Source organism: Variovorax sp. GW821-FHT09D05 (genome assembly GCF_059416325.1).
Genome location: NZ_JBWKOZ010000013.1, coordinates 56,667 through 111,821, shown reverse-complemented (window position 1 = coordinate 111,821; position 55,155 = coordinate 56,667). Strand labels below are relative to the sequence as shown.

The window sequence follows — 55,155 nt, the reverse complement described above, 5'->3', positions numbered from 1 at the left end:
CCTGCGCCGCTGGGACGACAGCGCCAAGTGCGCCGATGCGAAGACGCCCGACCTGATGCACTACGCGCGGCACATGGTGCTCGCGTCGAGGCAGGCTGCCACGCCGCAGCCATAACCTGAAACCGAGAGCCTTCCGACATGCGCCCCTTCTGGATCGAACAGGCCCTCTTCAACGACGGCGACCTCGCACCTGCGCTGCAGGGCGCACAGCGCGCCGACGTCTGCATCGTCGGTGGCGGCTTCACCGGGCTGTGGACCGCCATCCAGGCGAAGCAGCGCAACCCGGCGCTCGACATCGCCATCGTCGAGAGCGATCTCTGCGGTTCCGGTGCGAGCGGGCGCAACGGCGGCTGTCTGCTGACGTGGTCGACCAAGTTCTTCACGCTGCGCCGACTGTTCGGCGAAGCCGAGGCCATCCGCCTCGTCAGGGCCTCGGAAGATGCGGTGCAGCACATCGCCGACTTCTGCCGCGCGCAAGGCATCGACGCCGAGCTGCGGCAGGACGGCACGCTCTACACAGCAACCTCGCAGGCCCAGGTCGGCGCGCTCGACCCCGTGATGAAGGGGCTGGAGAACTGCGGCATTCATTCCTACCGCACGCTGCCGCCCGAAGAAGTCGCGCGCCGCTCGGGTTCCGCGCGCAACCTGGCAGGCGTGTATTCGCCCATCGCCGCGACCGTGCATCCGGGCAAGCTGGTGCGCGGGCTGAGGCGCGTGGCGCTGGGCATGGGCATCCGCATCTACGAGCGCAGCCCGATGATCGACTTCACGCAAGGCCATCCGGTCACGGTGCGCACGCCGGCCGGCAGCATCGAGGCGCCGAAGCTGGTGCTGGCGATGAATGCGTGGATGGCCAGTGCCTTGCCTCAGTTCGAGCGCACGACCGCCATCGTGTCGAGCGACATGGTCATCACGGAAAAATGCCCCGAGCTGCTGCGTGCGACGGGATTGGTCGATGGCGTCTCGGTGCTCGATTCGCGCACCTTCGTCTATTACTACCGCACCACCGTGGACGGCCGCCTGATGCTGGGCAAGGGCGGCAACACCTTCACCTGGGGCGGGCGCATCGCGCCGGTGTTCGACCAGCGCTCACCTTACGAGGCCGAACTCACGCGCGCGCTGCATGGCTTCTTTCCTTCGCTGCGCGACGTGCCGGTGACCGCGAGCTGGAACGGGCCGTCGGACCGCTCCGTCACCGGCTTCCCGTTCTTCGGCAAGCTCAACGGCGCGCCGCACATCTACTACGGCTTCGGCTACTCGGGCAACGGCGTGGGGCCGACCTACATGGGTGGGCAGATCCTCTCTTCGCTGCTGCTGGACGAGGACAACGCCTGGACGCGCAGCCCGCTCATCCAGGGGCCGCTGGGGCAGTTTCCGCCCGAGCCGATCCGCTACATCGGCTCCATCGTCGTGCGCGACGCGATCCGCCGCAAGGAAGCGGCCGAGGACCGCGACAGCCGGCCGTGGATGGTCGACCGGCTGCTGAGCAAGTTCGCCGACGCGGCAGGCAAGTCGGACAAGGGCTGAGCGCGTTCAGGCCAGCCGGTCGAGCAGGCTGTACCAGGCCACGCCGCCTGCCACGTAGAAGCGCTGCAATCCGTGCAGCGGGATCGGTGTGATCGGCGTTACCGGGTACGGAAAACCCGCGCCCGCATCGACCAGTCGCGCCGCCACGTGCTTGCCCATGCTCGTGGCCAGCGCGATGCCGCGTCCGTTGTAGCCCAGCGCCACCGTCACGCCCGGCGCCGGCGTGTGCACGTGCGGCATGAAGTCGCGTGTGACCGCGATGCGGCCGGCCCAGCGGTACTCGTAGCGCAGCGGCCCCAATTGGGGAAACAGCAGCTCGAGCGAGCGCTCGAGGTGCGCGAAATCCGCGGGCCCGGCCGGGTCGGCAAAGTGGCCGCGACCGCCCATCAGCAGGCGGCCCTGCGCGTCCTTGCGGAAGTAGAGCAGCAAGCGCTGCGAGGTCGAGGCGGTTTCGCCGCCCGGAAGAATGGCGTCGGCCGCCGCACCTTTGAGCGGTTCGGTCGCGACGATGAAGCTGTTGGCGGCCAGCACAGTGCTCGACAGCTTCGGCCACAGCGCGCCGGTGTAGCCGTTGGTGGCAATCAGCACCTGCTCGGCAGTGACGCTCGCGCCTGTCGATGTGCTTGCATGCCAGTGCGTGCCGCGGCGCTCCAGCGCCGTGACTTCGGTGCCGCCGTGCACGGCAGCGCCCGCGGCGTGCGCGGCACGCACCAGCCCGCGTGTGTAGGCCAACGGCTGGATGCCGCCAGCGCGGCCGTCGAGCCAGCCGCCGGCAAAGGCTTCGGTGCCGAGTCGCGCGCTGACGGCGGCGTGGTCGAGCTGCTGCGTGCTGACGCCACGCTTCGCCCACTGCTCGGCGCGCGCATGCAGCGCGGCCACGTCCTTCTGTGCGTAGGCGGCCTGGATCCAGCCTTTGCGCACCGGCTGGCAGTCGATGCGGTGGCGGGCGATCAGGTCGAACACCAGGTCGGCCGAGCGCGAGACTGCATCGATCAAGGGCTCTGCACGCGCATGGCCATAGAGCTGGACCAACTCGTCGGGGTCGTGCTTGAGCGAAGGATTCACCTGCCCGCCGTTGCGCCCCGACGCGCCCCAGCCGGGTTCGTGCGCCTCGAGCACGCAGGCCTGCACGCCGGCCTCGGCCAGGTGCAGCGCAGCCGAGAGGCCGGTGAAGCCGCCGCCGACGATCAGCACGTCGGCCTTGCGCGATTCGGCCAGCGGCGGTGTCGGTGGAGCGGGTGGCGCGGTGTCGGCCCAGAGCGAAGGAGGCAACGCGCGAACGCTCATGCGCGCACCTCCGCGGACGCCACGGCACCGGAGGGGTGCAGCACGCGCCGCAGAAAGTCTTGCGTACGCGCCTGGCGCGGCGCGCCTAGCACCTGCGCGGAAGGGCCTTCCTCGACGATGCTGCCGCTGTGCAGGAAGCACACGCGGTCGGCCACTTCGCGCGCAAAGCCCATCTCGTGCGTGACCACGATCATCGTCATGCCCTCGTCGGCCAGTGCGCGCATCACGCCGAGCACGTCGCCGACCAGCTCGGGGTCGAGCGCGGACGTGGGCTCGTCGAACAGCATGGCCTCGGGCTTCATCGCGAGCGCGCGGGCGATTGCCACGCGCTGCTGCTGCCCACCCGAGAGCTGCGCCGGATACGCCTGTGCCTTCTCGGCCAGCCCCACCTTGGCCAGCAGCGCCAGCGCTTCTTCGCGCGCCTGCGCCGCGTTCTGGCGCAGCACGTAGACCGGGCCTTCCATCACGTTCTCCAGCACGGTGCGGTGCGGGAACAGGTTGAAGCGCTGGAACACCATGCCCATGCGGCTGCGCAGCCGGTGGATGTTGGGCGCGTTGCGGTCCACCCGCTCGCCGAAGGCGCGCACTTCGCCGCCTTCGTATGACTCCAGCCCGTTGATGCAGCGGAGCACCGTCGACTTGCCCGAGCCCGAAGGGCCGATCAGGCACACGACCTCGCCCTTGTCCACGTTCAGGCTCACACCCTGCAGCACGCGGTGCGTGCCGAAGCGCTTTTCCAGTCCTTCGACGTGGATCATGGTTGTTTTCTCCCGGCGGCAAAGCGCTTCTCTAGCCGGCGCAGGCCGTAGACCAGCGGCAGGCTCATCAACAGGTAGAGCAGGGCGACCAGCGTGTAGACCGTCATGTTCTGGAAGGTCGACGAGGCGATGAGCTGGCCGGCGCGCGTCATCTCGGCCACGGTGATGGTCGAGACCAGCGAGGAGTCCTTCAGCATCATCACCAGCGTGTTGCCGTAGGGCGGCAGCGCGATGCGAAAGGCTTGCGGCAATATCACGCGCCGCATGATCAGCGCCGAGCGCATGCCCATGGCTTGCGCGGCCTCGCGCTGGCCCGGATCGACCGCCTCGATGCCGGCGCGGAAGTTCTCGGCCTGGTACGCCGAGTAGGCAATGCCCAGCCCGATCACGCCGGCCTGGAAGGCCGTGAGCTGCACGCCGAACTCCGGCAGCACGAAGTAGATATAGAACAGCTGCACGATGATCGGCAACCCGCGAATCACGTTGATGGCCACCGTGGCGGCCCACGAGAGGGCGCGCACGGGCGACAGCTTCATCAGCGCGAGCGCAAGGCCGAGCGCGCTGCTCAGCAGGAAGGCGAGCACCGTAACCTGCACGGTGACCACCGCGCCCTGCAGGAGGATCGGCAGGAAGTCCTGCGCGTTCTGTAGAAAGGTGGGAGCAGCCATCTGCATCAGCCTCGTCGCTTGATGCGCGGCGCATCGAACTGGTCGGCCGACGCAGTCAGGCCCATTCGGGGAACACCGCGGAACCGGCTTTGCCGGGCCGCAGGTGTTGCCCCCTGCAAGGGGGTTGGCGAAGCGACACGAAGTGCGCGAAGCCTGGGGGTGTGCATCAGATCCCCCATTTCTGGACGATCTTGGCGAGCGTGCCGTCGGCCTTCACGGCGGCAATGGCCTTGTTGATGCGGGCCATCGTCTCGGTGTCGCCCTTGCGCACCACCAGGCACACGTCGCCCACGTTCACGGCCTTGTAGCTGTCGACCAGCTTCACGCCGGGGAAGGTGTTCTGGCGGATCTGGTAGGCCATGATGGGTTGGTCGCCCAGCCCTGCCTTGATGCGTCCGAGCGAAAGGTCGCGCGTCATGTCGGCCACCGAATCGTAGCTGCGCACTTCCTTGAAGATGCCTTTCTTGTTCAGCATGTCGAGGAACACGGTGCCGACCTGCGCGCCCACCACTTCGCCCTTGAGCTCGTCGAGCGAGACATACGCGCGGGTGTCGTCGGCCTTGACGATCAGGCCCTCGCCGTACGAATACACCGGGTCGCTGAAGTCGACCACTTCCTGGCGCGCCGCTGTCTTGAGCATGGCCGCCGAGACGATGTCGATCTTGCGGGCCGTGAGCGAGGGAATCAGCGCCGAGAACACCGTCTGCTGCACGTTGACGTTGAAGCCGCCCGCCTTGCCTACGGCAGTGACGGTGTCGACCATCATTCCCTGGATGGTGTTGGTCTTCACGTCGAGGAAGGTGAAGGGCACGCCGGTGGCGGTGGCGCCCACGTTGTAGGTCGGCGTGGCGCCTTGTGCCATGGCCAGCGAGGCGGTGCCGGCGATGCAAAGACCCAGGGCCAGGCGGTGAAGGCGGCGAACGATGCGATTCATGGAAGCACTCCTCGGAGGAAAAGGACGTTGAAAAGTGGAAATGAACGGAAAGGGAACGGAAAAAGGTGATGCACCTCGCGATGCAACATGCATGCCAATGGTCGATTCTTTTGAATCTCTAATCAATAAATAGAAACCACTAGTCGGGTTTTAAGAATCGATATTCGATATTTCGAGGGGATGTAGCTATACTCCAGCGCCATGGACGCCACACCCGACACAGCCCCCGAAGACAGCCAGAGCCTGCTTTTCAACCAGTCGCTGGAGAAGGGCCTGGCCGTGCTGCGCGCCTTCAGCGCACGGCGGCGCACCATGACGCTGGCCGACGTGGCCGAGGCCACCGACATCACCAAGAGCTCGGCCCAGCGCATGGTCTTCACGCTCGAAAAACTGGGCTACGTGCGCAAGCACCCGAAGACGCGGCGCTACCAGCTCACGCCGCGCGTGATGGAAATCGGCTTCAACTACCTGGCGGCCCATTCGCTGATCGACATGGCCAACCCCTTCCTGTCGGAGCTGACCAAGGTGACGACGGAAACCTCCTGCCTCACCGAGCCCGACGGGCTCGACATGGTCTACGTGGCGCGTTTCGTCAGTGCGCAGTTCGTGCCGGTGCACATGCCCATCGGCAGCCGCATTCCCATGTACTGCACGGCTTCGGGGCGCGCTTTTTTGAGTGCGCTGCCCGAGGAAGAGGCGCGCTCGCTCATCGAGGCCTCCAACCGCGTGGCGCACACCATGCACACGTGCACCGATGTGGACGCAATCCTCGAAACGCTGCGCCAGGCGCGCCTTCAGGGCTTTGCCACCAATGCCGAGGAGCTGTTCCTCGGCGACATGACCATCGCGGCGCCCGTGCTGGGCAGCCAGGGGCGGCCGGTGGCCTCTGTGCACATCGTGGCGCCGACCAGCCGCTGGACGATCGACGAAGCCGTGCGCAAGCTGGCGCCCACGCTGCTGCTGTGCGCGCGCTCGCTGACCAGTTCGGCGCGCAGCATCGACTGACTGACGGCTATACGGTTTCAGGCATCGCGCTGGCGGTGGCTGGCTTTATGCTGTGCGGGATCACAACGCAGCAGCATAGTCCCCCACCATGACCGATTTCCGCCCCGTCTACGACAAGAGCTTCGACCGCATCGCAGCCGACCGCCTGCCCGAGTTGCTGCGCGCCATGCCCAAGGCCGAGTTGCACATGCACATCGAGGGTTCGCTCGAACCCGAGCTCATCTTCGCGCTCGCGCAGCGCAATGGCGTGTCCATTCCCTACGCCAGCGTCGAAGAATTGCGCAAGGCCTACGCCTTCACCAATCTGCAGAGCTTTCTCGACATCTACTACGCCGGCGCCAGCGTGCTGCTGAAGGAACAGGATTTCTACGACATGGCCTGGGCCTACCTGGAGCGCGCCGCGGCCGACAACGTGGTGCACACCGAGATGTTCTTCGACCCGCAGACGCACACGGCGCGCGGCGTGTCGATGGAAACGGTAATCAACGGCCTGCACCGCGCCTGCGTCGATGCGCAACCGAAGCTGGGCGTGAGCGCCACACTCATCCTGTGTTTCCTGCGGCACCTGAGCGAGGAAGAAGCCTTCGAGACGCTGGAGCAGGCGCTGCCATTCCGCGACAAATTCATCGGCGTGGGGCTCGATTCGAGCGAAGTCGGCCATCCGCCAGAGAAGTTCGCGCGCGTGTTCGCACGCTGCCGCGAGCTTGGCTTTCACCTTGTCGCGCATGCGGGCGAAGAGGGCCCGCCGGCCTATGTGTGGAGCGCGCTCGACGTGCTCAAGGTCGAGCGTGTCGACCACGGCGTGCAAAGCACCAAGGACCCTGCGCTGATGAGGCGGCTCGCGCAAGACCGCATTCCGCTCACCGTGTGCCCGCTGTCGAACCTCAAGCTCTGCGTGTTCCCGGACCTGTCGCAGCACAACCTTGGCGCGCTGCTGGGCGCGGGCCTGGTCGCCACCGTCAACTCGGACGACCCGGCCTACTTCGGCGGCTACATGAACCAGAACTTCACGCAGACCTTCGCGGCCACCGGGCTCAGCGTGCAGCAGGCCTGGCAACTCGCGGCGAACAGCTTCGAAGGCAGCTTCATCGACGCGGCGGCCAAGCGCGCCTACGTCGACCGGCTCAACGCGGCCTTCGCGACTTTTTGATCCGCAACGGCGGGCCGCGGCACCAACAGCGGCATCGCCACCAGCGCGCAGACGCTGGCCGCCAGCCACACCATCGGCCAGCCCTGCAGCGCCAGCAGGTGCGGAATGGAAAACGGCGTGACGAAGCAAACAAGGAACACGCTGGTGTTGGCCATGCCCAATGCCGTGCCGGCGCGGGCTGCACCGGCCAGCGTGGCGAGTTCGGTGTAGGCCACGCCGTGCCAGGCCGACACGCACACGCCGCTCACGCCCAGCAGAACGACCAGCGCGATGCGCAGCGCAACTGAATCGGCGGCATGCGTGCCCGAGGCCATCACCAGCACCGCGAGGCCAGCGAACAGCAGCACGCTGAGCGCACTGCAAGCCCGCAGGTAGGCCGGCCGGTTGCGCCGCCGATCCGTCCAGCGGCCGCTCCACACGCGCATGACCATCGCGCCGACCTGCGTGAACACCATCGTCGCGGTGATCGTCGCGAAGCCCGCATGGCCGAAGTCGTGCAAGAAGACGGTGCCGAAGGACAGCACCGCGAACTGCGGCGCGCAGAGGATGCCGATGCCGGCCACGATGCGCCACACGCGCACGTCGCGCAGTGGACCACTCTTGGGTGCGGCCGCTTCCACGGTCTTGTTGCCGCGCGGCGCAATGGGTGGCTCGTGCACCCACGCCCAGCTCATCGCCGCGCTCAGCGCGCACAACAGCGCGAGCAGGCCGTACAGCGCGGCAAAGCCGAAGTGCAGGGCGACGAAAGGCAGCACCAGCGCGCCGATGCCACCGCCCAGTGGCACGGCCGTCTGCCGGATGCTCATCGCGAGGCCGCGCTCGCTGGCGTCGAACCACGTCATCACCGCGCGGCCACTGGCACCGTTGACGCTGCCGCCAAGCAGGCCGACCAGCAGCAGCCCGGCGCCGAGCCAGCCCAGGCCGGGAATGTGCCCCGCCGCTGGTGCGGCCCACAGCGCCATCGCCACGAGCGCAGCGGCCGTGCTGCCCAGGCCCATCAGCAGCACCGGCCGGTCGCCCCAGCGGTCGGTCAGCAGGCCCCATGGCAACTCGCTCACCGCGATGCCTAGCCCCATGAGGCCGAGCACCAGCCCGAGCGTGGCGTTGTCGAGCTGGTAGCCGGTGCGCATGAGCACGGCGGTCATCGGGATGCCGCTGAAGGCCACAGAGAACGCCGCGTTGGCGGCCACACCGGCAGTCAGCACCTTCCAGCGGTGGCGCGGCGAGAACGTAGAGGAGGAAGAGGGAGATTGCGTCATGTTGGGCGCAGTGTCTGCCGCCGCCAAGGTTTTGAAAATCAGAAAATAATGTGCCAATCGTCCTGAAAAACAGGATGGTCAAAAAAGGAGCCCCGACATGAGCCAGGTGATGTTCGATCTCGACGTGCTGCGCACTTTCTCCACCGGCATCGCGCTCGGCAGCTATGCGCGTGCCGCCGACAAGCTGGGCCGCTCGACTTCAGCAGTGAGCGCGCAGCTCAAGAAGCTGGAGTCACAGGCCGGCACCGTGCTGTTCCGCAAGGCCGGTCGCGGGCTGGAGCTAACCGACGCCGGCGAAACGCTGCTGGCCTATGCGCACCGCATGCTCGAACTGAATGAAGAAGCCAGCGCCGCCATGCGCGGCGCCGACCTGCAGGGCTGGGTGCGCCTTGGCCTGCAGGAAGACTTTGGCGAGACGCTGCTGCCGGCTGTGCTCGGCCGCTTCGCGCGCGCGCATCCCAAGGTGCGCATCGAGGCCTGCGTGGCGCGCAGCGGCGAGCTGCGGGAGCGGCTCGAACTCGGCCAGCTCGACCTGGCGCTGGCATGGGACGCGGGCGACCAGCCCCTGTCGCCGTATGCCGAGCGCGTGGCCCGCCTGCCCTTGCTGTGGATCGGCCCCAAGGCGCCCGATCGGGTCGAAGCCGACTGGTGGACGCAGCGCGAGTACCGCGGCACCGGTACGCGCCAGGCCAAGAGCAAGGAGCCGTTGCCGCTCATCATGCTCGACGCCCCGTGCCCGCTGCGCGAGATCGTCATCACTGCGCTCGACCGCGCCGGCGTGCCATGGCGCCGCGCCTTCGGCAGCGCCAGCCTGGCCGCGCTGTGGGCCGCTGCCTCGGCCGGCCTGGGCCTCACTGTGCGTACGCCTTTCGGGCTGCCCTCGCACGTGCGCATCATCGATCGCACGATGCTGTCCCTGCCGGCACTGCCGCAGATATCGCTCGTGCTCTATCGCGCGCAGGCCCACTCCGAGGCCCCGGTGGGCCGGCTGGCCACGCTGCTGCTGGAGGCGGTGCGCCAGCATGTGCAGCCCATGGCCGTTCCGATGCGGGAGAATCCGCCGCTGGAGACAAAAACAAAAGTGATACGGCATGGCAACGCAAAACTTCCTGCACCTGTGGGATGACCGGTTCCTCTACATCACGCCGGCGATCCAGTCGGGCCTGACGGCCCGCTCGTCGGCCACGCTGCTGGCGTCGATCAGCGGGCATCCCTTCGCGCTGGAGGCGGTCGACGGCACGCGCGTGCACTGCACCGCGGCGCTTGTCGCTCCGCACGTGTCGCGCCGGCTCGACGTCGATGGCTGCGGGCTGCTGTCGCTCAATCTCGATCCGGCCTCGAGCGCCTACCGCATGCTCGCCAAACGCATGGGCGGCCACGGCATCCTGCCGATCGATGCGCGCCGCTTCGGCCGGCTGCGCGACGATTTCGATCCGGCGCAGCACGGCGCGCTTTGCAGCCGCGGGCTACGGGCGCTCAGTGTGAAGCTGGTCGAGGCCATCAACGAATTCCCCGAGAGCGAAGCGGCCATCGACCCGCGCATCGAACGCGTGCTGCAGGCCATCCGCGCGCATGCGGGGCAGATTCCGCTGCGCGACCTGTCGGCGGTGGCCTGCCTCTCGCCCGACCGGCTCACGCACCTGTTCGCCCGGCAGGTGGGGGCGTCGGTCAAGCGCTATGCGCTGTGGACCAAGGTGCGGCGCACGGTGCAGCAGTTCACCGTGCGGCGCCCACTTACCGACGTGGCGCTGGTCAGCGGCTTCACCGACGCGGCGCACATGAGCCGCACTTTCCAGCGCTACTTCGGCCTGTCGCCGTCCTTCCTGGCGAGCCAGGTGCGCGTGACCGCTGACGACGGGGCCTCGCACGCCTGGGGCCACCAGCAGGGGCTGGCGTCAATGTAAAGAAGGGCACGCGCGCGAGGCGTTCGCGTCGCCCGTCTTAAGATTGCCGCCGAACGCGCCACGCACGCTCATCGCCCACGCAGCTGCGTTCCTCATACACAACAGGAACACTGCATGCGCTCGAAATTCAAGTGCGGCCTCGGGTCGCTTTTTCTCGTGCCGGTTGCCATGGCCCTCGTGGCGTGTACCGGCATTACCGACCGTTCAACGCCACCGCACGGCAGCTACAAGGCCGAGATCCGCCGCACCGCCATGGGCGTGCCGCACATCAAGGCGGACGACTGGGCCGGTGCCGGCTATGGCTACGGCTATGCGCAGGCGCAGGACGATCTCTGCACCATGGCCGACAGCTTTCTCACCTACCGCGGCGAGCGTTCGCAGTTCTTCGGCGCCGAGGCGCTGCTGACGGCCAAGAGCACCATCGGCCAGCCCAGGAACATCGACTCCGACTTCTTCCACAAGCACGTGATCACGGCCGACGTGGTGGGGGCCATGGCCCGCGCGCAGCCGGCCAGCATCCGCGGCATGGTCGAAGGCTTTGCCGCTGGCTACAACCGCTACGTGCGCGAGCTGAAGGCTGGTGCCGGTGCAGGCAACGCACATGCGGCCTGCCGCAACGAGGCGTGGGTGCGGCCGGTGAGCGCCGACGACATCTACCGCCGCATGTACGCCACCAACCTGGCGGCGGGCTACAGCAACTTCCTCTCGAACATCGCGAATGCGGCGCCGCCTGCCGCCAAGATGTCGTCGCGCGAGGAGCACGGCACGCAGCCGCTGGCGCTGCAGGTCGGCGGCGAGGCGGGCGTGGGCAGCAACATGATCGGCTTCGGCACGGCCGCCACCGGCGACGCGAGCCCGCTGCTGTTCGGCAACCCGCACTGGTACTGGCGCGGGCCTGATCGCTTCTATCAGGCGCAGCTCACCATTCCGGGGCAGCTCGACGTCAGCGGCACGTCTTTCCTCGGCGTGCCGGTGATCCTGATCGGCTTCAACGACAACATCGCGTGGAGCCACACGGTGTCGGCGGCGCGGCGCTTCGGTCTCTTTCAATTGCAGCTCGCTCCGGGTGACGCCACGAGCTACCTGCGCGACGGTCGCGTGGTGAAGATGCAGGCCCGCGCTGTCACCGTGAACGTGAAGCAGGCCTCTGGCAAGGTCGAGCCGGTAACGCGCACGCTCTACACCTCCGAATACGGCCCGCTGGTGAACCTGGGCGCGATCAACCCGGCGCTGGCCTGGAGCCAGAGCATGGCCTTCGCCATCCGCGACATCAACGCCGACAACTACCGCACCTTCCGCACCTGGCTGCGCTGGGCGCAGGCGAAATCGCTCGACGAGCTCATCACCGTCCAGCGCGAGGAGGCCGCGATCCCTTGGGTCAACACCGTGGCCGTGGGCCGTGGCAGCGCCAAGGCCTGGTATGCGGACATCGGCGCGGTGCCCAACGTGTCGCCCGAGCAGATGGCTGGCTGCACCACGCCCGCCGGCAAGGCGATGGCAGTCGCGCTGCCGCGCGTGCCGGTGTTCGACGGCTCGCGCAGTGCCTGCGACTGGCAGAGCGACGCCGACTCGGTGCAGAAGGGGGCAGTCGGCCCTTCGCGCATGCCGAGTCTGCTGCGCGACGACTACGTCGCCAACATGAACGACAGCTACTGGCTCGCCAACCCGAAGGCGCCGCTCACGGGCTACCCGGCCATCTTCGGCCCGACGGGCAGCAACGCGCAGACATTCCGCACGCGGCTCGGCCATCTCATTGCGCAAGACACGAGCAAGGGCGCAACGGTCGATGCCGTCGAGCGTGCGGCGCTCGGCAGCCGCGCCTACACAGCAGAACTGTTCAAGGCCCGCGCGCTGGAGCTGGTGTGCGGCGTGCCTCGCATTGCGGTGACGGGCGATGCGCAGACCGGTGAGGCGTTCTCGCCGCCGCGCAGCGTCGACACCGGACCCGCCTGCGCGGTGCTGAAGGCGTGGAACAACACCGGCCTGGCCTCGGCGCGCGGCGCTCATGTGTGGGACGAGTTCTGGGCGCGCGCCTCGCGCCTGCCTGCGGACAGGCTCTATGAAGTGCCTTTCAGCGCGAGCGATCCGATCAACACGCCGAGTGGCCTCAAGACTTCAGCCGCCGAAGATCTGCGGCAGGCCTTCGGCGCCGCAGTGCTGCGCGTGCAGGCCAGCGGCTACGCGCTCGACGCGCCGCGCGGCGACACGCTGTTCGTGACGCGCAGCGGCCAGAAGATCCCGCTGTCGGGCGGCTGCGACGGCCAGGGCTACTTCACGATCCTTTGCTCGGAGAACCGGCTCGACAAGGGCGGCTACACGATGGACGCCAACCCCAACGGCAACAGCTACATGCAGATCGTGCGTTTCCCCGCAGGAGGCGTCGAGGCTCACACCTTCCTCACCTTCTCGCTGTCGGACGATCCGGCATCGCCGCACAACGCCGACTACACACGCGCCTACAGCGCCGGGCAGTGGCTGCGCCTGCCGTTCTCGGAAGCGGAGATCAAGGCCGACGCCGCCTACAGCAGCGTGACCATCAGCGAGTAGGGAGGAGGGGGCAGCGGTGCTTCAGCGCCGCTTCGCCAGCCAGTTCCACCCGGCGCCCGCGGCCATCAGCACGCAGGTGCCGAGGAACACGGCGCGCATGCCGATGTGCCCGCCCACGAAGCCGCCGAGCAGCGGCCCCGCGACCTGGCCCGTGTACTGCGCAGAAGTCGAGTAGCCGAGCATGTTGCCCGCCACTCGCTCGGGCACGTTGTGGCGGATCACGCTCGCGATGCAGGGCAGCAGCCCGCCGAGCGACAGCCCCATCAGAAAGCGCAGCACCACCAGCTGCCAGCCCGAGCTGACGAAAGCCTGCGGCACCAGCAGCAGCGCCGACACCGCGAGGCAGCCGACGATCACGTTCCAGTGCCCCACGCGGTCGGCCAGCTTGCCCAGCCACGAGGCCGAGAGGATGCTACCGAGCGCCGCTGCCGACATCACGAGGCCGGCCATCATCGTCACGCGATTCGGGTCTTCGACCAGCGTGGCAACGTAGACGGTGATGATCGGCTCGATCGACATGTTCGCGAGCATCAGCAGCATGCCGGTGAAGAGCATCGCGACCAGCGGTCGCTTGTCGGGCACGGCGGCCCAGCCGGTGTCGTCGGAGGCGCCGCGTTGCTTCGATGCGGAAGGCGCCTTCTTCTCTTCGCGGATGAGGAAGGCCGTCGCGAGAAAGGCCACGAAGATCATCGCGCCCGCCGCGAAGAAGGTGTTGCGAATGCCGACCAGCGGCGGCAGCACGCCACCCACCAGCGGCCCCACGAGGTTGCCCGCCATGATGGCCGACGACATCGTGCCCAGCGCCCAGCCGGTGCGGTCCTTGGGCGTCTGCGTGGCGACCAGCACCATCGAGCCCGAGGCATAGCCGCCGAGCAGCCCCGCCAGCAGCCGCAGTCCCACGAGCTGCCACACGTTGCCCGCAAGGCCGATCAGCGCCATCGCCACCGCCATGCCGAGGCTCGCGCGGATCAGCATCGGCTTGCGCCCGTAGCGGTCGGCCAGCCGGCCCCACAGCGGCGCGACCAGCGCGGCGCTGAAGAAGGTGGCACCGTAAGCCGCGCCCGACCACTGCACGATGGCCGCATGGTCCTTCACGCCGAGCTGCTCGACGTACAGCGGCAGGAAGGGCAGCAGCAGCGTCATCGCGATGATGGTGGTGAAGGAGCCGAACATGCAGACGGCGAGGTTGCGCTGCCAGTGGGTGTGGGCGCCCGTCCCGGCTGGCGGGGCGTTTGTTGCGTTCGTTGTTGTCGGGGGCGTCATGGGGAGCGCCCATTGTGGGACGACGCGGCCGGGTTGGCGCTTGCCGATTGGTGGCGGCACCCATCGCCGCGCGGGAAGGCCGTGCTGCGTATCCCTCACGCCAACGCGGTCAGCGCAGGTCGTCTAGCCTCGCGTCCGTCATTCAGCGCAACCCTCTTTTCAGGACATGGCAATGAAACGCATCGGCGTGCTCGTCTTCCCCGGCTTCCAGATCCTCGACCTCGCGGCGATTGCGGCGTTCGAGCTCGCCAACATCCATGCCGGCAAGGCGGTCTACAAGGTCGAGCTGCTATCGGAAGAGGGCGGCCTCGTGACCAGCTCGTCGGGCGTGGCCACCGACAGCAAGCGCTTCGGCACGGCGAAGTTCGACACGCTGGTGATGAGCGGCGCGCTCTTCATCGCGCCCACGTCCGAGAAGATGCGCCGCTTTCTGCGTGCGGGGCTGCGCAATGCGCGCCGTGTGGCCAGCATCTGCACCGGCGCCTTCGGGCTGGCAGATGCGGGCCTGCTCGACGGACGCCGGGCGACCACGCACTGGTCCTTTGCGGGCGAGCTGCAGAAGCGCCATCCCGACATCAGGGTGCAGCCCGACCGCATCTTCATCAACGACGGGCCGGTGTGGACCTCGGCCGGCATGACGGCCGGCATCGATCTCGTGCTGGCACTGGTGGAGGAAGACCTCGGCGTGGAGGCCGCCCGGTTCGCGGCGAGGAAGCTGGTCGTGTATCACCGCCGCGCGGGCGGGCAGTCGCAGTACTCCGCGCTGCTCGAGCTGGAACCCAAGTCCGATCGCATCCAGAAGGCGCTGGTGCATGCGCGGGCCAACCTGCGCGAGGCGCTTTCGGTGGAGGAACTGGCCGAGGTCGCGCACCTGAGCCCGCGCCAGTTCAGCCGCGCTTTCAAGGCCGAGACCGGGCAGTCGCCCGCGCATGCGGTCGAGAACCTGCGCGTGGAGGCGGCGCGCGCGCTGATCGACGAGGGCAGCCTTGCGCTAGGCGTGGTCGCGCGCGAAACGGGCTTCGGCGACCCCGAGCGCATGCGCCGCGCCTTCCTGCGCACGCTGGGGCAGCCGCCGCAGAGCGTGCGCCGAGTGGCCCGGAAAGAGGCCGCCACGGCCTGAAGCGTCGGATGTCCTGAAAGGTGGCTTATATGACATTTACGCCATAGCCTTGCAGGAGGAGACTTCCCCTCATGGCCACAACCCCGTGGCGATCAAAGGAAACTCCATGACTGCAACTTCAAATCCCGGCAAGGGCACAGCCCTCATCACCGGCGCCTCGTCGGGCATCGGCGCCGTGTACGCGGACCGCCTTGCGCGGCGCGGCTTCGACCTGATCCTGGTGGCGCGCAACCGCGAGCGCCTCGCCGCACTGGCCGCGAAGCTCGCGGACGAGACCGGGCGCAAGGTCGAGGTCCTTTCAGCCGATCTGTCCGACCGAAAGGACATCGCGTCCGTGGAAGCCGTGCTGCGCACTCGCGGCGACATCACCGTGCTGGTGAACAACGCCGGCTTCGGCGCCGCCGCACCGCTGCTCGGCTCGGACATCGACAGGATGGAGGAAATGATCGAGCTCAACGTGAGCGCGCTCACGCGGCTCACCTATGCGGCCGTGCCCGGTTTCGTCGAACGCGGCGCCGGCACGCTGGTGAACATCGCCTCCATCGTGGCGATCTCGCCCGAGACGCTCAACGGCGTGTACGGCGGCACCAAGGCCTTCGTGCTGGCGCTGAGCCAGTCGCTGCAGCACGAGCTGAAGGACAAGGGCGTGCGCGTGCAGGCGGTGCTGCCCGGTGCGACGGCCACCGAGTTCTGGGGCGTCGCGGGCGTGCCGATCGAGCATTTGCCCAGCGAGATCGTGATGACCGCGCAAGACATGGTCGACGCGGCCCTCGCAGGGCTCGACCAGGGCGAGCAGGTCACGATTCCCGCGCTGCCCGACCTTGCCGAGTGGGATGTCTTCGATGCGGCGCGGCGTGCGATGTCGGGGCGGTTGTCCAGCACCGTGCCCGCGGTGCGCTACCGCGCCGCCTAGACGGCTCGGGCATAAAATCCCCACCCCGCAGCAGGGCGTCCCGGCCTGCTGCGGGGTTTTGCTTTTCCGGGGCCATGTAGAGGAACACCATGTACAAAAACCTCGCGGGCCGCGCCGTTCTGGCGCTGGCCGCCGCGTGCTTTTTATCTCCCGCCTTCTCGCAAACGCAGCCGCCGAAAGCGCCGCTGAAGATCGGCTTCGTCTACGTCACGCCCGTCACCGATGCCGGCTGGGTGCGCCAGCATGAAGAGGGCCGCAAGGCCGTCGATGCTGCGTTGGGTGACAAGGTCAAGACCACCTATGTCGAGAACGTGGCCGAAGGCGCCGATGCCGAGCGCGTGATCCGCGACCTCGCGCAGCAGGGCAACACGCTCATCTTCACGCCGAGCTTCGGCTACATGGAGCCTACGCTGAAGGTGGCGAAGGACTTCCCCGAGGTGAAGTTCGAGTCGATCACCGGCTACAAGACCGCGCCCAACGTGGCGACCGCCAATGCGCGCTACTACGAGGGCCGTTATCTCGCGGGCATCGCGGCCGGCCGCATGACGAAGACCAATATCGCGGGATACGTGGCGGGCTTTCCGATTCCCGAGGTGCTGCAGGGCATCAACGCCTTCACGCTCGGCATGCGCTCGGTGAACCCGGCCGCGAAGGTGCACGTGGTGTGGCTCAACGAGTGGTTCGATCCGCCGAAGGAGCGCGACGCGGCCATGGCGCTGTTCAACCAGAACGCCGACGTTGTCGCCTTCCACACAGGCTCCACCGCCGTGATGGCTGCGGCGCAGGAGCGCGGCAGGATGGCCATTGCCTACCACTCCGACATGCGCAGGATCGCGCCCGATGCGCAGATCGTCGCGGTCACGCACCAGTGGGGCGGCTACTACACGCAGCGCGCGAAGGCCGTGCTCGACGGCAGCTGGAAAAGCGGCAACCTCTGGGGCGGCGTGAAGGAAGGAATGATCCGCGTCGGCGACTTCGGCACGAAGGTGCCCAAGGCCGTGCAGGACGAGGTGCTGGCGCGGCAGAAGGACATTGCGGCAGGCAAGCTGCAGCCGTTTCGCGCAACTGCCGGTGACGTGCGTGACAACGAAGGTCACGTCGTGATCGCCAAGGGCGCGCAACTGAGCGACGAGCAGATCCTGAAGATGAACTGGCTGGTCGAGGGCGTGCAGGGGCGGGTGGCGCGCTAGCTCAGCCGCTCGACCACAAAGTCCACAAAGGTCCGCAGCTTCGCACTCGGCCGCGCTTCCGGCAGCCGCATGATGTGCACCTGTCGCGTGGGCAGTTCCCACTCGGGCAACAGCTGCACCACCTGACCCGACGCTAGGGCGGGGCCTAGCAGCGCATCGGCCTGCACGATCACGCCCACGCCGGCCATGGCTGCGGCCAGCAGCGCCTGGCCGTTGTTGGTGGTGAGCGGGCCGCGCACCGGCACGTGCACCGTCTCGCCCTTGCGCGTGAAGCGCCACGAATGGTTCGGCCCCCAGGTCGCGAAGCCCAGCAGCGGAAAGGCTTCCAGATCGGACGGGTGCTTCGGCTGCCCGTGGCGCGCGACCCACGCGGGGCTGGCGACGGCATACATGCGCGCCAGCGCGAGCGGTCTTGCAATGAGCCGCTCGTCGACCGCGGCGCCCGAGCGGATGCCGCAGTCGAAGCCCTCCTCCGCGAGATCGACCACGCGGTCGTTGAGGCTCAAGTCGACCTTCACCTGCGGGTAGGCGGCGATGTAGTCGCCGATCACCGGCGTGAGCCGGTGCGCGCCGTAGGCCACGGGCGCGGTGACGCGCAGCACGCCCTGGGGCATGGCGCGCAGCGACTCGGCCACGCCGTCGGCGGTGTGCACGCTGGCCAGCACGTCGCGGCAGCGCTCGAGGTAGGCGGCGCCGATCTCGGTGAGCGAATGGCGGCGCGTGGTGCGCTCCAGCAGGCGAGCGCCAAGCTGCTCTTCGAGCGCGCGGATGTGCTTGCCGACCATCACGGCCGACAGGTCGAGCGCCTCGGCGGCGGCCGCGAAGCTGCCCGCATCCACCGTGGCGACGAAGACTTCCATGGCGCGGAGCTTGTCCATATTGAGAATCCAGAGTTTCGAATGACCGAACCAGGTGGCAATTTATCAAATCAATGGTTCGTAAAACAATCGCTGCTTGTTGATTCACTTTTGGCGAGGTTCTCCATGAAGGTTCTTGTTGTGGGCGCGACGGGCGCAATTGGCAGTGCGGTGGCTCAGACGCTGGCTGAGCGCGGTCACGAGGTGATTCGCGCAGGCCGCACGCGCGGCGATCTCCAGGTCGACATCACGAGCGATGCGAGCGTCGAGGCGCTGTATGCGGCGGTGGGACGCGTCGATGCCATCGTGTCGGCGGCGGGCGGGCTGTTCTTCGGGCCGCTGAATGAAATGCGGCCCGCCGACTTCAACGTCGGCCTGCAGGACAAGCTGCTCGGCCAGGTGCGGCTCGCGTTGCTGGGCCAGCATGTGCTGACCGATGGCGGCTCGATCACGCTGACCACGGGCATCGTGGCGGACGAGCCGATCCGCCAGGGCGCGAATGCCACGGCCGTCAATGCGGCGGTCGAGGGCTTCGTGCGCGGCGCGGCGATCGAACTGCCGCGCGGCATTCGCATCAACGTGGTGAGTCCGACGGTGCTGACCGAATCGCTGCCGCTGTACGGGTCGTTCTTTCCCGGATTCGAGTCGGTGTCGGCGGCGAAGGCTGCGCAGGCCTATGTTCGCAGCGTCGAAGGGCCGCAGACGGGGCGCGTGTATCGCGTGTGGCAATGAGAGTGCGTGCGTTGCTTGGGGGCGTGTCGCTCGCGTTCGTGGCGGCGATGGCTTCGGCTGCGCCGGCCGGGGTGCAGGCCTTGCCGGACGACTGGTATCCGGAAAGCGTCGCCATCGGCCCGGACGGCTCGTTCTACGTCGGCAGCTGGCGCGAGGGCGCGGTCGCGCGCCTGAAGCCGGGTGTCGCGCCGAAGGCCGAGGTGCTCGTGAAGCCAGGCGCCAATGGTCTGGCGAACGGGCAGGGCGTGCTGGTCGATGCGAAGCGTCGGGCGCTGTGGGTCTGCTCGGGCAGCAGCGGCTTCACCACCGTGCCGCAGACGCCGAGCGCACTCAAGCGCTACGACCTGGCCACGGGCGCGCCGCGCGCGAGCTATGCAATGCCCGACAGCGGCTACTGCAACGACCTCGCGCAGGACGCGCGCGGCAATCTCTACGTGACCGACTCCTACCACCCGCGCGTGCTGAAGCTCGCACCGGGCGCCACCGCGCTCACGGTGTGGAAGGAAGACCCGGCGCTGGCCGGACCGGGCCCCTACAAGGGCCTGAACGGCATCGCCATCGATGGTGGGCGCGATGTCTATGTGAGCCTCGTGGCGGCGGCTCCTTACGTGCTGCGCATCGGTTTGGGCGCTGAAGGCAACGCCGGTGAGGTCACGCGCATCGAGGCGCCGCGCGTGCTGAAGAACGTCGACGCAATCCGCGCCTGGAAGCCCGGCCGGCTCGTGCTGTTCGAGAGCAATGCCTTCGGCGAAGGTCCCTACGGTGGCCAGATCACCGTGGCGCGTGTCGACGGCACGAGGCTCGGCCTGCAGACGGTAGTGACGGGGCTCAACGACCCCTCGTCGGGCGCGGTCTGGGGCGATCGCGTCTACTTCATCGAATCGAAGTACGCGCTGCTGACCAAGCGCAAGGACGGTGACGGGCCCGTGCCGACCGGCGTGCCCTTCGACATCCAGTCGCGTGCGCTGCCGCCGCGGTGAGTGCGTTCCGCATATAGCACTCATATGCGCATGGAAATTGCGGTGCAGTGGGGCTGGATTACCCTCCGCACCCACGATGAAAAAAGCCTACCGCGCCTCCCTCCTGCGATTCGACGCCGCCGGCCAGCCCGTTTTCGATGAAGACGGCCTGCTGGTCGTGGCCCCCGACAGCACCGGCCGCCAGCGCGTGCTCGATGCGGGCAGCCATGCCGCCGTCGCGCCGCGCCACCCCGGCGCCCACGTGACCCATCTGCCGGGGCGCATCCTCGCGCCGGGCTTCGTGGATATGCACATCCACTATCCGCAGACCGACATCATCGGTTCGCCCTCGCCGGGCTTGCTGCCCTGGCTCGAGAACTACACCTTCCCTGCCGAAAGCAAATTCGCAGACCCCGCGCATTCGAACGAAGTAGCCGACGTGTTCTTCGGTGAAATGCTGCGCAACGGCGTCACTACCTCGTTGACCTTCGCGACTTCGCATGTGGCCTCGGTCGATGCCTTCTTCGAAGGCGCGCAGCGCCGCGGCCTGCGCATGATGACCGGCAAGGTGCTGCAGGACCGAAATTCGCCCGACGGCGTGCGCGATGAAACCGAGCAGAGCCTGATCGACTCCGAAGCGCTGATCCGCAAGTGGCACAACGTCGACCGGCTGGGCTATGCCATCACGCCGCGCTTTGCACCCGCGAGCACCGATGCCCAGATGCGCGGTGCGAGCGAGTTGGCCGCCAAATACGCCGACACCTGGATCCAGTCGCACGTGGCGGAGAACCGCGACGAAGTGAGCTGGGTGCGCGAGCTGTACCCCAAGGCGCGCTCGTATCTCGACGTGTACGCCGGCTTCGGCCTGATGCGCGAGCGCGCCGTGTACGCCCACTGCATCTACCTCGACGACGCCGACCGCGCCCTGCTGCGCGAGACGAAGACGGCCGCGGCCGTGAGCCCCACGAGCAACCTGTTCCTCGGCAGCGGCTTCTTCGACTTCGGCGCGGCCGACCGCGTGGGCTACCCGTACGGCCTCGCCAGCGACGTGGGCGGCGGCACCAGCTTCAGCCCCTTCCACACCATGATGGCGGCCTACTACGTCGGCCGTGAAGGCCAGACCAAGACCGGCCTGAGCATTGCGCCTTCGGAGCTCTGGTGGCGCCACACCGGCGGCGCGGCGCGCGCGCTGGGCCTCGACGGCGTGGTGGGCAACCTGCAGCCGGGCTGCGAGGCCGACTTCCTGGTGCTCAACCCGGCGGCCACGCCTCTGCTGGCGCGCAAGACAAAACTGGCGAGCACGATGGAAGAAATGCTCTTCGCGATGATCGTGCTGGGCGACGACCGCCTGGTCGAGCGCACGGTGATTTCGCAGGCGCTGTAGCACCCGGGGCGGCGGGGAGGGCAGTGGCGCATGCCACAATTCGCGCCATCTCCCCCGCAGCAGCAGTAGCGACCGCATATGAGCATCAAGAGCGACAAATGGATCCGGCGCATGGCCGAGCAGAACGGCATGATCGAGCCCTTCGAGCCCGGCCAGGTGCGCGAGAGCGACGGCCACAAGATCATCAGCTACGGCACCTCGAGCTACGGCTACGACATCCGGTGTGCGCCTGAATTCAAGGTTTTCACCAACATCCACAGCACCGTGGTCGACCCGAAGAATTTCGACGAGAAGAGCTTCGTCGACATGCACGGCGACTACTGCATCATTCCGCCCAACAGCTTCGCGCTGGCGCGCACCGTCGAATATTTCCGCATCCCGCGCAACGTGCTCACCATCTGCCTCGGCAAGAGCACCTATGCGCGCTGCGGCATTATCGTCAACGTCACGCCCTTCGAGCCCGAGTGGGAAGGCTACGTGACACTCGAATTCAGCAACACCACGCCTCTGCCCGCCAAGATCTACGCGGGCGAAGGCTGCGCGCAGGTGCTGTTCTTCGAGAGCGACGAGGTCTGCGAGACCAGCTACAAGGACCGCGGCGGCAAGTACCAGGGCCAACGCGGCGTCACCCTGCCAAAAACCTGACGAAACACCAAGCCGTCTGCTGACGGCCGGTTACCCCGGAGGGCGCCGGGGCAAGTACCATCCTGCGACCGCCGGCAAATCCTCCTGCAATGGCCGGCAAGGAGACTGCGATGAGATGGGAAGGCAACGAACAATCGGACAACGTCGAAGACCGCCGCGGTGAAGGTGGCGGTGGTGGCGGGGGCGGCGGCTTTATCGGCGGTCGCGGCATCGGCATCGGCACTATCGCGGTCGCGCTGATCGCGGGCTGGGTCTTCGGCATCAACCCGCTCACGGTACTGAGCCTGCTCAGCGGTGGCGGCGGTCCGGCCCCGGTGCAGCAACAGCAACAGGGGCCCGCACCCAAGCCACCGTCCGGTGACCGCGAGGCGGCCTTCGTCTCCACCGTGCTCAAGAACACCGAAGTGGTCTGGACGGGCATCTTCAAGCAGAACGGCGGCACGTACCACGCACCCCGGCTCGTGCTGTTCCGCAATGCCACGCCCACGGCCTGCGGCACGGGGCAATCGGCCATGGGCCCGTTCTACTGCCCTGGCGACCAGAAGGTCTACATCGATCTCGGCTTCTACGACACGCTGAAGAACCAGCTCGGCGCGCCGGGCGAGTTTGCGCAGGCGTACGTCATCGCGCATGAGGTCGGCCATCACGTGCAGGACGAACTCGGCATCACCGCCAAGGTCGACGGCATGCGCAACCGCCTGAGCCAGACACAGAACAACGCGATGAGCGTGCGCGTCGAACTGCAGGCCGACTGCTTCGCGGGCGTGTGGGCCCACCATTCGCAAGAGTCGAAGAAGTGGCTCGACCCGGGCGACATCGAGGCCGCCATGAACGCCGCGCAGAAGATCGGCGACGACGCTCTGCAGCGTTCCGCAGGCCGTGCAGTGGTGCCCGACAGCTTCACCCACGGCTCGAGCGCGCAGCGCCAACGGTGGTTCGGCGCGGGTTATCAAAGCGGCGATATCAAGTCCTGCGACACCTTCAATGCGCGTAGCCTCTGAGCTGCATCGTCTTGAAGGGCCTGCCAGTGCTAGGTTGGCTGCTATCTAATAAATAGCAATTCCGCTGGCGCGGGCGTTGTCATGCCGCCGTCACTGCCGTTTTTTGCGGCAATGCGACAATAGCGGGCTCAATGACAAGCTCCTTCTCCAATCTATCGCTGGCGGAACCGCTGGCGCGCGCCGTAGCCGAAATGGGCTACGAGACCATGACACCGATCCAGGAGCAGGCCATTCCGGTCGTGCTCGCGGGCCAGGATGTGATGGGCGCCGCCCAGACCGGCACCGGCAAGACGGCGGCGTTTTCGCTCCCGCTGCTGCAGCGCATGCTCAAGCATGAAAACGCCTCGACCTCGCCCGCGCGGCATCCGGTCCGGGCTCTCGTGCTGCTGCCCACGCGTGAACTGGCCGACCAGGTCGCGCAGCAGGTCAAGCTGTACGCCAAGTACACCAACCTGCGCAGCACGGTGGTGTTCGGCGGCATCGACATGAAGCCGCAGACGCTGGAACTGAAGAAGGGCGTCGAAGTGCTGGTCGCCACGCCGGGTCGGCTGCTCGATCACATCGAAGCCAAGAACGCGGTGCTCAACCAGGTCGAATACGTCGTGCTCGACGAAGCCGACCGCATGCTCGACATCGGCTTCCTGCCCGACCTGCAGCGCATCCTGAGCTACCTGCCCAAGCAGCGCACCACGCTGCTGTTCTCGGCCACGTTCTCGCCCGAAATCAAGCGACTGGCCGGCAGCTACCTGCAGAACCCCGTCACCATCGAAGTGGCGCGGCCGAACGAAACGGCCTCCACCGTCGAGCAGCATTTCTACAGCGTGGCCGACGACGACAAGCGCCGCGCGCTCAAGCAGATCGTGCAGCAGCGCGGCATCACGCAGGCTTTCGTGTTCGTCAACAGCAAGCTCGGCTGCGCGCGCCTCGCACGCTCGCTGGAGCGCGATGGCCTGCGTACCACCGCACTGCATGGCGACAAGAGCCAGGACGAACGCCTGAAGGCGCTCGCCTCGTTCAAGGCCGGCGAAGTCGACCTGCTCGTGTGCACCGACGTCGCGGCCCGCGGCCTCGACATCAAGGACGTGCCCGCGGTCTTCAACTTCGACATTCCGTTCAACGCCGAAGACTACGTGCATCGCATCGGCCGTACGGGCCGCGCCGGCGCCTCGGGCCTGGCCGTGAGCTTTGCCAGCGGCGGCAACGATGCGCGCTTGGTGGCCGACATCGAGAAGCTGATCAAGAAGAAGATCGAGCTCGAACCCGTCGAGTTCGAAGAAGACCGCCCGCGCGGCCGCATCAACGACGGACGCCGCCACTGGCGCGAAGAAGGCGAAGCCGGCGACGCACGCGATGTGCTCGACCAGCCGCGCGAACGCCGCGAGGCCGAAGCCCGCCGCGGCGGTGGACGTCCGCACCGCGCACCGTCGGCACCGCGCGATCCGTTCTTCGACAAGCCTTACGAAGCCGGCGAGCCCGATGCCACACCGGCATGGGAAGCTGCCGCCAAGGCTGCAACGCCCGCACGCGGCATCTCCAGCAACATCAAGACCAAGCGCAAGGTCGCCGCTCTGTTCAAGAGCGCCGAGCCGAGCTGATCCAGGCGTGTAGAGGCGGCATCAGCCGCCTCGGTTCAGCGCCAGCCGCGGTGCCATCCGTATTGCGGGTGGTGCCAGCCCCAGCCGTAGCGCGGGTGGTAGGCCCACACGAAGCCGACACCGGGCGACACGTAGGTCGGTGCCACATAGGCCACACCCGGAGGTGCTGAGTACACGGGGGCTGCCGGTGCGACCACGCAGCCGGTCAGGACTGCTGCCAGCGCGGCGGCGGACAAGGCAAGAACAGGGAATCTCATGGCAAAGCTCCTGGGACGAGTTGTTGTCGGTATGAACAACCAACGTCCCGTGGCATCGCCGGATGACGGCCTTTACCCAGCCTACACAGTGTCACCGCCGTGTTGTCATCCTTTCAAAACGCTTGCATCTAGATCACGTTGAAATGATGCGTGCCGTCGCGCCCTAGCTGCGCCACCAGGCCGTACTCCCAATCGAGATAAGCCTGCATCGCTTCGGCCGGCGCGTCGGTGCCTTCGTACGGCCGGCGATAGCGATCAGTGCGCGCAGTTGCAAGGCGTGTCTCGCCGGTCTCCGCGTCGAGGCCTGCGGCGAACCATGCCGCGTTGCCACCGGTCAGCACCAGCACTTCGACATCGCCCTTGCCGCGCGCATCGAGCAGCGCGCGCAGGTCGGCCGCGGCATATCGGGCGAGCAGGCTGCTGCCGCAGGTCAGCACATAGCGCTGCGCCGGTGGAATGACCGCATCGAGGGCCTGCGCCAGTTGCGCGCGGATTACATACCAGGCGCCGGGAATGTGGCGCTTCACGTAGTTCGCGCTCGTCGTCACGTCGATCACCGCGGTGCCGGGTTGCTTCAGCAACGCCGCCAGTTCCTTCGGCGCGAGCTCGCCCACAACGGCCGCAACCGGCGGGTATGAGCTCGGCGGTGCCGAGGTCTCGATGAAGTCCGCAGCCGTTGGCACGACATCCGGCACATAAACCTCCCACCCCATCTGCGCAAGCCACGACGCGCTCATCGAAGCCCGCACACCATCGTCGTCCGCCAGCACGATGCGCGCGCCGCGCACGGGCACCTGGTGATCGGTTTCCTGCACAAGTTGCCCGCCGGGCGCACTGGCAAAGCCGGGCAGGTGGCCCGCCGCATATTCCTCGGGCGTGCGCACGTCGAAGCGGTACACGGTGCGTCCCGGCGCTTCGAGCGTCTGCAATGCGTCGAGCGCGATGCGGCGCACGCCAGCCAGATCGGCCACGCGTTTTGCATCGGCCTGCGCCTGTGCGCGATGCGTTTGCGACACCACGGCAGGCGCCTGCCGGTCGGCACCATGGTCCAGCACCTGCCCCGCAAGCTTCCAACCGATCGTGCCGTTGCGCAGCGCAGCCACCGGGTTCGGAATGCCCGCGTTCACCAGCGACTGCGTACCGATGATGCTGCGTGTGCGTCCTGCGCAATTGACGATCACCTGCGTCGAAGGATCAGGCGCCAGCTCGCGCACGCGCAGCACGAGCTCCGCGCCCGGCACGCTGGTGGCCGAGGGAATGCTCATCGTCTGGTACTCGTCGAAGCGGCGCGCATCGAGCACCACCACGTTGGCCTTCGCATCGACCAGCGCCTTCACCTCGGGCGCGGACAGCGAAGGCGTGTGCCGTTCGTGCTCGACCAGTTCGCCAAACGACTTGCTCGGCACGTTCACGTCGCGGAACAACTCGCCGCCCGCGCGCCGCCAGCCTTCGAGGCCGCCTTCGAGCAGATGCAAGTTCGTGTAGCCCAGCGCAGCCAACGTCTTCGCGGCCAGCGGCGCAAGGTCGACACCGCCGTGCTCGCCGTACAGCACGATGAGCGTATCGCGCCGCGGAATGCGCCGCCACGCTTCGATCTCGATGCGCGACAGCGGCAGGTTCGCAGCCCACAGCGGATGCTCCTGTGCGAACGGATCTTCCTCGCGCACGTCGAGCAGGGCGGTTTCGTCGCGGGCGATGAGCCGTTCGCGCACGGCGGCGAATGAAAGAACGGGAAAGGAGGCAGTCGTCATACGGTGTTCGAGGATGCGAGTTCAGCGGAGCGATCCCACAGGTTGGGCAGCAGCGCGTTGGAGTATCCGGAGACAAAGGGCTTGCGGCCGCCCTCCGTCGGGTAAGTATGCCGCCGCACGGCGCCGATGTTCGCGCCGTACACGTGGATGCTGATCGACACGCGATCCGCATGCGCGTTGTGCACGCGATGCAGGTCGCCGACGGTGGGCGACACGGCTTCGACGTCGCCAACATCGAGCCGCACCGCCTCGCCCTGCGGCTGCGCACGGCCCTGCGCATCGAGCGCATAGCCCTGGCTGTACTCCGCGCCGCGCAGCATGCCGATCAGCCCCCACACCGTGTGGTCGTGCACCGGCGTGGCCTGTCCCGGCCCCCACACGAAGCTCACGACTGAAAAGCGCTCGGTGCTGTCCGCGTGCAGCAGAAATTGCCGATAGCGCACAGGGTCGGGCTGGGCAAAGGCCTCGGGCAGCCAGTCGTCGCGCGCAACCAGCGTGCGCAGCAACGCGCCGCCTTCAGAAAGAATGCGGGGCTCGTCGGGCGCGCTGTCGAGCAGCCGGCCGAAAGCGCCGACGAATTCGCGCAGGGGCGCCAAGGTGGCGATCACGCCGGGCGCTTCCAGACGCTGGTGTCGGTAATCGCGCGCACATCCACCCGCACCGGCAGGATGCCGTCGCGCGCCGAGCGGTCGGCCACGGCCTGCAGCGCGACGATGTCGGCTTCGCTCACCGGCCGGCCTGCCACCGAAGCCCGCGCGGTGATGATGCGCGACGACTCGATCGGCAGCCGCGTGAGCTGGCTGTAGGCCTGTGCGTAGGCTTCGGGGTTGGCCAGCGCCCAGTCGCCCGCGCGGCCCAGCCGGTCGAGAAACTGCACGATGGCCGCGCGCCTGGCCGGGTCGGCCAGCGAATGTTCGCTCGCGGTGATGAAGCCCAGGGCAGTGTTGATTCCGCGCCCGTCGCGCAGGATGCGTCCGCCTTGCTGCACGGCGATGGTGTAGTACGGATCGAAGATGGCCCAAGCGTCGATCTGTTTCGAGGCGAAGGCGGCGGCTGCGTCGGTCGGCAGCACGAACTTCACCGTTACCTCTTCGCGCCGCACGCCGGCTTCTTCGAGTGCGCCGTACAGCTGGTACTGCGAGATGCTGCCGCGCGCCGACGACACGATCACCGTCTTGCCGCGCAGGTCCGCAACGCTGCGCAGCGGCGAATCGGGCTGCACGACGATGCCCAGCGAGTCGGCCTTGCCGACGCGCGTGGCGACGATCTTCAGCGGCGTCTTGCCCACGGCCGCGGCCAGCACGGGCAGGTCGCCGGCCATGGCTGTGTCGACCGCCGCGCTGCGCTGCGCCTCGAACAACGGTGCCGCCCCCTGGAAGTTGGCCCAGCGGTAGGCGAACGGCGCGCCTTCGAGTGTGCGCGAGGCCTCGAAGAGCGAGCGCAGGCCACCGGCCTGGTCGCCAAGCACCAACGTCGTCTGTTGCGGCTGCGCCCACACGCGCAGCGAGCCAGCGGCGGCCAGCGAGAGCGCGGTGCCTTGCTTCAGCCAGCTGCGGCGGGAAGCCCTGGAAAACAGCAGGTCGGTCATGCAGCGGCTCCCGTTGAGAGCAAAGCGCGCTTGCCCGCGGCCACCAGGATCGCATCGTTCTGCGGTGTGTGGATGCGGCTGCACAGCACGTCGCGGTAGTGCCGCTCCAGCGGGTTCTGCCGCGTGAGGCCGTGGTTGCCGCTGAGCTGCAGCGCCAGCTCGACCGCGCGGATTGCGTTGCCTGTCACGGCGTACTTGAGCAGGCCGCTGTCGGCGGAGGGTTGCGCATGGCCGCGATCGACGGCGGCGGTTGCGTCGTCGAGCAGCACCCGGTTGGTTCGCAGCAGCGCCTCGATCTCGCCCACATGCTCCTGCACGCGCGGCAGGCTGGCCAGCGGCGCGCCGAGGCTGCCAGGCGCTCGCTGATTCAGGAAGCCGACCAGCCAATCGCGTGCGGCCGTGGCCACGGCGTCGTACAGGCTGCCGAGCAGCACCGTCATCCACGCCTGCTGCGTGGCATGGGCGTCGATATCGGTCTGGCTGCCTGCATCGGGCGCCCAGTCGGCTGGCGCGCGAAGGTCCACCGCGTGGTCGAGATCGATGGCGACGTCTTCGAACACCACCTCGTGGCTGCCCGAGGCGCGCAGGCCCAGATGGTCCCAGCTCGCGATCACGCGCACGCCGGGCGCGTTGCGCGGCACCAGGAACACGCCGGTGCGCGGGGTGGCTTCATCAGCCTCATCGGTACGAGCCCACACGGCGAGCCAGCGCAGGCCCTCGATGCCGGTGGTGTAGAGCTTGTGGCCGTCGATCTTCCAGCCGCTGCCGTCGCGCCGCGCGATCGTGCCGGGCAGGCCGCCGCGGGCCGGCGAGCCGAGCGCGGGCTCCACGCGCAGCGCGTTGATCAGCGCGCCGTTTGCGACTGCATCTCGCGCCACGCGTTCGCGCAGATGCGGTGGCCAGCGGCTGTCGATGCGCGTCAGTGCGTGGTGTTGCAGATAGGTCATCGTGAGAATCAGCGCCGTGGCCGGCTCGCCCCGCGCCACGGCCGAGATCACGCGCCGTGCCGTCGCCAGCGTGGCACCGCCGCCGCCGTGCTCGGCGGGCGCGACCAGCCCGATGAGTCCATGCGCTTGCAGTGCCGCGAAGTTCTCGCGCGGAAAGGCGCCGCTGCGGTCGTGGTCGGCCGCGGTGGCTGCGAACTGGGCCGACAGGCGCGCCAGCACGGAGGCATCGACGGTGGAAGGCGGGGAGGGATGTTCAGGCGTGGCCGGTGTGCGGCGCAAGGGGAGTGCACTCATGGTTCCCGCACGGTACCGGGCCGCCCGGCGCGGGAAAACGACGCATCCCGCATATGCAAACTCGTTTTTCTGCGTTCGCTTCCGTGGAGCGTCTGGTTACGGTTCGGTGCATGAAACCAGACTTTCCTTTGGACAGGCGTCGCCTGCTGCAAGCCGCCGCAGCGTTGGCCGCGACAGGCACAGCAGGCTGGACGCAGGCGGCCACGCCCTCGCGCGACCTGTCCGGCGTCACGCTGCGCGTGGGCACCTACAAGGGCCTCTGGCGCCCGCTGCTCGCCGCCTCTGGCCAGGCGAACACACCCTACAAGATCGACTGGCGCGAGCTCAACAACGGCGTGCTGCACATCGAGGCCATCAACGGCGATGCGCTCGACCTGGGTTCGGGCAGCGAGATACCGCCGGTGTTCGCGGCGCGACAGAAGTCCAGCGTGAAGCTGGTGGCCGTCACGCATGAAGACCTGAACAACCAGGCCACGCTGGCGCGCAAGGACGCGCCGATCCGCACCATCGCCGACTTCAAGGGCAAGCGCGTGGGCTACGTGCGCGCCACCACCTCGCACTACTACCTGGCCAAGCAGCTGGCCGAAGCGGGCCTGTCGTTCAGCGACATCCAGGCCGTGAGCCTCACCCCGTCGGACGGCCTCTCGGCCTTCGCGCGCGGCGACCTCGATGCCTGGGCCATCTACGGCTACAACGGCCAGCTGGCGCGCACGCAGTACGGCGCCCGCGTCATCAAGACCGGCGTGGGGTATCTCTCGGGCAATTTTCCGATCTACGCCAACCCGCGCGCGCTCGACGACGCGTTGCGCCGCGCCGCACTGAGTGACCTGCTGCAGCGCCTGCAACGTTCGTTCGCGTGGATCAACGGCAACTTTTTGGCCTATGCCCGCGCGCAGTCGGCCGAAACGCGCGTGCCCGTCGGCGACATCGTCGAGCTCTTCAACGGCCGCAGCGGCGACTACAGCCTTGGCCCCGTCAGCGATGCCGTGGTGCGCAGCCACCAGGACGTGGCCGACACCTTCCTGAAGATCGGCGTGCTCGACGGTCCGGCCGACGTCAAGCCGCTGTGGGACCGCAGCTTCGAGAACGCGCTGCGCCTGCCCGCTGCCTGACATCCACCTCCCATTCATATTCAAACAAGGACAACACCATGAGCCAGCAACACCAAGACGGCGTCGAGTTCATCGGCATGATCCAGGGCCAGAAGGTCTCGGAGATCCACGCGGCCAAGGGGCCCTCACTCGACCGCGACTACGTGCGCGCCTTCGCGCAGGCCCACGAAACGGCCGGCTTCGACCGCGTGCTGGTGCCGCACCACTCGACCAGCCCCGACGCCACGCTCACGGTGGCCTACGCCGCCTCGGTGACGCAGCGCATCCACTTCATGCTCGCGCACCGCCCCGGCTTCGTGGCGCCCACGCTGGCGGCCCGGCAGTTCGCCTCGCTCGACCAGTTCAGCGGCGGCCGGCTGGGTGTGCACTACATCTCGGGCGGCTCCGACGAAGAGCAGCGCCGTGACGGCGACTGGCTCGACCACGACCAGCGCTACGCCCGCACCGACGAATATCTCGAAGTGCTGCACAAGGTGTGGACGGCCGAGAAGCCCTTCGACCACGAAGGCGCGCACTACCGCTTCCAGAACGCGTTCTCCGAAGTGAAGCCGCTGCAGGCGCGCAACGGCAAGCCGCACGTGCCGGTGTACTTCGGCGGCGCTTCCGAGGCTGCGATTCCGGTCGCCGGCAAGTACGCCGACGTGTATGCGCTGTGGGGCGAATCGCTCGACCAGGCGCGCGAGCTGACCACGCGCGTGCGCGCTGAAGCGGCCAGGCACGGGCGCAGCGTGCGCTTCTCGGTGTCGTTCCGTCCGATCGTGGCGGAGACCGAAGAAGCCGCATGGGCGCGCGCCGAGAACATCCTGGCGGAGACCAAGCGCCTGCGCGTGGTGCAGGGCTACAACCGCGGCGGTCCGCAGCAGAGCGAAGGCGCCAAGCGCCTGCTGGCCGCGGCCGAGAAAGGCTCGCGGCTCGACAAGCGGCTGTGGACCGCGGTCGCGCAGGAAATCGGCGGTCGCTCGAACAGCACCGCGCTGGTCGGCACGCCCGAGCAGGTGGCCGATGCGCTGCTCGACTACTACGACCTGGGCGTCACGACCTTCCTGATCCGCGGCTTCGACCCGCTGGAAGACGCTCTGGACTACGGGCGCGAGCTGATTCCGCGTACGCGCGAGCTGGTGGCGCAGCGCGCGCAGGCACAACGCAAGGCGGCCTGAGTCATGAGCGCCGTTCTCTCCATCGACCGCAACGCCCCCCAGCCGCTGAAGCTCAACCCGAACCCGCAGCAGAAGTACTGGTTCGACCCCATCCCGCCGCGCACCACCGTGCAGGCCGAGCGCCGCCACCGGCAGGAGCGCCTGGCCGGCGCTTTTCGCCTGTTCGCGCGCTTCGGTTTCGCGCAGGGTCTGGCCGGTCACATCACCGCGCGCGACCCTGAGCTGAGCGACCACTTCTGGGTCAATCCGCTGGGCATTCATTTCTCGCGCATCAAGGTATCCGACCTGTTGCTCGTCAACTCGAAGGGCGAGACCGTCATTGGCGACAGGCCGCTCAACAAGGCCGCCTTTGCCATTCATGCCGCCATCCACGAGCACAACCCGAAGATCATTGCTGCCGCCCACACGCATTCGACCTACGGCAAGGCCTGGTCCACGCTGGGCCGCAAGCTCGATACGCTCACGCAAGACAGCTGCGTGTTCCACGAAGACGTGGCGCTGTTCGACGACTTCACCGGCATGGTGGTCGACACCAGCGAGGGCGACCGCATCGCCCACGCGCTGGGCGACAAGAAGGGCGCCATCCTCAAGAACCACGGCATCCTGACCGCAGGCCCCACGGTGGAGGCTGCCGCGTGGTGGTACATCGCGCTCGACAACGCCTGCCACACGCAGCTGCTGGCCGAAGCCGCCGGCAAGCCGCAGCCCATCGACGAGGCCACTGCGCGCCACACGCACAGCCAGATCGGCGGACCCGAGGGTGCCATCCATTCCTTCGACAGCCTCTATGAAGGCCTGGTCGAAGCCGAGCCCGAACTGCTGCTGTAACGCGACGACGATGATCCCAACTCTTTCCCGCCGCAGCGTGCTGCGCGCCGGCGGTGCTGCCGCCGTGGTCGCCTCGGGTGGCCTGATCGCCTCGCAGGCCTTCTCGCAACAGGCTCGCAAGCTCACCTTCGCCTGGAACGCCGCAGCCTTCTGCCTCTCGCCCGTGGTGGTGGCGCAGGAGCGCGGCTACTTCGAGCGCAACGGCCTGCAGGTCGACCTCATCAACTACACCGGTTCCACCGACCAGTTGCTGGAGTCGCTGGCCACCGCCAAGGCCGATGCGGCCGTGGGCATGATCCACCGCTGGCTCAAGCCGCTCGAATCGGGCTTCGACGTGAAGATCGTCGGCAGCTCGCACGGTGGTTGCGTGCGGCTGGTGGGCGCGAAGAGCGCGGGCGTTACCAACCTGGCGAGCCTCAAGGGCAAGACCATCGGCGTGTCCGACATCGCGAGCCCGGGCAAGAACTTCTTCTCGATCCTGCTCACGAAGAACGGCATCGACGCCGACAAGGACGTCACCTGGCGCCAGTACCCGGCCGACCTGCTCGACATCGCGGTGAAGAAGGGCGAGATCCAGGCCATTGCCGACGGCGACCCCAACATCTACCTGATCGAGAAGCGCAACCAGGGCGCCTACGTGGAGGTGGCGAGCAACCTCTCGGGCGAATACAAGGACAAGGTCTGCTGCATCGTCGGCGCACGCGGCGAGCTCGTGCGCAAGGACAAGGCCACCGTTGCCTCGCTGGTGCGCGCCATCGCGCAGGCCTCCGACTACGTGGCAGAAAACCCGAACGAGTCGGCCAAGCTCTTCGCCAAGTATTCGCCCAACGTCCCGGTGGAAGACCTGCGCGCCTTGCTCGGCACGCTCACGCACAACCACCATCCGCTCGGCCGCAACCTGCGCGACGAAGTCGAGTTCTATGCGCGCGATTTCCGAGGCGTGGGCGTGCTCAAGAAGAGCACGGACCCGGTGCGCTTCGCCGAGCATGTTTCCTTCGATCCGCTGGCATGAAGCCCGGCATCAGCAAATCCATGACCCACAGTTCACGTCGCCAGTTTCTCGTTCAAGGTACGGCTGTTGCCGCCGCCATCGCATTGCCCGGTGCAGTTTCCGCGCAGGGTCGCCCGGTGCTCAAGGCCGGCGACCAGAAGGGGGGCCTGCGCGCGCTGCTCGAAGCAGCGGGCGGACTCGAAGGCCTGGGCTACGACATCCAGTGGTCGGAGTTCCCGGCCGCTGCGCCGTTGGCCGAGGCTCTCAATGCCGCTGCGGTCGATTCCGGCCCCATCGGTGATGCGCCGCTGATCTTCGCGCTGGCCGCGGGCACGCGCGTGAAAGCCATCGGCGCGAACCGCTCCGACTCCTACGGCACGGCAGTGCTCGTGCGGCCCGATTCACCGCTGAAGACCGCTGCCGACCTCAAGGGGAAAAGCGTCGCGACCAATCGCGGCTCCATCGGCCACTACATCACGCTCAAGGCCATCACTGCGGCCGGCCTCAAGCCCGAGGACGTGAACCTGCGCTTCCTCGCGCCGGCGGATGCCAAGCTCGCGCTCACGCAGGGCTCGGTCGATGCCTGGGCCACGTGGGAGCCCTACACCGCACTGGCTGAGGTCAGCCACCATGCGCGCGTGCTGGTCAGTGGGCGAGGGCTGCTGCCGGGCCTGAGCTACCTCGCGGCGACCGACAGCGCCATCGCGGCCAAGCGGCCGGTGCTGCAAGACTTCCTGCAGCGCGTGGTGAAGGCCCAGATCTGGTCATACCGCAACGTCGACGCCTACTCGGCTGCGCTGGCTCGCATCATCGGCATTCCGCCCGAAGCCGCGAAGCTGCAGTTCGAACGCCGCCAGCAGAAGTGGGTGCCCATCGACGCGCAGGTCATCGCCGATCAGCAGGGCACCGCAGACTTCTACCGGCAGGTCGGACTCATCAAGCAGCCGCTTGATGTGAAGGGTACTTTCGACACGGGCTTCGGGGTAGCGGCTGGCTAGTGATGCCCGGCTGCAGATGCGCCGGCTTTCACCGAATGCTCTGCCGCGGAGGCCGTAACGGCCGCGGTGCCCGTTTCGAGCGAGCACCATGCTGCCGAAGGTTTGCCCGCCTCCAGCGAACACCATGCTGCTGCGGGTTTGCCTGCCTCGAGCGAACACCACGCTGCTGAAGCCTTGCCCGTCTCGAGCGAACACCATGCTGCCGAAGGGTTGCCGGCCTCCGCCGAACACCACGCTGCTGCAGGCTTGCCCGCCTCAAGCGAGCACCATGCGGCCACATCCTTGGCCGCCGCATGTCGGGGCGCTGGCGCAGGCTCGCCGAATTCCTCGACGGTCAGGCGCTGCATCTCCAGGAAGGCTGCTTGCAGCGCCTGGGCATCTTCCTCGCCGCGCAGGCCGAGGTACGGAAAGTGGTGCAGGAAGTAGCCGAAAGTGGTTTCGCAATCGGCTGCGTACTTTCTCGTGTCGAGGATGTGCATGTGCCAGAAGCGGTCGACGTCCTGCTCTGGAGCGAGCGTCAGGTCGGGGTGCTTGGCGTGCAGTATCAGGTAGCGCTTGTAGGCCACCTCCATCTGATCCGCGTAGGCTGCCGACCAGCCGTAGCCGTCCTCCTTGCGGCAGGCCTTGAACTTGATCGGTGTGAGGTCGAGCGCATTGATCGCGGTGATCGTCTGCTCCAGTGTCTTGCCTTGAGTGGAATGAACCATGAATGCTCCTGTTGAGTTGCTGGAAGGTCCGAGCGAACGTGCCCGGTGAAGATTGCTCCGAAGGTTCGGCCGTCAGACCACTACCGATGGGGCAAATTGGTTGCGCAGGTGATGCGCCATGAAATCGCGCGCCTCGTCGGCGGGTACGGGCTTGCACAGCCAATAGCCCTGGGCCTCGTCGCATCCGTGGCTGCGCAGGTAGTCGAGCTGGGCTGTGGTCTCGATGCCCTCGGCCACCACCTTCATCCGCAACCCGTGGGCCAGGGTGATGATTCCGTCGATGAGCGCTCGTGCGTCGGGGTCTTGCGAAAGGTCGTTGATGAAGGAGCGGTCGATCTTGACCGTCGACAGCGGGAAGTGCTTCAAGTAAGAGAGCGAGGAATAGCCCGTTCCGAAATCGTCGATGGCGAGCCTGACGCCCATGTCCCGAATCGTCCGGAGCAATTTCGCCGCATGCTCGGGGTTCGCCATCACCGCGCCTTCGGTGATTTCCAGCTCCAGCAGCGACGGCTCCAGGCCCGAGGTTTCCAGGACGGCCCGTATGTCGGCGATGAGCGTGCGGCTTTCGAATTGGCGCGGCGACAGATTGACGCTCACCAGCACCGCGGGCAAACCGTATTTCTGCCACGAACGCGAATCGGCGCAGGCCCTCTCCAGCGCCCACTTGCCCATGGACACGATCAAGCCGATCTCTTCGGCGATCGGAATGAACTGCATCGGCGGAATCATGCCCAGAACCGGATGGTGCCAGCGCATCAGCGCCTCGACGCCGACGATGCGCTGGGTCTGCAGATCCATCTTCGGCTGGTAATACATTTCCAGCTCGCCACGTTCCAGGGCATGGCGCAGCGCGCTTTCCAGCATCAGCTGCTCGGTACTCTGCGCATTCATCTTCGCTGCGTAGAACCGGTAGGTGTTGCGGCCTTTTTCCTTGGCGCGGTACATCGCCGTGTCGGCATTTTTCAGGAGCGCTTCGGCATCGGCGCCGTTCTCCGGATAGATGCTCACGCCGACGCTTGCGCTGACGTGCAGTTCGCGCCCCTCGATCACGAAAGGCTCGGCGCAGCAGGCCAGCACCTTTTCGGCGAGCACCTCGGCATCTTTCGGGCCGGACAGGTTCTCCAGCACCAGCACGAACTCATCGCCGCCAAAACGCGCCACGACATCGGTATCGCGCAGCAGCGCCGTGAAGCGCTCGCCGCAGATCTTGATCATTTCGTCGCCCACACCGTGGCCCAGCGTGTCGTTGATGTGCTTGAAGCGATCCAGGTCGACGAACATCACCGCGAACTGCCTCTGATGGCGGTTGCTGCGCCTGATGGCACGGGCAAGCTCGTGCTGCAGCGCGGCGCGATTGAGCAACCCGGTCAATTCGTCGTGGCTGGCAATGAAGCGAAGGCTCCGCTCGGCCCGCTTGCGTTGCTTGTACTGGGCGATCTGCAAGGCGATCACACGCAGCGACTCCAGCGTCTCTGCGTCGGCAACGTACGGATTGGAGCCAAAGAGTTCCAGTGCCGTGGTCGCATCGGCGGAGGCCATCGGCACGATGAGGCCGACGGTCAGCCCGGCCTGGTGGGCCATCGCATCACGCGTGAAATGGCTCGGAGCCGCCAGCGTGTCGATTCGCACAACGCCACCGATCCCCCAGGCGCGGCCCAGCGAACCTTCGCTGGGCCGATAGGTGAGCGACCGGCTGGCGCTGACGAATCGCTGCACCGCCGGGTCGTTGTCGGCATGCCAGGCCGCGGCACAGCGAGCCAGGCCGTCGTCGCCAACGCTCCACAACGCGCCGCAGTCCCAGCGCAGGTCGGTGCATACCGCCTCCAGCGCCAGCGCGATCACCGTCTCGGTCCTGCCGTCACCGGCAAGCAGCCGGGCGATCTTGTATTCGAGCTTCTGGCGCAACGCATCCTTGCGCGGCTGCGTGGCGTCGCGCACGGTGCCGCGCACCAATCTCTTGCCTTCATCTTCGGCCGATTGCGCGATGACGTGGAGCCAGCGTTCGGTGCCATCGGGCAGGCACAGACGATGCTCGAATTCGCTGCGTTCCGTGGACCGGGATGCCATTGCGATGCGCTGTTCGACCGCGAAACGCTCTGCGGGCGGAATGCGCAAGAGCAGCGTGGGCAGGTCCGGCGGCAAGGGGCCCGCCTCGAAGCCCAGGATGCGCCGGGCTTCTTCGGAGCATTGCAGGGCTCCGGTTTCAGGATCGAGGATCCAGCTGCCCAGGCTTGCCAGGTGCTGGGCCTCCTCCAGCTGCCGCTCGCTCCTGCGCAGGTGGCTGGTCATCCTGTTCGCCAGGACCTGGGCCCGGCTGCGTGCGGTGGTCAACGAAAAGACGATGCCGGCAAGCAGCATGCTGGTGGCCAGGCCACCAAGGACAATGAGCCACGGGATGGTCTTGTCGAGCGGGCCGAAGACCTGGTTTTCGTCCTGGCCGACTTCCACCAGCCAGGAGTGCCCGCCCAACTCGAAGCCGAGCACGCGCTCGAGGCTGTGCGCCGGTGCGGCAGCGGGTTTCGCCAGGGACGCGCTGTCGAACAGCAATTGCCGCTCGCCGAATGGGGTTGGCGTTACAAACTTGGTCTCCACGCGCGTCCCGATCGCCCCCTTACCCGGCCCGGCATCGATCAGGCGCAACCGGAACGTCCTCGCGGCATCGGTACCGACCACGTCGCTCAGCATCCCTGCGATGCTGAAGCCCGCGCCAACCGAACCGATGTAGGCACTGCGCCGCTGCTCGAGCGTATCGAGCGGTTGTCTCGGGCGATAGACCGGCAGCCGCATCGCCAATCCAATGTCGGACTCGCGACCCGGGAGGCGGACCTTGCGGCCGGACATGACGAGCCCGCCGGTGTCGCGCCCCTGCTCGAGCGCGTTTCCTCTGTCGGGCATCGCGCCCAGATCATTGCCGAGCAGCTTCTCGTTGCCGCCCTGCGGTTCGACGTAGATCAGCGGGTAGTACGTGTCCCGCCCACCGGGCGGCTTGATGGCGAAGCCGGAGGCAACGCCGGCGTCGAGGCCGGCATCACCGCGGACTCGTTCCTCGAACGCCTGCTTGTCGTTGGCCGCGACGCGGGGCGCATAGTTGACAGCCTGGAAACCGGGGTAGGCGCTCGCCAGGTTCAGCCCCGCGACGTAGTCCCTGAAGTCGCTCCGCGTCACGGAATCGGAGGTGTTGAATCGCGCACGCAGGCCGATCAGGACGGCGATGTAGTCGTCGAAGCGGGCCTCGACCTTGCGAGCCAGATCGAAGGCGGCTGCGTCGAAGCGCGTCTGGGCACTACGCCCGATCTCCTGGTGGGCGGAGACACCGAGGGCGATCGACAGCGCCGTGCCGGCCACGAAAATTACCAGCGGCAAGCGAATCCTGACCCAGACGGACACTGACATCGGATTTGATCCTGTCGTTGGTACAGGCCGGTTAGCTCTGTGTGCAGCGGTGCGGCACGGCAGAGAACGCAGCAGGTTGCTTCGTTGCCGCAATATATATGGCTGGCGAGAGGGCGTCACGCAATTCGTTACAACAATAACAGCACATGCATGGGCGGCTCATTCCGAGTTTGAATGCTTAAGTTTCAACTCTGGCAAGGCGGAATCTGGCATTCGGATCAACCTGCCGATTCGGGGAACGGCGGTTGATCGCCCGGCGTAGCGACGGCGCTCCTGTGCACGCGCCCCGAAAAGAGACGTCAAAACGAAAACGTAGCCAAGTCCAAGACTCGCGTAGATGCGTCCCCCGGAAGCGGGGCACCGCTGGCTAGAGTTGTTACATGATTTCTGCCACCGACACCCTCTACGCCATCGCACCCGCGCCCGTTCACTCGCTGCCCATCCAGGGCGAACGCGCACGCTTCCCGGTCAACCGCATCTTCTGCGTGGGCCGCAACTATTCAGAACACGCCCGCGAGATGGGCCACAACCCCGATCGCGAGCCGCCGTTCTTCTTCATGAAGCCGGCCAGCGCCATCGTGGCCGACGGTGGCGAGTTCGCGTACCCGACGCTGTCGAACGATGTGCACCACGAGATCGAACTGGTGGTCGCGCTCAAGACCGGCGGATCGAACATCGCCGCCGCCGATGCGCTCAGCCACGTGTACGGCTATGCCGTCGGCCTCGACATGACCCGCCGCGACCTGCAGGGCGAGGCCAAGAAGATGGGCCGCCCCTGGGACACCGGCAAGGCCTTCGACGGCTCGGCGCCTTGCGGCGAACTGGTGCCCGTGGCCAAGGCCGGCCATCCGGCGGCCGGCGAGATCCGCCTCGAAGTGAATCGCGCGCAACGCCAGGTCGGCGACCTCGCCGACATGATCTGGAACGTGCCCGACACCATCGCCTACCTGTCGACTCTGTTCACGCTGCAGCCTGGCGACCTGATCTTCACGGGCACACCGGCCGGCGTGGCGGCCGTGCAGCGCGGCGACCGCATGCGCGGCACGGTGGCGGGCGTGGGCGCGCTGGAAGTCGTGGTCGTCTGAGCCTGAGGACGGTCCGCGCATCGGACCTGCCGGGGCTGGCCGCCTCGCACGCCGCAAGTTGGCGTACCCTCGCGGGCAGACGCCTGCCGCCACGCCTGTTCCGATGCGCCCCTCTCCCTCCACGTCCGTCCGCACCTACGGCATGCACGAGCGTGCCGACCACCTCGACTTCGACATCCGCTTTCAGGGGGCTCGCAACGAACTCACACTGCCGCACCGGCATGCGTACTTCCAGATCCAGATCGGCATCGAGGGCAGCTCTCAGCAGGCCATCGGCGGCGAGGTGCGCCCCTTCGGGCCGCGTCACCTGAGCTTCGTGCTGCCGTACCGGGTGCACGTGATTCCGCATCCGCCCGAGGCGCTGTACTGCATCGTCAACTTCGACCAGCGCTTTTTGTGGCCCGAACTCGAGGTCGACGCGCTCGACCTCGACGACGTGTCGCTCGCGCGCTACCCCGACCTCGCTCCCTTCCTGTTCCAGGAGTACGTCGACTTCGCCTTCGACGAGACCGACTTCGCCCGCATCCGCGGCTGGCTCGACGAGCTGCACGCACTGAACGCGGGCCGCAACTTCGGCGCCAAGATCGCGATGCGCGGCATCGTGCAGCAGATCATCGGGCTGGCCTGCATGCGGCAGGAGCAGGCGCTGATGCGCCTTTCGCTGCAGCACAACGGCAAGACCTCGCAGCGCGATGCGTTGCAGCGCGTGGTGCGCTACGTGCGCGACAACCTCGACAAGCCGCTGTCGCTGACCGATGCAGCGGCCGCTGCATTCCTCTCGCCCAACTACCTCGCCAACCTGCTGCGCAAGGAAACCGACCGCACCTTCACGGACCTCGTGACCGAGCGGCGCATCGAGCGGGCGAAGGAGCTGTTGTCGTCCACCTCGCTGCTGGTGCGGGAGATTGCGCACCAGTGCGGTTTTACCGACGAGGCGTATTTCAACCGGCGCTTTCGTCAGTGGGTGGGGAGTACGCCGCGCAATTTCCGGCGCGACCACGTGGTGAATGCGCGCGGGTAGTTTTCCTCAGATCAAGACGCCGAGCGCTCCAGTCAGGCTTGGGTCACGCCGTCGATGGGGCTTACGTCGCCTACGAGCTGCAGGAGGTCCACCATCGTAAAAGTCCCAGGCGTGCGCGAGGGAAGAGTCGGCGTCCAGTCCGGGCCTTTCTTCCAAAGGTAGGACTCATGATCGCCGTGGACCAATCCGATGAAGACTTCCGCCACGATACGCGCGCCCACAGGCCCCAATCGCTCGCCGCCCTCTCTGACCGACGCTTCCTTGAGGATGTAGTACCACAAGGGCGTCTGCTCATGTAGTCCCTGCGCCTTGGCCACCGCGCCGTCCGTGCCGGACGAGATCTCGGCGCTTGTCAAAGGGTTGGGCACTTCCATTGACTGCGCAACCGATTGGCCTGAAGGCAGTCCGAGCATCACGCCCCGCTTCAGGTTCAGGAACGGCAGGCTGGCACCGCCAGGCAGCGCATGCAGCGTCTTGACGACGAAAGGATCGATGCGCCGCGCATGATTGAGCGTGACCCCTGGTGGGTTGTTGCCGAAATCGTAGAAGCGCCGCCAGTCGATGATCCAGTTGCTGGCGAGCTTGCTTATCGGAGTCGGAGCGGTGAGCGGGTTGGGCGCCAGGTCACCCACGATGCCACCTGAGAGGCCGGAGAACGCGAAGAGAAGTCCCAGCGAGGCGGGTGCGAGCCCGCCCGGGGTGAAGACTCTGTTATGGCTGTAGACCTCCCGAACCATGCTGTGTCCGAGCCGGTAGGCCGCACCGGAGAACTCCACGGGCATGTAGGGCGTCTTCTTGAACCGGTAGAACTGGCGGCCCTCGTTGAGAACGCGAGCCACGATGCCGTCTTCGGTGAGCCGTTCCACGAAGTCGTGCAGCACGAGCCATTGATAGTGCCAAGTCACCTCGCGCCGGGCTTGAAAGAAGAGCTCGGCGGGCGTGGGAGCCGTTGGCGAAGCCATCAGCAGGTCCACCACCTTGTTGTGGAACTTCATGAAGGCCAGATGAGTTTGTGCGACCAGCAGGTTCTCGTCATTGCGATGGTCGCCGATCAAGGCCTGGCCCTCGGGGCTTCTCGGAAGGTCGTTGGGGAACACGCCAGGTATGTCGGCCGCATTCTGTTGAAAGCCCAGGGTGGTCTTGCCGATCAGCAGCTTCGCGCTCGGCGCATTGTTGGGGCCGCGGGCGTAGAGGTGCGGGCTGCCGTCCGGACCTCGCCCATAGATCGAGTCCAGGTCCAGCGCCGGCGTCCTGAAGTTCTCGACCCCGGTCGGGTCCTCCAGCTTGTCGCCGATGGAGGTCAGATCCAGCGTGATGTCGTGGTCGACGAACTGGCCCAGATAGGTGAACCCCGCCGGCACTCGTGCGTTGTCTGCGCTGCTGTTGTCGTCCAGCATTGCAGCGGCGAGCGCCTTCAACTTGTCGTCGGAAACAGAAAGAGGCGCCAAGTGAGGGAACATCCGGCCGAACATGCCCGGATCGCCATGTCCCGAGAGCGCATCCAGCGATCCTTTGGTGGGGTGGCGGCCGGCTCGGCCGTGCTTGGGATCGACACCGATTTCATCAGTCATGACGAATTCCTTTGCTTCGTGTGTGGGGCTTCGAGCAACATGATCGGAGCGGGTTTGCATCCTACGGAGCGGCAGAAGAATTCATATACGCTGCTCGCGGTAGGCCGGTTGTTTGCGATAGACCGGTTGCGCTAGGAAAGTTCTACAACGAAGAACTCACTCAATAGCCAGGTTCTTTGTTGGGACCGTCCAACCTTCCTGCCGCGCGTGCGAGTTGCGACAACTGCTTCACCAGCGGCTCGAATAGCTCCGCCGGCGTGTTGCCATACCCCAGCACCAGCCCGTTGTCCGACGGCGTGGGCTGCAGCGCGAAGCCCGATAGCGGTGTGGGCGCAATGCGATGGCGCAGCGCCTTGGCCGCGATAAGTCGATCGTCATAGCGCGCGGGTAGACGCACCGTCAGATGTAGGCCGCAGTAGCCACCGTCGATCTCGTGTAGCACTTTGAAATGTTTGTTCAGCGCGAGCCGCAGCGCCTGCTGTCGGTCGCGGTACAGCCGGCGCATGCGGCCCAGGTGCCGGCTGAATTGGCCGCTCTCGATGAAGTCGGCCATGGCCAGCTGCTCGTGGCGGTGCCCGCCGCGCAACATTTCTTCCAACGGCGCCTGCACGGCGGACATCAACTGGGCAGGCAGCACAAGAAAGCCCAGCCGCAGCGAGGGAAACATCGTCTTGCTGAAGGTGCCGACGTAGAGCACGGGCGCATCGTCCACCAGCCCCTGCATCGCACCGATGGGCTCGCCCGTGTGGCGAAATTCGCTGTCGTAGTCGTCCTCGATGATCCACGCGCCATGCAGGCGGGCCTGCGCGATCAGGTCGAGGCGGCGCGCGATGCTCAGCACGGAACCCACCGGGTACTGGTGCGAGGGCGTGGTGTAGATCAGCCGGGGCGAGTGCTTCTGCCAGTCGCGTTCGTTCACGCACAGGCCTTCGGCATCGACCCGCACGGGCACGATGCGCATGTCGCCCGCATGCATGGCAGCCTTCACGCCGCGGTAACCCGGGTCTTCGACCCAGCCGATGTCGCCGGGGTTGGACAGCAGCCGCACGCACAGCGAGATGGCTTCCTGTGCGCCTTCGGCAATGACGACCTGGTGCGGCTCACAGCGCACGCCGCGTGCCACCGACAGGTGACGCGCGATGGCCGCGCGCAGCGGCGGCTCGCCCAGCGGGTCGCCGTAGCCCAGCGCGGCAGAGCCGGCGTCGCGAATCGCCCGGTCGAGCGCGCGCCGCCATGCGGCCGACGGAAAGTGCGATAGCGCGGGCACGCCGGGGCGCAGTGCCATGTCTGTCTCGGCGCGCGACACGCTGGGCTTGATGTTCGAGAGGCGCAGCGCGGTGGTGGGCGTGCCGGCTGGCTTGCCTGCGCGCTTCGGCGGAAGGGCGGGCGACGAAAGCTCGGTCACGCGCGTGCCCTGCCGGTCGGGCCGCACATAGCCTTCGGCCGCCAGATGCTCGTAGGTTGCGGTGACGGTGTTGCGCGAGATGGCGAGCGCCTCGGCGAGTGCACGCGAACCCGGCAGGCGGCTGCCCGGCGCAAGGCTGCCGTCGAGGATGGCGCGCTTGAGCCGGTCGTGCAACTGGCGCTGCATCGAACCAGCGTCGCGCTCCTTCACGAGAGGAGATTCGAGCAGGGCGGTGGGGGAAGGGAGTGGGCGTGGCACCATTGAATAAGGCATGCGTGGCACTTTCATTAGAGCCACGATGCGGGTACTTTACGTCCTCCGACCTTGCCGCTCCAGCTTTTCAGAAAGACACCCGCATGCCAGTCCGCCACAACGAATTCGGCCAGTCCATCGGCCCAGACCTGCCCGAATGGACCCCGCGTTCCCTGCCGCCGCGCCGCTCCCTCGAGGGCCGTTTCTGCACCCTCGAGCCGCTCGATGCAGCAAAGCACACCGACGACCTGTACGCCGCCTACGCGCAAGCCCCGGACGGCCGCGACTGGACCTACCTGGGCATCGAGCGGCCCGCTGACATCGACAGCACCCGGGCCTACGCCGAGCGCATAGCGAAGAGCACCGATCCGATGCACTTCGCCGTCATCGACAGGCAAAGCGGCCGCGCCATTGGCTCGTTGGCGTTGATGCGCATCGACCCCGCCAATGGAGTCATCGAAGTCGGTACCGTCAATTTCTCGCCGCTGCTCAAGCACACGCCGATGTCCACCGAGGCGCAATACCTGCTGATGAAGCTCGTCTTCGACGAACTCGGCTACCGCCGCCACGAATGGAAGTGCGACAACTTCAACGAGCCCTCGAAGCGCGCGGCCCTGCGGCTGGGCTTCCAGTACGAAGGGCTCTTTCGCCAGGCCGTGATCTACAAGGGACGCGGCCGCGACACGGCGTGGTTCTCGATCATCGACAGCGAATGGCCGGCGTTGCGCACCGCCTTCGAGCGTTGGCTCTCGCCCGAGAACTTCGACGCGCAAGGCAAGCAGCGCATGTCGCTCGACAAGTTCCGCCTGCCTTCCTGAGCCTGCATCGTCACTGCGTACCGGGCGCAGGCAGCGCCTTGCACAGGAAGTCGAGAAAGGCACGCACCACCTCGGGCAGCGTGCGCCCGGCCAAGGTCTGCAGCTCGACCGAGCGCGCCCGCATGCCGCGCTCGCGAATCTCCGCGGCATGCAACTCGCCGCGCCGCACGCGTTCGCGCACCGTGATCTCGCCGGCAATCGCAAGGCCGCCGCCGTGCAGCACGAAGCTGGCGAGCGCCTCGAAACGGTTGCTCACCAGCGCGGGCTCGAACACCACTGCGCGGTTGCTGCAGGCCACGTCGAACAGCTGGCGCACGGTGGTGTCCGGCCCCGACAGCCCGATGGGAAACGGCAGCATCTGCGCCAGCGTCACGCTGCGCTGCTTCGCCAACGGATGGTCGGGCCGCATCAGCGCGAACACCGAGGCCGCCTGGCGATGCGACACCCGAACGCCCTGTACCGCGGCGCGGCTGTAGGTGAGGCCGATGTCGGCATCGCCGAGCAGCACGGCTTCGGTCACGTCGGCGGGGTCGCAGGCCTCCAGCTCGAACTGGATGCCGGGGTGCAGCGCGCGGAACGCGACGACGGCCTGCGGCAGGAACTCGTTCGCGAAGCCCGACGAGCAGGCGATGCGTACATGCCCGCGCTGCAGGCCTTGCAGTCCCTGGATGTCGGACACAACGCGCTCGGCTTCCAGCGCACCGCGTCGCGCGTGCGCCGCCAGCAGCTCCCCGGCTGCGCTGGGCGCCATGCCGCGCGGGCGGCGCTCGAACAGCGGCACGCCCAGCAACTCCTCGAGCATGGCCACCTGCCGGCTGATGGCCGATGCACTGACGTTGAGGCGCGTGGCCGCTTCGGTCAGCGAGCCGCTGCGGACCACCTCGAGAAAGTAGCGAAGCGAGGTTTCCTGCAGGCGATGGGAGGACATGGCGGCGGACGCGGGTTGGCTGCGTTGCAAAAAAAGCAAAGATATCCCGAAAAATCGGCAATTGTTCAAAAGCACGCGTTTGCCTAGACTGCCTCGCAACTGTTACAAAGCGGATCCCGCCATGCCCTTACAGCGCAGAACCTTGCGCAGCCCGCTCGCGCTGCTCCCACTGGCCTTGCTCGCAGGCGCCTGCATGACCTGCATGGCCGCAGCCGCAGAACTTTCCCCGGCCGATGCCGAGCGCCATGCGCAGGCCACCTATCGCGAGTACTTCGAGCTTCTGTCCTTGCCCAACGATGCGATCTCGCCGGAGGACATCCGCAAGAACGTCGAATGGCTGGAGCAGGCCTTCCGCAAGCGCGGCTTCACCACGCGGCAGTTGCCCAACGACGGCAAGCCGATGCTCTATGCCGAATACCCGGGCAGCGACCCCGCGCGCAAGACGGTGCTGTTCTACATGCACCTCGATGGCCAGCCCGTCATTCCCGCGCAATGGGCGCAAAAGAGCCCGTGGACGCCCGTGCTCAAGCGCAAGGCGGCCAACGGCGGATGGGAAGAGATCGATTCGGCGCCGCTCTTCAGCGGACCGCTCGACCCCGAGTGGCGCGTGTTCGGCCGCGCGTCGGCCGACGACAAGGGGCCGATCATGATGATGCTCGCGGCCATCGACGCCCTGAAGGCCGGCGGCGGGCAGCCGGCGGTCAACGTCAAGGTGATCCTCGACAGCGAGGAGGAAAAAGGCTCGCCGTCGATCAGCAAGGTGATGCAGGCGCACCGCGACCTGCTGCGCTGCGACGCGATCGTGATCCACGACGGCCCCATGCACGCCACCAACCGGCCCACGCTGGTGTTCGGCAACCGCGGCGCGGCCAGAGCCCAGCTCACGGTGTACGGTGCCAAGGTGCCGCTGCACAGCGGGCACTATGGCAACTACGCGCCCAATCCGGCGCAGCGGCTGGCCAGCCTGCTGGCCTCGATGAAGAACGATCAGGGCCGCGTGACGGTGGCCGGCTACTACGACCACGTGAAGATCGGCGAGGCCGACCGCAAGATCATGGCCGCCGTGCCCGACGACGAGGCCGCACTCAAGCGTCGTCTGGGTATTGCCCAGACCGACAAGGTCGGCGCCAACTACCAGGAGGCGATGCAGTACCCCTCGCTGAACGTGCGCGGCATGGCCGCGGCAGCGGTGGGCGACAAGGTGGCCAACATCGTGCCCGACAAGGCCGTGGCCGAGATGGACCTTCGCACCACGCCCGACTCCGATCCGGCCTACCTCGGCCAGCTCATCCAGAAACACATCGAGCGCCAGGGCTACCACCTGGTCAAGGGCGAACCGACCGACGAGGAGCGCAGCCGCTACGACAAGCTCGCGAGCTTCTCCTACCAGAGCGAGGGCGGCGAAGCAGCGGGCTCGCAGATCGACTCGCCCGTGGGGCAGTGGGCCTACAGGGCGCTGAGCGACACCTTCGGCGCCAAGCCCGAGCCGGTGCGCATCCGGATGATGGGCGGCACGGTGCCCACCGCCGAGATCGTGCGCGTGCTGCCGGTGCCCTTCGCGATCATTCCGCTGGTGAACGCCGACAACAACCAGCATGCAGCCAACGAGAACCTGCGCATGGGCAACTACGTGAGTGGCGTGCGCACCGTGTACGGGCTGATGACGCAGGCGTTCTGAGAGGTCCTTCAGCCGAGCTTCAGCCCGGCTTCTGCGCCTGCTCGCACTCGACCTGGATCAGCTCGCGCTCGTCCAGCGTCGCGCCGATGCGCACCGCACTCAGGCAGCCGCCCCACACACAGCCCGTGTCGGTCGAGAGCAGGTCGGGCCGCGAGAGCCAGCCCAGCGTCGACCAGTGGCCGAAGGCGACGGTGGCGTTGGCCGTCTTGCGCCCGGGCACGTCGAACCAGGGCATGAAGCCTTCGGGCGCGGTGGCCGCGCTGTCCTTGGCATCGAACTCCATCACGCCGTCGGTCGTGCAGAAACGCAGCCGCGTCAGTGCATTGACGATGGCGCGCAGCCGGGCGCTGCCCGTGAGCGTGTAGCTCCACTGCGCCGGCTCGTTGCCGTACATCGACATCAGGAACTCGCCTAGCGCCGGCCCGCGCAGCACCGATTCGACCTCTGACGCCAGCACCAGCGTGTCGCCCACCGTCCACTGCGGCAGCACGCCGGCGTGCACCATCAGCAGATCGCCGTTGCCGATGCGCATGTGCAGCGCCATGTGCTGCTGGCGCACCCATTCGAGCAGCGCCTCGATGTCGGGCGCGGCCAGCAGCTCGGCCAGGGTGTCCTTGCGGCCGGCCTTGCGCGCGCCGTGCGCCACGCCCAGCAGGTGCAGGTCGTGGTTGCCCAGCAGGCTCAATGCCGATGCGCCGTAGCCCTGCACACGGCGCAACACCGCGAGCGAATCGGGGCCCCGGTTCACCAGGTCGCCCAGCAGCACGATGGTGTCGCGGCTGGGGGAGAAATCGATCTTTTGCAGCAGCCGCCCGAGGGGGGCGTCGCAGCCCTGCAGGTCGCCAATCAAGTAAAGTGACATTCCCTCATTCTCTCCCTCAGTTCATGGATGTCTTCCTCCTGGCCTTGTTGACCACGCTCAACGCGTTGTTCGCAATGTCCGAAATGGCCCTTTCCACCAGCCGGCGCGCACGTCTCGCGGCATTGGCCGAAACGGGAGACACCGGCGCGGTGGCCGCGCTGAAGCTGATGGAGTCGCCCACGCAGTTCCTCTCGACGGTGCAGATCGGCATCACCTCCATCGGCATGCTCAGCGGTATCGTCGGCGAGGCCGCCTTTGCCGAGCCGCTCTCGGTGTGGATGGAAAGCGTCGGCATGGGCCGTGGCACCGCCAGCATCGCGTCTACCGCGGTGGTGGTTACCTGCATCACCTTCTTCACCATCATCTTCGGCGAGCTGGTGCCCAAGCGCATCGGCCAGCTCTACCCCGAGCCCGTGGCGCGCTGGGTGTCACGCCCCATGCGCGGACTGGCCAAGGCCGCCAAGCCCTTCGTTTGGATGCTGGCGGGCGCCACCGCCACCATGCTGAAGGTGCTGCGCATCGATGCCAACGCGGCCCGCTCCGTCACCGAAGAAGAGATTTCGGCCAGCCTCGAAGAAGGCGTGGACGCCGGCGTCATCGAGCAGCATGAGCACCAGATGGTGCGCAATGTGTTTCATCTCGACGACAGGCGCCTGTCGTCGCTGATGATCCCGCGTGCCGACATCGAATGGCTCGACGCCTCCTTCAGCGTGCAGCAGGCGCTGCAGAAGGTGGCCGAGGCCGGTGCGCTCAACCTCGTGCATTCCTGGTACCCCGTGTGCCGCAACTCGCTCGACGACGTGGTCGGCGTGATCAGCGTGGCACACCTGCTGCGCCTGGGCGCCGCACACCCCGGCGTGCTCGGCCAGGAGGCCACGCCCGCCGTGTTCGTGCCCGAGACCCTCACCGGCATGGAGCTGCTGGAACAGTTCCGCGCCCGCGCCGGCCGCCTCGTGTTCGTGGTCGACGAATACGGCGTGGTGCAGGGCCTCATGACTCCGCGCGACCTGCTCGAAGCCATCACCGGCGAGCTGCAGCCTGGCATGCAGACCGACGCCTGGGCGCGCGAGCGGCCCGACGGCGTGTGGGAGCTCGACGGCCTCATGCCCGTGTCGGAGCTGCGCGCGCGCCTGGGCATCCGCGAGCTGCCCGACGAAGAGCGCAACCGGTACAACACCGTGGCAGGCCTTCTGATGGCTGTGTCCGGCCACTTGCCCGAGGTGGGCGAGCACATCGATTGCGCCGGCTGGTGCTTCGAGATCGTCGCGCTGGAAGGCCGCCGCATCGATCGCGTGCTGGCATCGCCCGACCCGGCGGCGCCCCCCAAGGAAGACTGAGGCGCGGGCCATGCTGTCGCTGCTTGCTCTCAGCTGCCCGCAATGTTCCGCGCCGCTGCCGCGCGCCGCCCGTTGGCGCACGGTGAACTGCAGTTACTGCGGTGCCACTGTCGTGCGCAGCGAGGAAACCGTCGAGCGCGAGAGCTTCCGCGCCGCGCTGCGCCGGGCCAATGCCGACGTGGCCGGCGGACGCATCCTCGCGTGGCGCGGTGTGCGCTACCGCGTGCTGGCGCCGCTGGCTACCGGTGAGCACAGCGAAGTGCTGCTGGCCGAACGCCTCGGCGCATTGCCCGAGCGCGTCACCTTCAAGCTCGCGCGAGACAGCGCGGCCAACGACGTGCTTGTGCGCGAAGGCGCGGTGCTGCAGGCCCTGCAAGACTTGTCGGTGCCCGGTGCTGCCTACTTCACCCGCCGCCTGCCGCAGCCCTTGGGTGTGGGCGTGGCCGAGGGGCTGGGCGACGGCGCTCGCCAGGCGCTGGTGCTGCGCCATCCGCCCGGCTTCTGGGGCAGCCTGCAAGACGTGCAGCAGGCCAATGCACAAGGAGGCATCGACCCGCGCCATGCCGTGTGGATCTGGCGCCGCATGCTCGAAGTGCTGGCTTTCGTGCACGGCGCTGGCTGGACGCATCGTGACCTGTCGCCTGCGCACGCGCTCGTGCATCCGCGTGACCATGGCGTGCTGCTCATCGGCTGGTCGCGCGCTCAGCATGCGACCGGCGCGGCCCAAGGCTCCGCTGTTGCTCGCGACCTCATGCAAGCCGCCTGGACCGTGCGCGCCGTGTTGCATGGCGGCGCGGCCGGTGAGCCCGGCTTCGGCTCTCACACCCCCGCACCGCTCGTCGCCTTGCTGCGCCAGTGCAGCGAAGACGCCGCCACCTGCCGGCGCCTCGGCGCGCAGGGCATCGAGCAAGAACTCTCCGCCGCATCGCGCGAAGCCTTCGGCGCATCGAAGTTCGTTCACTTCGACCCCGCGCCGCGCGCCGGCGCCTGAACCGCAGTCATCAAGGAAGAAAAGCTCATGGGATACGGAAACTACTCGCACGCCGCCCACACGGCGCTCATTGCCGATCGCGCCGCCAAGCCTGGCGCCGAGGTTTTCACGCAGCGCTCCACCCACCCGCTGATGAACCCGAAGGGCCTGAAGGTGCGTGAGTCGCGCGACAACGCCGACCACCCCAACTCGCTGGGCATCGTCTTCGCGCTCGACGTCACCGGTTCCATGGGCGACATCCCGCAGACCTTGGCGCGCCGCGAGCTGCCCACCTTCATGAAGCTGCTGACCGACTGCGGCGTGGCAGACCCGCAGCTCATGTTCATGGCCATCGGCGACGCCACCTCCGACCACGCGCCGCTACAGGTCGGCCAGTTCGAGTCGACCGCAAACCTCATGGACCAGTGGCTCACCTGGAGCTATCTCGAAGGCGGCGGTGGCGGCACCGGCGAAGAGAGCTACGAGCTGGCCTTCTACGTCATGGCGCAGCACACCGACATGGACTGCTGGGTCAAGCGCAAGAAGCGCGGCTACCTGTTCGTTACCGGCGACGAGCTGCCGTACCCGGCAGTCTCGCGCCACCAGGTCGAAGGCCTCGTCGGCGAGAAGCTCGACGAGGACATTCCCATCGAGGAAGTCATCGCCGCCGCGGCCGAGACCACCAACTTGTTCTTCCTGATTCCCGATGCCCAGCGCCGCCGCCGTTGCGAACCGCGATGGCGCGAACTGCTGGGCGATCACGTCATCTGCATGGATTCGCCCGACGACGCCTGCGCCGTGGCCGCCGGCATCGTCGCCCTCACCGAGAAGGCAGTGCCCAGCCTCGAAGCGCTGGCCGGCGTGATGAGCGGCACCGGCATGGCCAAGGAGCGCGTCGGGGGCGTTCTGCATGCGCTCGACGGCTATGCCGCGCTGCTCGACCCGAGCGCATCGCGCCGTGCACCGCCGGCTGTGGCCACCGCGGCCGCGGGCCCGCGTTCGTCGTGGTGGAAGCGGCTTTTCGGCTGATGGCCGTGTGACTGCCGCCACGCGCTACGTCTCGCTGCTGGGCCTTGGATTTGGAGACTGCGGCAAGGGGCTCTTTACCGATCACCTTTGCGGCACGCTGCAAGCCCACACCGTCGTGCGCTTCAACGGCGGCGCGCAGGCCGGGCACAACGTGGTGCTGGCCGACGGGCGGCATCACACCTTCTCGCAATTTGGTGCTGGCAGTTTTCATGCGGGCGTGGGCACTGTGCTCGCGAGCCCGGTGGTGGTGCACCCGACGGCACTGCGCGTAGAGGAAGCGGCATTGCGCCGCGTGGGTGTGGAAGACGCCTTCTCGCGTTTGCTGATCGACGCACGCTGCCGCGTGACCACGCCTTTCCACCAGGCTGCGGGGCGGTTGCGCGAATGGGTGCGAGGGGAGGGCGCGCATGGCAGTTGTGGCGTGGGTGTTGGCGAGACCGTGCGGCACGCGCTTGCTTCACCCGACGAAGCCTTGCACTACGGCGACTTGCTGCAGCCCGCACGCGCGCTTGAAAAGCTGGAAGCCTCGCGCACCACGTTGCTGCGCGAGTTCGCAACCAACGCAGTTCCCTCGCATGCAGATGCCGCGCAGGAACTCGCCATGCTCCACGACGACACGCTCGCACGGCGCTGGCTCGATGCCGTGGCGCTGTGCCTGAAGCAGTCGCCGCCCGCAAGCGCGGATCGAATCGCTGAATGCCTCGCGCAGCCCGGCACCGTGATCTTCGAAGGCGCGCAGGGCGTGTTGCTCGACGAGTGGCGCGGGTTTCATCCGCACACCACGTGGAGCACCATCTCGACCACAGCGGTCGAAGCCGTGCTGCGAGACGTGGGCATCGATGCGCCCGTGCAGCACCTCGGCGTGCTGCGCACCTACCTCACGCGCCACGGATCAGGCCCGCTTCCCACGCATGACCACGCACTCGACGCGCGGCTGGCCGAGCCGCACAACGCCGATGACGGCTGGCAAGGGGCGTTTCGGCGAGGGCACCCGGACGCGGTGCTGCTGCGGTATGCACTCGATGCGGTCGGCAAGCTCGATGGGTTGGTGGCGAGCCATCTCGACGGCATCGAAGGCGCAGGCTTGCGCTGGTGCTCTGGCTATCGCAGCGCAGATGGTTCGAGGCTCGCCTCGCTGCCTTGCAGTGAGACGCCAAACCTCGATCACCAGCACACCCTGACGCAACAGCTACAAGGCGTGCAGCCACTGTACGAGCCCGGCGCCATCGCCACGCCGCAGGAATGGGTCGAACGCGTCGAGACCCTGAGCGGCCTTGCCGTGCGCTACGGTGCCTTCGGTCCGACGCGGGGCACAGTGAGCGCATTGCAGCCCGTCAATCGTCTTTGAAAGACGTCATGCCCTACAACATTCCCTTGATCATCGGCGCCGCACTCAGCGCCATCGCCGCACTGCTGCATATCTGCGTGATCTTCGGCGGGCCTGCGTGGTATCGCTTCTTCGGCGCGGGGGAGCGCATGGCCGCGGGCGCGGCGGCCGGGCATCTGTATCCACCCATCGTCACGTTGCTGATTGCGTGCGTGCTGGGGACGTGGGCGGCGTATGCGCTCTCTGGGGCAGGGGTGCTGCAACCGCTGCCGCTGCTGGCGTTCGTGCTGCCTGCAATCACGGCTGTGTACCTGTTGCGAGGGCTCGTTGCATTGGCGTTATTCGTCTTCGACCGGCAGCGGTTGACGGCCTTCTGGGTGTGGAGTTCGGCGATCTGCCTCGTGTTCGGCATCTTCCATCTGGTTGGGTTGGGCCAGGTGTGGGATAGGCTTTGAATTTGTCGAATGCGCGTCCGAGCGGTTCGTACGCATCTGCGCATTGGTAAGAAAACCAGATGAAACAAGGGATCAAGACATGAAGAAATTCGCGGTTTCCGATGTGGCCCGTGGCGGGCCATGCGAGACGCTCGATGCGCAGGAAAGCATCCGCAGCCTGCTCGCCAAGCCTGTCGAAGGCAAGCGGGCGAGGTCGACATCGATTTCTGGCGCTCTTTCTTTCGCTACCAGAGCGGTTCGGGTCCCTCTGAGCTGCCCGGCTGGATCGTTACCTTGTTCCCCTACCTGATCGTCGATTGGAGAACCAAGGCGCTTGGGCCAAACAAGTACCTGGGCAACTGGAAGGCGCACTTCGACGCTGCGAATGCGCGCACGGGATGGCTGCGTTACGACGTGCCATCAGAAGGCCCTGGCATCCATGCGGTGCCGCAGGCGCTGGCTAGCGCGCCCGTGCGCTGCATCGATCTGCTGAACGGCTCGAAGAAAGAGCTGCGATTTGTGGCGGGTATGTTCGGCGTCGCGCAGGATGGTGACACGGGCGCGCTGTCAGCGAGCTTTGGATGGGCGGTGGTTCATGAACCGGCGGTTGATGCGACCGCCGCCAGCCCGCTTTCCGAGCCAGTGCCTGTTCTCGATGAAGTCACGGGGAAGTGGATCGCCGAATAGGTACAGAGGTACAGGTCGTTCCGTTGAGCAAATCGATGCTGCCACTATGATCCGTCGGCGACCGCGGTTGACAGTCTGGCTTCCACTAAAACCATCATCAAGGAACGCGACATGGAGACAAGAGGGATTCTTCGCAGGCTCATGTTCACGGCAGGTTGTGCCCTGCTGCTGGAGCTTTCAGGCTGCGGCGGAGGAGGCGGAGGCGGAGGGGGTGGCGCAGCGGTATTGCCCGTAGCTCCTGTAGTCACCACACCGCCGCCCGCGAACACCTCGAGCGGCCGGGTGGTCAGCATCTCGATGAAGTCGGATGCCACGGGCGCGACCTATCCCATCCAGTTCTATCTGCCGGCCGGATACGACAGCGCAACGTCGTCCTATCCCGCGATCTACATCACCGATGGCGACGCCGTCTACAACAACAGCGTGACGCGCTTCAAGAACTTCACGGACATCCTCGAGGCGGCGGGCAAGAAGGCGATCGTCGTTGGCATCGGCGGCACCGCGCGCCGCAACACCGACTATCTGATGCCGGGTGCCAAGGCGTACCACGACTTCCTCACCGGCCAGCTGGTGCCGTACGTCGAGTCGAACTACCGTGCCAACCCGGCCAAGCGCATGCTCTCGGGCTTGTCGAACGGCGGCATCTTTGTCGCATGCGCCTTCTTCATGGAAGGTGCGAGCCAATTCACCTTCCAGTATTTCTTCTCTTCCGAGGCGCCCTTCAACGGCGCACACGACCAGATCGATCCGCTCGAAAGCCAGATGTACGCGAGCAGCAGCGGGCGGGACATCCCCGTGACCTTGCTGCTCGGATATGGCATCGGCAACGCCGGAGGAACGGTGATCACCGCGATGTACGACCAGATCGCCAGTCGCAACTACAAGGGCCTGCAGCTGAGCGTGAAGGGCTATCCGGGCGGCCACACGCCGATGGACCTGCCGTCATTCGAGGACATCGTGGCAAGGTTCATCGACTAGCAGCGCAAGCCGGTCCCCTTCTTCCAACGTTCAGTCCCGCCGGGTGCCCCTG

The 55,155-nt window shown here is 67.1% G+C and carries 51 protein-coding genes (2 of these 51 running past the window's edge); 32 read left to right on the top strand and 19 right to left on the bottom strand.

Annotated elements, in window-relative coordinates:
- Both AC07O3_RS30085 and AC07O3_RS30080 read left to right on the top strand, forming a co-directional pair.
- Positions 1 to 115, top strand: partial view of a phosphonate degradation HD-domain oxygenase gene (locus tag AC07O3_RS30085; protein WP_371127409.1) — the 3' portion only. The gene continues 476 nt to the left of window position 1, outside the view; 115 of the gene's 591 nt are visible here — the last part of the coding sequence; the start codon falls outside the window, past its left edge; the stop codon is at positions 113 to 115.
- Between the two features lie 23 nt (positions 116 to 138).
- Positions 139 to 1,527, top strand: coding sequence for an FAD-dependent oxidoreductase (locus AC07O3_RS30080; protein ID WP_495341062.1), 1,389 nt, complete (start codon positions 139 to 141; stop codon positions 1,525 to 1,527).
- A gap of 6 nt (positions 1,528 to 1,533) precedes the next feature.
- Here the strand turns inward: AC07O3_RS30080 and AC07O3_RS30075 are convergent, their stop codons facing one another.
- From AC07O3_RS30075 to AC07O3_RS30060, 4 genes are all read right to left on the bottom strand, one after another.
- A complete protein-coding gene (locus AC07O3_RS30075; protein ID WP_495341061.1) occupies positions 1,534 to 2,814 on the bottom strand; it encodes an NAD(P)/FAD-dependent oxidoreductase in 1,281 nt (426 codons plus the stop codon).
- A complete protein-coding gene (locus AC07O3_RS30070; RefSeq protein WP_093058523.1) occupies positions 2,811 to 3,572 on the bottom strand; it encodes an amino acid ABC transporter ATP-binding protein in 762 nt (253 codons plus the stop codon). Before AC07O3_RS30070 ends, AC07O3_RS30075 begins: the two co-directional genes overlap by 4 nt.
- Entirely contained in the window at positions 3,569 to 4,240 is a 672-nt protein-coding gene (gene ehuD / locus AC07O3_RS30065) for an ectoine/hydroxyectoine ABC transporter permease subunit EhuD (RefSeq protein ID WP_093058542.1), read from the bottom strand. Before ehuD ends, AC07O3_RS30070 begins: the two co-directional genes overlap by 4 nt.
- A 166-nt stretch (positions 4,241 to 4,406) precedes the next feature.
- Positions 4,407 to 5,174: an ABC transporter substrate-binding protein gene (locus AC07O3_RS30060; RefSeq protein ID WP_093080879.1), complete on the bottom strand. Its 768-nt coding sequence runs from the start codon at positions 5,172 to 5,174 to the stop codon at positions 4,407 to 4,409.
- 201 nt (positions 5,175 to 5,375) lie between these two features.
- Here AC07O3_RS30060 and AC07O3_RS30055 point away from each other — a divergent pair, with 201 nt between their 5' ends.
- Positions 5,376 to 6,179 carry an IclR family transcriptional regulator gene (locus AC07O3_RS30055; protein WP_495341060.1) on the top strand — a complete coding sequence of 268 codons (804 nt, stop codon included), beginning with the start codon at positions 5,376 to 5,378 and terminating at the stop codon, positions 6,177 to 6,179.
- Between the two features lie 88 nt (positions 6,180 to 6,267).
- Entirely contained in the window at positions 6,268 to 7,329 is a 1,062-nt protein-coding gene (locus AC07O3_RS30050; RefSeq protein ID WP_495341059.1) for an adenosine deaminase, read from the top strand.
- Here the strand turns inward: AC07O3_RS30050 and AC07O3_RS30045 are convergent.
- A complete protein-coding gene (locus AC07O3_RS30045) occupies positions 7,290 to 8,588 on the bottom strand; it encodes an MFS transporter (RefSeq protein WP_495341058.1) in 1,299 nt (432 codons plus the stop codon). The genes AC07O3_RS30050 and AC07O3_RS30045 overlap by 40 nt on opposite strands.
- Before the next feature lie 97 nt (positions 8,589 to 8,685).
- Here AC07O3_RS30045 and AC07O3_RS30040 point away from each other — a divergent pair, with 97 nt between their 5' ends.
- From AC07O3_RS30040 to AC07O3_RS30030, 3 genes are all read left to right on the top strand, one after another.
- Positions 8,686 to 9,714, top strand: a complete 1,029-nt coding sequence (locus AC07O3_RS30040) for a LysR substrate-binding domain-containing protein (RefSeq protein ID WP_093080874.1) — start codon at positions 8,686 to 8,688, stop codon at positions 9,712 to 9,714.
- A complete protein-coding gene (locus AC07O3_RS30035) occupies positions 9,680 to 10,492 on the top strand; it encodes a helix-turn-helix domain-containing protein (RefSeq protein WP_426389687.1) in 813 nt (270 codons plus the stop codon). Before AC07O3_RS30040 ends, AC07O3_RS30035 begins: the two co-directional genes overlap by 35 nt.
- 114 nt (positions 10,493 to 10,606) lie before the next feature.
- On the top strand, positions 10,607 to 13,039 hold the full coding sequence (locus tag AC07O3_RS30030; RefSeq protein WP_495341057.1) for a penicillin acylase family protein: 2,433 nt from the start codon (positions 10,607 to 10,609) through the stop codon (positions 13,037 to 13,039).
- 21 nt (positions 13,040 to 13,060) lie between these two features.
- Here AC07O3_RS30030 and AC07O3_RS30025 read toward each other — a convergent pair whose 3' ends face one another.
- Positions 13,061 to 14,302 (bottom strand): MFS transporter, encoded by a 1,242-nt coding sequence (locus tag AC07O3_RS30025; RefSeq protein ID WP_495341056.1) that lies wholly within the window; start codon positions 14,300 to 14,302, stop codon positions 13,061 to 13,063.
- Between the two features lie 172 nt (positions 14,303 to 14,474).
- On the opposite strand from AC07O3_RS30025, the gene AC07O3_RS30020 reads away from it, so the two are divergent.
- The 3 genes from AC07O3_RS30020 to AC07O3_RS30010 all read left to right on the top strand — a co-directional run bounded on the left by AC07O3_RS30020 (position 14,475) and on the right by AC07O3_RS30010 (position 17,525).
- A complete protein-coding gene (locus AC07O3_RS30020; protein WP_495341055.1) occupies positions 14,475 to 15,422 on the top strand; it encodes a GlxA family transcriptional regulator in 948 nt (315 codons plus the stop codon).
- Positions 15,423 to 15,528: 106 nt separating this feature from the next.
- Positions 15,529 to 16,335, top strand: coding sequence for an SDR family NAD(P)-dependent oxidoreductase (locus tag AC07O3_RS30015; RefSeq protein ID WP_495341054.1), 807 nt, complete (start codon positions 15,529 to 15,531; stop codon positions 16,333 to 16,335).
- 89 nt (positions 16,336 to 16,424) lie between these two features.
- Positions 16,425 to 17,525 (top strand): BMP family ABC transporter substrate-binding protein, encoded by a 1,101-nt coding sequence (locus tag AC07O3_RS30010; RefSeq protein WP_495341053.1) that lies wholly within the window; start codon positions 16,425 to 16,427, stop codon positions 17,523 to 17,525.
- On the opposite strand, the gene AC07O3_RS30005 is transcribed toward AC07O3_RS30010, so the two are convergent.
- Complete coding sequence (locus AC07O3_RS30005) at positions 17,522 to 18,403, bottom strand: LysR family transcriptional regulator (RefSeq protein ID WP_495341052.1); 882 nt, start codon at positions 18,401 to 18,403, stop codon at positions 17,522 to 17,524. The genes AC07O3_RS30010 and AC07O3_RS30005 overlap by 4 nt on opposite strands.
- Before the next feature lie 105 nt (positions 18,404 to 18,508).
- Between AC07O3_RS30005 and AC07O3_RS30000 the strand changes: the two genes are divergently transcribed.
- The 6 genes from AC07O3_RS30000 to AC07O3_RS29975 all read left to right on the top strand — a co-directional run bounded on the left by AC07O3_RS30000 (position 18,509) and on the right by AC07O3_RS29975 (position 24,698).
- Positions 18,509 to 19,114, top strand: coding sequence for a short chain dehydrogenase (locus tag AC07O3_RS30000; RefSeq protein WP_093058511.1), 606 nt, complete (start codon positions 18,509 to 18,511; stop codon positions 19,112 to 19,114).
- On the top strand, positions 19,111 to 20,094 hold the full coding sequence (locus tag AC07O3_RS29995) for a hypothetical protein (protein ID WP_495341051.1): 984 nt from the start codon (positions 19,111 to 19,113) through the stop codon (positions 20,092 to 20,094). Before AC07O3_RS30000 ends, AC07O3_RS29995 begins: the two co-directional genes overlap by 4 nt.
- A 76-nt stretch (positions 20,095 to 20,170) precedes the next feature.
- Positions 20,171 to 21,457 carry a guanine deaminase gene (gene guaD / locus AC07O3_RS29990; RefSeq protein WP_495341050.1) on the top strand — a complete coding sequence of 429 codons (1,287 nt, stop codon included), beginning with the start codon at positions 20,171 to 20,173 and terminating at the stop codon, positions 21,455 to 21,457.
- A gap of 78 nt (positions 21,458 to 21,535) precedes the next feature.
- On the top strand, positions 21,536 to 22,102 hold the full coding sequence (gene dcd / locus AC07O3_RS29985; protein ID WP_093058509.1) for a dCTP deaminase: 567 nt from the start codon (positions 21,536 to 21,538) through the stop codon (positions 22,100 to 22,102).
- 110 nt (positions 22,103 to 22,212) lie between these two features.
- Positions 22,213 to 23,103 (top strand): KPN_02809 family neutral zinc metallopeptidase, encoded by an 891-nt coding sequence (gene ypfJ / locus AC07O3_RS29980; RefSeq protein WP_093058537.1) that lies wholly within the window; start codon positions 22,213 to 22,215, stop codon positions 23,101 to 23,103.
- A 131-nt stretch (positions 23,104 to 23,234) separates the two neighbouring features.
- The gene (locus AC07O3_RS29975) at positions 23,235 to 24,698 is read left to right on the top strand and encodes a DEAD/DEAH box helicase (RefSeq protein WP_093080851.1); all 1,464 of its coding nucleotides are present in this window, start codon (positions 23,235 to 23,237) and stop codon (positions 24,696 to 24,698) included.
- A 35-nt stretch (positions 24,699 to 24,733) separates the two neighbouring features.
- On the opposite strand, the gene AC07O3_RS29970 is transcribed toward AC07O3_RS29975, so the two are convergent.
- The 5 genes from AC07O3_RS29970 to AC07O3_RS29950 all read right to left on the bottom strand — a co-directional run bounded on the left by AC07O3_RS29970 (position 24,734) and on the right by AC07O3_RS29950 (position 29,535).
- The gene (locus AC07O3_RS29970) at positions 24,734 to 24,955 is read right to left on the bottom strand and encodes a hypothetical protein (protein WP_093080849.1); all 222 of its coding nucleotides are present in this window, start codon (positions 24,953 to 24,955) and stop codon (positions 24,734 to 24,736) included.
- A 128-nt stretch (positions 24,956 to 25,083) separates the two neighbouring features.
- On the bottom strand, positions 25,084 to 26,706 hold the full coding sequence (locus AC07O3_RS29965) for a rhodanese-related sulfurtransferase (protein WP_495341049.1): 1,623 nt from the start codon (positions 26,704 to 26,706) through the stop codon (positions 25,084 to 25,086).
- Positions 26,703 to 27,314, bottom strand: a complete 612-nt coding sequence (locus tag AC07O3_RS29960; RefSeq protein ID WP_495341048.1) for a cysteine dioxygenase family protein — start codon at positions 27,312 to 27,314, stop codon at positions 26,703 to 26,705. The genes AC07O3_RS29965 and AC07O3_RS29960 overlap by 4 nt, the downstream gene beginning before the upstream one ends.
- Complete coding sequence (locus AC07O3_RS29955; RefSeq protein ID WP_097198531.1) at positions 27,311 to 28,294, bottom strand: ABC transporter substrate-binding protein; 984 nt, start codon at positions 28,292 to 28,294, stop codon at positions 27,311 to 27,313. The genes AC07O3_RS29960 and AC07O3_RS29955 overlap by 4 nt, the downstream gene beginning before the upstream one ends.
- A complete protein-coding gene (locus AC07O3_RS29950; RefSeq protein WP_495341047.1) occupies positions 28,291 to 29,535 on the bottom strand; it encodes an acyl-CoA dehydrogenase family protein in 1,245 nt (414 codons plus the stop codon). The genes AC07O3_RS29955 and AC07O3_RS29950 overlap by 4 nt, the downstream gene beginning before the upstream one ends.
- 110 nt (positions 29,536 to 29,645) lie before the next feature.
- On the opposite strand from AC07O3_RS29950, the gene AC07O3_RS29945 reads away from it, so the two are divergent.
- The 5 genes from AC07O3_RS29945 to AC07O3_RS29925 are packed head-to-tail and all read left to right on the top strand — an operon-like array spanning position 29,646 to position 34,621.
- Complete coding sequence (locus AC07O3_RS29945; RefSeq protein ID WP_093058502.1) at positions 29,646 to 30,647, top strand: ABC transporter substrate-binding protein; 1,002 nt, start codon at positions 29,646 to 29,648, stop codon at positions 30,645 to 30,647.
- Positions 30,648 to 30,685: 38 nt separating this feature from the next.
- The gene (locus AC07O3_RS29940) at positions 30,686 to 31,804 is read left to right on the top strand and encodes an LLM class flavin-dependent oxidoreductase (protein WP_495341046.1); all 1,119 of its coding nucleotides are present in this window, start codon (positions 30,686 to 30,688) and stop codon (positions 31,802 to 31,804) included.
- Between the two features lie 3 nt (positions 31,805 to 31,807).
- Positions 31,808 to 32,632: a class II aldolase/adducin family protein gene (locus AC07O3_RS29935; RefSeq protein ID WP_489016741.1), complete on the top strand. Its 825-nt coding sequence runs from the start codon at positions 31,808 to 31,810 to the stop codon at positions 32,630 to 32,632.
- Positions 32,633 to 32,642: 10 nt separating this feature from the next.
- Positions 32,643 to 33,644, top strand: a complete 1,002-nt coding sequence (locus tag AC07O3_RS29930; protein WP_495341045.1) for an ABC transporter substrate-binding protein — start codon at positions 32,643 to 32,645, stop codon at positions 33,642 to 33,644.
- Between the two features lie 20 nt (positions 33,645 to 33,664).
- Positions 33,665 to 34,621, top strand: a complete 957-nt coding sequence (locus tag AC07O3_RS29925; protein WP_440532185.1) for an ABC transporter substrate-binding protein — start codon at positions 33,665 to 33,667, stop codon at positions 34,619 to 34,621.
- Here the strand turns inward: AC07O3_RS29925 and AC07O3_RS29920 are convergent.
- Together AC07O3_RS29920 and AC07O3_RS29915 are read right to left on the bottom strand one after the other, a co-directional pair.
- Positions 34,618 to 35,328 (bottom strand): glycine-rich domain-containing protein, encoded by a 711-nt coding sequence (locus AC07O3_RS29920; protein WP_256216958.1) that lies wholly within the window; start codon positions 35,326 to 35,328, stop codon positions 34,618 to 34,620. The genes AC07O3_RS29925 and AC07O3_RS29920 overlap by 4 nt on opposite strands.
- A gap of 72 nt (positions 35,329 to 35,400) precedes the next feature.
- Positions 35,401 to 38,721, bottom strand: coding sequence for a bifunctional diguanylate cyclase/phosphodiesterase (locus AC07O3_RS29915; protein ID WP_495341044.1), 3,321 nt, complete (start codon positions 38,719 to 38,721; stop codon positions 35,401 to 35,403).
- Positions 38,722 to 39,101: 380 nt separating this feature from the next.
- Between AC07O3_RS29915 and AC07O3_RS29910 the strand changes: the two genes are divergently transcribed.
- Together AC07O3_RS29910 and AC07O3_RS29905 are read left to right on the top strand one after the other, a co-directional pair.
- A complete protein-coding gene (locus AC07O3_RS29910; RefSeq protein ID WP_097198536.1) occupies positions 39,102 to 39,806 on the top strand; it encodes a fumarylacetoacetate hydrolase family protein in 705 nt (234 codons plus the stop codon).
- A 103-nt stretch (positions 39,807 to 39,909) separates the two neighbouring features.
- Positions 39,910 to 40,827, top strand: coding sequence for a helix-turn-helix transcriptional regulator (locus AC07O3_RS29905; RefSeq protein ID WP_097198537.1), 918 nt, complete (start codon positions 39,910 to 39,912; stop codon positions 40,825 to 40,827).
- A 32-nt stretch (positions 40,828 to 40,859) separates the two neighbouring features.
- On the opposite strand, the gene AC07O3_RS29900 is transcribed toward AC07O3_RS29905, so the two are convergent.
- Both AC07O3_RS29900 and pdxR read right to left on the bottom strand, forming a co-directional pair.
- Positions 40,860 to 42,398: a peroxidase family protein gene (locus AC07O3_RS29900; RefSeq protein WP_495341043.1), complete on the bottom strand. Its 1,539-nt coding sequence runs from the start codon at positions 42,396 to 42,398 to the stop codon at positions 40,860 to 40,862.
- Positions 42,399 to 42,558: 160 nt separating this feature from the next.
- On the bottom strand, positions 42,559 to 44,064 hold the full coding sequence (gene pdxR / locus AC07O3_RS29895) for a MocR-like pyridoxine biosynthesis transcription factor PdxR (RefSeq protein ID WP_495341113.1): 1,506 nt from the start codon (positions 44,062 to 44,064) through the stop codon (positions 42,559 to 42,561).
- Positions 44,065 to 44,159: 95 nt separating this feature from the next.
- Here pdxR and AC07O3_RS29890 point away from each other — a divergent pair, with 95 nt between their 5' ends.
- Entirely contained in the window at positions 44,160 to 44,873 is a 714-nt protein-coding gene (locus AC07O3_RS29890; RefSeq protein WP_440532179.1) for a GNAT family N-acetyltransferase, read from the top strand.
- Between the two features lie 10 nt (positions 44,874 to 44,883).
- On the opposite strand, the gene AC07O3_RS29885 is transcribed toward AC07O3_RS29890, so the two are convergent.
- Positions 44,884 to 45,801, bottom strand: a complete 918-nt coding sequence (locus AC07O3_RS29885) for a LysR family transcriptional regulator (RefSeq protein ID WP_495341042.1) — start codon at positions 45,799 to 45,801, stop codon at positions 44,884 to 44,886.
- Between the two features lie 121 nt (positions 45,802 to 45,922).
- Between AC07O3_RS29885 and AC07O3_RS29880 the strand changes: the two genes are divergently transcribed.
- Complete coding sequence (locus AC07O3_RS29880; protein ID WP_093179608.1) at positions 45,923 to 47,479, top strand: M20/M25/M40 family metallo-hydrolase; 1,557 nt, start codon at positions 45,923 to 45,925, stop codon at positions 47,477 to 47,479.
- A gap of 19 nt (positions 47,480 to 47,498) precedes the next feature.
- Here the strand turns inward: AC07O3_RS29880 and AC07O3_RS29875 are convergent, their stop codons facing one another.
- Positions 47,499 to 48,341 carry a symmetrical bis(5'-nucleosyl)-tetraphosphatase gene (locus tag AC07O3_RS29875; protein ID WP_440532177.1) on the bottom strand — a complete coding sequence of 281 codons (843 nt, stop codon included), beginning with the start codon at positions 48,339 to 48,341 and terminating at the stop codon, positions 47,499 to 47,501.
- Between the two features lie 23 nt (positions 48,342 to 48,364).
- Here AC07O3_RS29875 and AC07O3_RS29870 point away from each other — a divergent pair, with 23 nt between their 5' ends.
- The 7 genes from AC07O3_RS29870 to AC07O3_RS29840 all read left to right on the top strand — a co-directional run bounded on the left by AC07O3_RS29870 (position 48,365) and on the right by AC07O3_RS29840 (position 55,103).
- Positions 48,365 to 49,678, top strand: coding sequence for a hemolysin family protein (locus AC07O3_RS29870; RefSeq protein ID WP_093058490.1), 1,314 nt, complete (start codon positions 48,365 to 48,367; stop codon positions 49,676 to 49,678).
- A 10-nt stretch (positions 49,679 to 49,688) separates the two neighbouring features.
- On the top strand, positions 49,689 to 50,669 hold the full coding sequence (locus tag AC07O3_RS29865) for a lipopolysaccharide kinase InaA family protein (protein ID WP_495341041.1): 981 nt from the start codon (positions 49,689 to 49,691) through the stop codon (positions 50,667 to 50,669).
- Positions 50,670 to 50,696: 27 nt separating this feature from the next.
- Positions 50,697 to 51,677, top strand: a complete 981-nt coding sequence (locus AC07O3_RS29860) for a VWA domain-containing protein (RefSeq protein ID WP_435460157.1) — start codon at positions 50,697 to 50,699, stop codon at positions 51,675 to 51,677.
- 7 nt (positions 51,678 to 51,684) lie between these two features.
- A complete protein-coding gene (locus tag AC07O3_RS29855) occupies positions 51,685 to 53,025 on the top strand; it encodes an adenylosuccinate synthetase (RefSeq protein WP_495341040.1) in 1,341 nt (446 codons plus the stop codon).
- Positions 53,026 to 53,033: 8 nt separating this feature from the next.
- Positions 53,034 to 53,459: a hypothetical protein gene (locus tag AC07O3_RS29850; protein ID WP_495341039.1), complete on the top strand. Its 426-nt coding sequence runs from the start codon at positions 53,034 to 53,036 to the stop codon at positions 53,457 to 53,459.
- 120 nt (positions 53,460 to 53,579) lie between these two features.
- Complete coding sequence (locus AC07O3_RS29845) at positions 53,580 to 54,125, top strand: DUF4419 domain-containing protein (RefSeq protein ID WP_495341038.1); 546 nt, start codon at positions 53,580 to 53,582, stop codon at positions 54,123 to 54,125.
- 225 nt (positions 54,126 to 54,350) lie between these two features.
- On the top strand, positions 54,351 to 55,103 hold the full coding sequence (locus AC07O3_RS29840; RefSeq protein ID WP_495341037.1) for an alpha/beta hydrolase: 753 nt from the start codon (positions 54,351 to 54,353) through the stop codon (positions 55,101 to 55,103).
- 30 nt (positions 55,104 to 55,133) lie between these two features.
- On the opposite strand, the gene AC07O3_RS29835 is transcribed toward AC07O3_RS29840, so the two are convergent.
- Positions 55,134 to 55,155: the final stretch of an MFS transporter gene (locus AC07O3_RS29835; protein ID WP_495341036.1), read on the bottom strand. It continues 1,226 nt past the right edge of the window; the window shows 22 of its 1,248 coding nt (coding positions 1,227-1,248); the start codon falls outside the window, past its right edge — the gene reads right to left on this strand; it ends in the stop codon at positions 55,134 to 55,136.

What these genes read in the sequence shown, in the direction of transcription:
- AC07O3_RS30080 (WP_495341062.1), top strand. Translation starts at nt 139, where the DNA reads ATGCGCCCCTTCTGGATCGAACAGGCCCTCTTCAACGACGGCGACCTC.
- AC07O3_RS30075 (WP_495341061.1), bottom strand. Translation starts at nt 2,814, where the DNA reads ATGAGCGTTCGCGCGTTGCCTCCTTCGCTCTGGGCCGACACCGCGCCA.
- AC07O3_RS30070 (WP_093058523.1), bottom strand. Translation starts at nt 3,572, where the DNA reads ATGATCCACGTCGAAGGACTGGAAAAGCGCTTCGGCACGCACCGCGTG.
- ehuD (WP_093058542.1), bottom strand. Translation starts at nt 4,240, where the DNA reads ATGGCTGCTCCCACCTTTCTACAGAACGCGCAGGACTTCCTGCCGATC.
- AC07O3_RS30060 (WP_093080879.1), bottom strand. Translation starts at nt 5,174, where the DNA reads ATGAATCGCATCGTTCGCCGCCTTCACCGCCTGGCCCTGGGTCTTTGC.
- AC07O3_RS30055 (WP_495341060.1), top strand. Translation starts at nt 5,376, where the DNA reads ATGGACGCCACACCCGACACAGCCCCCGAAGACAGCCAGAGCCTGCTT.
- AC07O3_RS30050 (WP_495341059.1), top strand. Translation starts at nt 6,268, where the DNA reads ATGACCGATTTCCGCCCCGTCTACGACAAGAGCTTCGACCGCATCGCA.
- AC07O3_RS30045 (WP_495341058.1), bottom strand. Translation starts at nt 8,588, where the DNA reads ATGACGCAATCTCCCTCTTCCTCCTCTACGTTCTCGCCGCGCCACCGC.
- AC07O3_RS30040 (WP_093080874.1), top strand. Translation starts at nt 8,686, where the DNA reads ATGAGCCAGGTGATGTTCGATCTCGACGTGCTGCGCACTTTCTCCACC.
- AC07O3_RS30035 (WP_426389687.1), top strand. Translation starts at nt 9,680, where the DNA reads ATGGCAACGCAAAACTTCCTGCACCTGTGGGATGACCGGTTCCTCTAC.
- AC07O3_RS30030 (WP_495341057.1), top strand. Translation starts at nt 10,607, where the DNA reads ATGCGCTCGAAATTCAAGTGCGGCCTCGGGTCGCTTTTTCTCGTGCCG.
- AC07O3_RS30025 (WP_495341056.1), bottom strand. Translation starts at nt 14,302, where the DNA reads ATGACGCCCCCGACAACAACGAACGCAACAAACGCCCCGCCAGCCGGG.
- AC07O3_RS30020 (WP_495341055.1), top strand. Translation starts at nt 14,475, where the DNA reads ATGAAACGCATCGGCGTGCTCGTCTTCCCCGGCTTCCAGATCCTCGAC.
- AC07O3_RS30015 (WP_495341054.1), top strand. Translation starts at nt 15,529, where the DNA reads ATGACTGCAACTTCAAATCCCGGCAAGGGCACAGCCCTCATCACCGGC.
- AC07O3_RS30010 (WP_495341053.1), top strand. Translation starts at nt 16,425, where the DNA reads ATGTACAAAAACCTCGCGGGCCGCGCCGTTCTGGCGCTGGCCGCCGCG.
- AC07O3_RS30005 (WP_495341052.1), bottom strand. Translation starts at nt 18,403, where the DNA reads ATGGACAAGCTCCGCGCCATGGAAGTCTTCGTCGCCACGGTGGATGCG.
- AC07O3_RS30000 (WP_093058511.1), top strand. Translation starts at nt 18,509, where the DNA reads ATGAAGGTTCTTGTTGTGGGCGCGACGGGCGCAATTGGCAGTGCGGTG.
- AC07O3_RS29995 (WP_495341051.1), top strand. Translation starts at nt 19,111, where the DNA reads ATGAGAGTGCGTGCGTTGCTTGGGGGCGTGTCGCTCGCGTTCGTGGCG.
- guaD (WP_495341050.1), top strand. Translation starts at nt 20,171, where the DNA reads ATGAAAAAAGCCTACCGCGCCTCCCTCCTGCGATTCGACGCCGCCGGC.
- dcd (WP_093058509.1), top strand. Translation starts at nt 21,536, where the DNA reads ATGAGCATCAAGAGCGACAAATGGATCCGGCGCATGGCCGAGCAGAAC.
- ypfJ (WP_093058537.1), top strand. Translation starts at nt 22,213, where the DNA reads ATGAGATGGGAAGGCAACGAACAATCGGACAACGTCGAAGACCGCCGC.
- AC07O3_RS29975 (WP_093080851.1), top strand. Translation starts at nt 23,235, where the DNA reads ATGACAAGCTCCTTCTCCAATCTATCGCTGGCGGAACCGCTGGCGCGC.
- AC07O3_RS29970 (WP_093080849.1), bottom strand. Translation starts at nt 24,955, where the DNA reads ATGAGATTCCCTGTTCTTGCCTTGTCCGCCGCCGCGCTGGCAGCAGTC.
- AC07O3_RS29965 (WP_495341049.1), bottom strand. Translation starts at nt 26,706, where the DNA reads ATGACGACTGCCTCCTTTCCCGTTCTTTCATTCGCCGCCGTGCGCGAA.
- AC07O3_RS29955 (WP_097198531.1), bottom strand. Translation starts at nt 28,294, where the DNA reads ATGACCGACCTGCTGTTTTCCAGGGCTTCCCGCCGCAGCTGGCTGAAG.
- AC07O3_RS29950 (WP_495341047.1), bottom strand. Translation starts at nt 29,535, where the DNA reads ATGAGTGCACTCCCCTTGCGCCGCACACCGGCCACGCCTGAACATCCC.
- AC07O3_RS29945 (WP_093058502.1), top strand. Translation starts at nt 29,646, where the DNA reads ATGAAACCAGACTTTCCTTTGGACAGGCGTCGCCTGCTGCAAGCCGCC.
- AC07O3_RS29940 (WP_495341046.1), top strand. Translation starts at nt 30,686, where the DNA reads ATGAGCCAGCAACACCAAGACGGCGTCGAGTTCATCGGCATGATCCAG.
- AC07O3_RS29935 (WP_489016741.1), top strand. Translation starts at nt 31,808, where the DNA reads ATGAGCGCCGTTCTCTCCATCGACCGCAACGCCCCCCAGCCGCTGAAG.
- AC07O3_RS29930 (WP_495341045.1), top strand. Translation starts at nt 32,643, where the DNA reads ATGATCCCAACTCTTTCCCGCCGCAGCGTGCTGCGCGCCGGCGGTGCT.
- AC07O3_RS29925 (WP_440532185.1), top strand. Translation starts at nt 33,665, where the DNA reads ATGACCCACAGTTCACGTCGCCAGTTTCTCGTTCAAGGTACGGCTGTT.
- AC07O3_RS29920 (WP_256216958.1), bottom strand. Translation starts at nt 35,328, where the DNA reads ATGGTTCATTCCACTCAAGGCAAGACACTGGAGCAGACGATCACCGCG.
- AC07O3_RS29915 (WP_495341044.1), bottom strand. Translation starts at nt 38,721, where the DNA reads ATGTCAGTGTCCGTCTGGGTCAGGATTCGCTTGCCGCTGGTAATTTTC.
- AC07O3_RS29910 (WP_097198536.1), top strand. Translation starts at nt 39,102, where the DNA reads ATGATTTCTGCCACCGACACCCTCTACGCCATCGCACCCGCGCCCGTT.
- AC07O3_RS29905 (WP_097198537.1), top strand. Translation starts at nt 39,910, where the DNA reads ATGCGCCCCTCTCCCTCCACGTCCGTCCGCACCTACGGCATGCACGAG.
- AC07O3_RS29900 (WP_495341043.1), bottom strand. Translation starts at nt 42,398, where the DNA reads ATGACTGATGAAATCGGTGTCGATCCCAAGCACGGCCGAGCCGGCCGC.
- pdxR (WP_495341113.1), bottom strand. Translation starts at nt 44,064, where the DNA reads ATGGTGCCACGCCCACTCCCTTCCCCCACCGCCCTGCTCGAATCTCCT.
- AC07O3_RS29890 (WP_440532179.1), top strand. Translation starts at nt 44,160, where the DNA reads ATGCCAGTCCGCCACAACGAATTCGGCCAGTCCATCGGCCCAGACCTG.
- AC07O3_RS29885 (WP_495341042.1), bottom strand. Translation starts at nt 45,801, where the DNA reads ATGTCCTCCCATCGCCTGCAGGAAACCTCGCTTCGCTACTTTCTCGAG.
- AC07O3_RS29880 (WP_093179608.1), top strand. Translation starts at nt 45,923, where the DNA reads ATGCCCTTACAGCGCAGAACCTTGCGCAGCCCGCTCGCGCTGCTCCCA.
- AC07O3_RS29875 (WP_440532177.1), bottom strand. Translation starts at nt 48,341, where the DNA reads ATGTCACTTTACTTGATTGGCGACCTGCAGGGCTGCGACGCCCCCCTC.
- AC07O3_RS29870 (WP_093058490.1), top strand. Translation starts at nt 48,365, where the DNA reads ATGGATGTCTTCCTCCTGGCCTTGTTGACCACGCTCAACGCGTTGTTC.
- AC07O3_RS29865 (WP_495341041.1), top strand. Translation starts at nt 49,689, where the DNA reads ATGCTGTCGCTGCTTGCTCTCAGCTGCCCGCAATGTTCCGCGCCGCTG.
- AC07O3_RS29860 (WP_435460157.1), top strand. Translation starts at nt 50,697, where the DNA reads ATGGGATACGGAAACTACTCGCACGCCGCCCACACGGCGCTCATTGCC.
- AC07O3_RS29850 (WP_495341039.1), top strand. Translation starts at nt 53,034, where the DNA reads ATGCCCTACAACATTCCCTTGATCATCGGCGCCGCACTCAGCGCCATC.
- AC07O3_RS29845 (WP_495341038.1), top strand. Translation starts at nt 53,580, where the DNA reads ATGCGAGACGCTCGATGCGCAGGAAAGCATCCGCAGCCTGCTCGCCAA.